Genomic DNA, 55,696 nt, shown 5'->3' with positions numbered 1-55,696 from the left:
GCGGATGAAAAACCAGCGGTTCAAGGTCAGCAGGCACAGGCCAAAACCGAGTATCAGCCCCACCACGTTCGACACCAACGCCAGTTGCAGGGTGACCTTGAGGCCTTCCCACAGGGCACCAAAGTTGCCGGTCAGAAAATGGAAATCAAATTGATAATTCATGGCCGTTATCCTCAGTCCAGGTGCAGGACTTTTTCGAGGAATTCGCGGGTGCGCGGCTCCTTCGGCTGAGTGAAGATCTGCGCGGGAGGCCCCTGTTCGACGACCCTTCCATTGGCGCAGAACACCACCCGCGAGGCGATGTTCCTGGCGAAGTGCATGTCGTGGGTGACGATGATCATGGCCATTTTTTCTTCTGCCAGTTGCATCATCACGTTCTGCACTTCGGTCACCATTTCCGGGTCGAGCGCCGAGGTCACTTCGTCGAATAGCATCAGCTTCGGTTCGAGCATCAAGGCGCGGGCAATGGCGACACGCTGCTTCTGTCCGCCGGAGAGCTGACTCGGATACGCATTGAGCTTGCTTTCCAGACCCAGGCGAGCCAGGAACAGCCGAGCCTTCTCGGTCGCCTGGACCTTGGAGAGCCCGTGAACCTTCATGGGCGCCAGAATCAGGTTGCTCAAGACCGTCAGATGCGGGAACAGCGTGTAATGCTGAAACACCATCCCGACCTGGGTTTGCAAGCGCACATCCAGTGGCTTGCCGTGGTTTCTCGCATTGCCATCGATGTAAGGCTTGCCCTGGAAGCTGATCGTCCCGCCCTGGATGCTTTCAAGCCCCATCATGACCCGCAGCAACGAACTCTTGCCGCTACCGCTGGGACCGATGATGACCAACCGATCGTCAGCGCGCATATCCAGGTTCAAATGGTCCATGACCACCAACCCTTCGCCATAAGATTTGTAAACATCGCGAAGCTGGATGAAGTCACCGCCGGCCGAATCAGGGACGAACGAAGCCTGTGGCTGGGCGGCCACCAGTAAAGGAGCTGTCATAAAGGGTCTCCAGGAGAGCGGCGGTTACGGGCCGCTCTCGGGAATCATCGAAATTACTTGGATGTTTTTTCGTCGGCGTTCGCGAGGACGGAAGCCTTGTCGACCAGGGCGGCAATCTCGCCTGTTTCGCGACGCTGGGTGAGGTAGATGTTCAGCACTTGCAGGTCGGACGGTGACGCGTCACGGCTTAGCCCGAACGCTACGCCCTGCTTCGCCAATGCCGGGGCCGGCAGTATTTCCTTGGTCCAGTCCGGGTTGGCGACGGCGAACAAATGGTTGGTGTCACTGGCGTCGACCAGGACGTCGGCCCGACGCGACATCACGGCCAGTCGCGTCTCGTCCATCCCGGGCAAACGCATGACCGTGCCATGCTTCACCACTGCACTGATCGCCTTGTCGGCGGCCGTGCCAGACATCACCGCGAACGACACGCCCGGCTTGTCATAGTCCGCGATTGCATTGCCCGCTGTGGCGAGTTTTGGATTGTCTTTATGGGTGAGCAACGAGATCTGGTAGTCAGTCGCCGGGACCGAGAAGCTGACGGCCATGGCGCGTTCCGGGGTCTGATTCAACGCCATCGCCAGATCCCATTTCCCGCCTTGCAGGCCGGCGACCAGGTTGTCCCAATTGGTGTCGACGAACTCCACCTTGACCTTGAGCACCTTCTCGCCGAAGTCCCTGCACAAATCCACGAAGTAACCGCTGTACTGACCCGAACGGGCATCACGCATCACATACGGCGCCGCGACGGCAGCGCCGCAACGCAACACGCCGGCTTTTTGAACGCCTTGCCAAAGTGACGGATCAGCGGCGTGCGCTGGAGCCTGGCTCAGTAGCGTACCGATAGCGGCTGCACAGACGAGCATGTTGCGGACGGAGCGAGAGAATAACCGAGCCATTTTGAACCTCACCGATATGTAGTTGTTCTTGGGCAGAAAGGTACAAGCGTGTAACGATGTGCGCCATCATGTATGCAGCGCTGTATGCAGATTAGTTTTGAACGAATTGAACTGTCAACAGGCTTGCGGAGATTTTTTCAGGAAAGTGACTGAGCGGTCGGATGGCCAACCCATACCCGTAGTCGCATGTTCAACACCAAGGAAACCTACCCGAACCAGAACCTGGACAATGACCTGTGCCAGGCCGTGCGGGCCGGCAACATCGTTTATGTTCGCGGCCAGGTCGGCACCCATTTTGACGGCAACCTGGTGGGCCTCGGTGATGCCCGTACGCAAACCGAACAAGCCATGCGTAACGTCAAACAGTTGCTGGAAGAAGCCGGCAGCGACCTCAGCCACATCGTGAAAACCACCACTTACCTGATCGACCCGCGTTACCGCGAACCGGTGTATCAGGAAGTGGGCAAGTGGCTTAAAGGGGTGTTTCCCATTTCGACCGGGTTGGTTGTGTCGGCACTGGGGCAGCCGCAGTGGTTGATGGAGATTGATGTGATTGCAGTGATTCCTGAGTAAGCAGGTACACCGCGCCGTAGCCATCGCAGGCAAGCCAGCTCCCACACGATCCGCGTCGTACACAACTCTGTGACCACCGATCCCTGTGGGAGCGGGCTTGCCCGCGATGAGGCCAGCACAGCCCCCCCTCAGCCAAGGCTAAATAAGGAGCGAAACCATGACCTTCTCCATCGCCGCCCGTTGCCCCTCGCGCCTGCCGAGGCGTTGGACAAGGTTTTGACCCGCAACGGCTACAGCCAATACCGACAGATCACCGCGATTGACCACCTCGGCCGCACCGCACACTTCAGCGGCTCGGAACCCCTGGGTAACCACAACGCCGTGACCGGCGAACAATGCGTGGCCGCTGGCAACATGCTCGCGGACCGTGCAGTGATCAAGGCCATGGTCAAGGCCTGCTGGCGGTCAGTGCCTGCACCAACTCCCGCAGCTCACCATCGCGAATCCGGATCTCCACACCCGGCCAGCGCTCTTTGAAACCGGCGATCAAACGCGGCAGATACAGCGGCGCCACTGTTTCGGACCGATTTCGGAACACACCAATGGGGCTGACTTGTCTTGAGTGGTGGGGTTGTTGGTGACTTCGCCGTTGTACTTCTGGTTAGCGAGTCGGGATAGTGCTTACAGGTGTCGGTTGACGAGTGGGAAATTGGCTACCGGTGTGTAAGGGATAGCGCGCACCGTCCAAACATAAAAACCCCGCACTGAGTTGCGGGTTTTTTCTGTTTGAATCAGTCAAGCGAGTTACCTCCAACTTCTGCTAGATTTGCCAGCCCAATGGCACGACAAGGAACGTTCGCACATGAAATTCGGCTACCTGATCATCTACGTCCCGGACGTCCCCACCTCACTGCAATTCTTTGAAAAAGCATTCGGAATCACCACCCGATTCCTCCACGAATCCAACACCTACGGTGAACTCGAAACAGGGGAAACTGCTCTGGCCTTCGCCGCCGATGAACTCGCGGCGATGAACTTCAGTACGGGTCACATCTCGGCCCACGCCTCCGTCAAACCATTGGGTATGGAAGTTGGCCTAGTGACCGACGACGTCGCCGCCGCCCACGCCAAAGCGCTGAACGCCGGCGCCACCGAAATAGCCGCCCCGCTCGTCAAACCCTGGGGGCAAACCATCTCGTACGTTCGCTGCCCGAATGGCACGCTGGTGGAGCTTTGCACTCCAGTTCAGGCTTGAGCGACAGGCAAAAAAAGGAGGCTAGAAACACCGGGGCAGACCACGATTTCAAAAACTGTTGAGCGGAAAAATTGTGGTCTATCCCGGTATTTCACGAGCATCAGTTTCGAACACCATTGTCATATGCACCACCCGTGAAATGTCCCATACAGGGCATTTCCCTCATTCGACCTGACCAGTCATTTGCATCGGATTTGACCAGCACGATTCGTGGGCATGACCGGCAGAGAACGACCCAACACAGACGTTGAGCGACGCCAACCTTTTGCGGCGTCGTTTTGAGCTTTTCAATGCTCCAGCAACAAGGCCTCAGTAAGCCATGCCGCCGTTCAGCTCTCAAGGAGCGCTTATCCGCAACGGAAATCCGTACGATTCGAAAAGATCCCAAACGTCCTCGCGATCGAAGAGCCGCCACCCCAGTGTCGTGAACTGCATCAGGTCATCCTCGCCGGGAAAGGAGTAGTAGGCCCCGGCAGATGGATCTTGAGACGTCCCCGTCATGGGCTCATCGCGCTCCAAGCGCCTGATTGCGTTCATGATGAGACGCGCGCCTGGTTGATAAAGTGAAAGGATGTGCCACAGCAAGGAGCGCTCCTTTTCGACTGCCACACGCGCAGTCTCAATGATGCGACCGACATCAATGCCGGGACTGTCGATCCAATGGAGAGTACAACCGATCTCCGGGTCCCCGTTCAGCAGCGCCCGGAAGGTCGCGAGAACACCTCGATATTGAGGCAAGAGGCCAGAGTGAAGATTGAGGACGCCGCGTGGCGGAATTGCCAACGCTTCATTCTTCAGGATTTGACCAAAGCGGATTGAGATGAACAGATCCGCTCCCGCATCCTGCAGCATTTGCAGGCCCGCAGGATCCCTCAAGCTGGGCAATACCCGCACAGGAACCCCAAAGCGTTGCTGCAGTTCTGCAAAACCGAATCGATGCCCGCTGCTAACCTGGTCGCTCGATCCGATTAACCCAGGGGTCAAGGCATTGAAGAAGTCCTGCTCGATCAATGCCAGTTGTCCGAGCATGCGTGGCACCTTCCTGCCCGATCCCACTCTCTCCGAGAGGAATATTCCCACTGTGCTCTCGTGAATCTCGGGCAACAGGAAATTGAGAGTGAGATTGCTCTCCACGTCCCGGTTCACCAAAAAAGCGATTCGCAACTTCAGACCTCCTCCGGCAGACCTGCCTTGAGATGCAGCAACGGCCAATTCAACACAAGCGGATCGATCCCATTTCCATTGTTTTGCCACGACGTATGGACGGAAGGCCCGATCTGCTCGATCAATTCCGGCATCAGACCTAGCATAGTTACTATTTCGTCATTGTTACGCCCCTAGCAGCTCCTGGCCGTTCTCTGCCGATCATGGTTACAAAGCGTGCTGGTGAAATCCGATGCAATCGGTGGTCAGAACGAATGCAAATGACTGGTCAGGTCGAATGCAAACGGGTGGTCAAGTGGAGTGCAATTGCGGTCCCAAGCCACCGCAAATTTAATGAACCCCGCCCCCACCCGCTCGCCTAACTGAATGACTATCAGGAGGTGACGAATGCAAATCGAAACAATCTGGATCGTGCTCGCAGCAGTACTTGTACTGATTGAGTTGTGGGCGATAAATCGGGTGCGAAAAGCCGAAGGTAAATCGAGCAACAAACTGGTGTGGATGGTGGTGATCGTGTTTGTGCCGCTATTCGGGCTGATCGCATGGGCCTTGGCGGGGCCGAAGCACATTGCACAGAACCCGCACTCACCGCAGGCCAGACAATAACGCCGGACGGCGTGCGGTAACGATCTGCGAAGTGCGCAATTTCAAAGAACAAAGCCCTGATGATTTTGGGCTTTGTCGCTTCTGGCTGGAACAGCCTCCGGCACTCGCGCCTGCAACGCGGTGCCAACACTCACTACGAACGCAACACCCCGATCGCCCGCCGATACTTCTCAACGCGCTCCAGATCCTCCCAGGACGGCTGGGCAATCCGCGACAAGTCGCTGTTCTCTTCCAGATCCGCCAGTTTCACTACCCGCCCGATCGGGTTCTGCGCCACGCGCTCGACAAACTCCTCGTAGGACTCGTCCGGCACCTTGGTCACCGATGCAATCGCCATCAGCACCGTTTCGCTGAAGCCTTCGTTACGCAGATCGTCGAAGCTGATGCCGCAATCCTCGACCACGTCATGCAGCACCGCGACGATGCGCTCTTCCAGCGTGTTCACCCGCAGCATGACTTTCAGCGGATGCAGGATGTAAGGCGCGCCGCCCTTGTCCACCTGCCCCTCATGCGCCGCCGCGGCGATGGCAATGGCGCGTTCCAGTGTCTGACTCATGGGATTCTCCTCAGGTTAAACGCCGTAACGGCCGCTGAAATGAATGTTGCGTTTGAACCAACCTGCAATCGCCTTCCACCGCCCCGCAGGCTTGGCGCCCTCGGCGTGGCGTTCGAGAATCATCAACACCTGCGTCGCCTGATCGACACCCGGATGCCCATCCACCAACTCAGCGACCCAGCCACAACCGGACTTCTGCAAATGCAGACGCCACTCACCCGGCCAAGCCTCAAGCTCCGACACCGCCAACCACGCCGCCCCACCCTGCTCGCAATGACCGCCACCGATGGACTGCTCGAACCAAAAAGGCGTATCCGGCCGGGAAAGATCGATGTGGAAGAGGTAAATGTCCTGGGTTTTGTGCTGTGGCGTGGGGGCGTTGTTGCGGCTGCCGATTTCGATCATGGGGTGCGTTCCATCCTTGAATTCCCGTTGGCTTTCAGTCTACGACGGTGGTGATGCTGAACGGAAGCAAGCGTCCTTTCCACCGAAAACCCGCGCCTGATAGCACGATGAGCGCGCGGCCAGGATTTTGAAGTCTGAGAATCTTGTAGGAAACAACTGTTTGTGGCGAGGGAGCGTGCTCCCCCCGGGATGCGAAGCAGCCCCAAACCCTGCTAGCTCGTTTCCTCAGATACATCGCAACGTCCGGTTTTGCGGCGGCTGCGCCACCGAGCGGGGGCAAGCCCCCTCGCCACAGTGACCGCGTGTGGTCCTACAGCCCGGTTGCGGCTATCAAAATCGCTGCCTAGAGTGGGTCTGTCGCTGACCGCAGTTAGCGATAGGGTTTCGCAGCCCCAAGAAGAGATGTCCTTCACCGTCGAATGAAAACTCTGGCAAAATTCGCCCGAGCTTCATTTCATGGCGGTTGTACGTGGGAGACTTTCGAGTCTGCCGGGTTTAGGTCATCTCTCGGTCTGCGAACCCGCGTACATCTGCCACCCAATTGTTTCGCAGCGAAAAGGTGGTACCTCTATTTACTTCCTTAGAGAACTACCAATGACCACGAACAAACCGCCTCGCCGCGTCACCCCCATGTCCCACTTCGCCACCGACCACCCCGTCCTCCTCATCGACGCCGACGTTCCACTGCGCGAACTCCACAACTGCCTCAGCGAACGCCTCAGCGCCGTCCTCAAATACCTCAACCTCATGGCCTGCACCAGCCTGCCGGACTACGCCGAGCATGACATCAACACCGTCACCAACATTGCCCGGATCATGGTTCAGGATGTGAGCGATGTGTTTCGGGTGATTGAGCAACGTGGATTTGATGCGCCTAAAGGTCAGTGATCAGATTTGAGCCGTAAGGAAACCCGCGTCGCTGCGGGTTTTCTAGTCTTGAGCGATTCGGGACTTCATCGCGCAGTGATGGGGATTTCCTGCAAGGCCCTGTCTCCAGGGCCTGCAAGACAACAACGATCAGTAAACCTGCACCCGCCACAACTCCCTCGACGAAGAAGCCGCCGACATCGGAAACCGACCATGCAACGTCCGATAGTTGTCGATCAGCACCAGATCACCCTCACTCCATTGATGGGCAATCATGCACTCCGGGTCATAAACCAGCGAGTTGACCTGTTCGAGCAGCGCCTGTTGAGCTTCCTCATCATGGTCCTGCACAGACTGGCTCAGGGTCTGCAGTGTCGAGTCGGTGCCTTCTTGGTAACGCAGGATGAGTTCGCCGCTGCGGGGGTGATGATCCACCAGGCTGTACATGCGCGGCGAGCCACCGAAGTAGGTCATTTTGGTGTAGTAGGTGATGTTCACGTTCTGCCATTGTCGGGCGACTTGCTGCCCGACTTTGCGCAGTACGTTTCGGCTGTCGACGATGGTGGTCTGGCCCTCGCCCGGTTGCGGCGCTGTCTTGCAATACAGCATGAATTTGCTGGCGCAGAATTTCGGATTGCGCTGAACCTGTGCGTCGCTGTCGGGCAGCATGTTCAAGTCCCAGTGCAAAGGCGTTTTCTCTAGCGAGTGCACCACGCCTTGGGGTTTGTCCGCGGGTTTGACCACGTGCACGGCGCCGAAGGCCCATTCGTACAGCGTGCCGAAACGTTCGCAGCTGCGAGCAAAACTGTCCTGGTCGTCGAAGCGGCAGCCCTTGAGGCAGACGAAACCGAAGGTTTCCACCAGTGCCTCCAGCAGGCCCGTGGACAGTCGTTCGAAACCCAGCCCCAACGGATCTCGCACCACCAGGCCAAAGAGCGGAAGTTTTTGCAGTTCGTATTCGAAGCCTTTGGCCTGCGGGTTTTCTGTTTGGTGGTAGAGCCACGGCCGCCCTTGCCAGGTGACCAGCACATGGTGGTCTAGGTCGACTTGGGCGCGTGCGCGAAGGCTCTGGCTGCCATCGATGTTGCACACCGGCACGGCATGCCAGGGGCTGTCGACACGGGCCAGCCCTTCGGCCAGGCCGAAGGTGAATTTGGGCCCGGCATTGCTGTATTGATGGACCGACAATCGAATGTCATCGCCGAAGAAACGATCCACTGCCGCATTCAATGCCTGCCCTCGATACATCATTTGGTAGGCTTTGAAGTTGATTTGCTGCAGGTACTCGTCCTCACTCTGCCCGTCTTCACGGCACAGACGCAGGTCGTTGTAGAGGTGACTGCAGAGATGGTCATGCGCCTGGCTGAGGGATTCATCGTGCCGGCTCTGCTCGATCAGATCCCCAAGATTTTTCCAGGGCAGACGGGCCTGCTTGATCAGGCTGGCGCGAACCGACTCGGCACTTTGGGCCTGAGGGAACAGGTCTTCCATGCTGACCCACTGAATCGTATGGGTGGTGCACAGTTCACGCAACGCCCGGTTGTAGGTCTCGCGAACCTCGTCGGCCACCCCGACGATGTCATTGAAGGTCGTTCCGTCACTGAGGATCGACACCACACAGCCCGGTGCGTGCAACGCGGCGATGGCTTGGCCAAGTTGGTCGAGGCGCTCGATGGCGATGACTTCGCCATAATCCGGCAACACGCCGAATGTCTGGTCAGTGGCGTTCGGCGACTTGCAGGGAAAGCCTGGCAGCACCAGACGCACCGGCAGGCTCTGATCGAAGTAATGCCCCAGGCGTAGCGCGAGATGCGCTCTGCCTTGTGTGTCGAAACAATCATCCGTGCCTTTGAGCAGATAGCCCGCGAGCAAATCGCTGACGGCAGCGATCCATGCGTCTCTATGTTCCATAGAACAACTTCCTTGAGAGTGTGTGTATCAATAGGATTTAACGGTGTCGCCATGCTCGGTGAATACAGGCGCTGTAGCGCAGACTTGCTGCAGAATGCGCAGCAATCCGGCTGGCTGTTCACAACAGAAGTTCGGGGCCTGGGCCTGCAATGTTGGGGTCAGGCCATATCCCCAAGTGACCGCCGCCGAGTACATGCCTGCAGCACGGGCGGTCTTCAGATCGATCTCGGTATCGCCGATGAACAAACAGCGTTGTGGATCAACCGACAACTGCCGGGCGGCTTCCCATGCCACATCCGGCTGAGGTTTGAGCGCCCTGCCCGCGCGATGCCCCAGAATCGTCCCGAAGGTATTCTGTGGAAGCAGTGCATCGGCTACTTGCCGGGCCATTTCCTCGGTCTTGTTGGTCACGATTGCCAGCGGCACGTGTAACTGGCGACAGCCTTCAAGCAAGGCAAGCACACCGCTGAATGGCCGGGAAAATTGAACAAGGTTGTTTTGATACAGCGCCACATAGCGCTGGTGCAACGCGACCGCATCGGCAATGCCAAACCGCGCGGCAACCTGCTCGATCATCGCCGTGACCCCGCCGCCGATGTAACCCCGCACTGTTTGCGCCGTCTGCGCCGGGCAACCGTGTTCGAGCAAAACCTGGTTCAGGCACCAGGTGATGTCCGGCAGGGTGTCGACCAAGGTTCCATCCAAATCGAAGAGTACGGCTTCGACCCGCAACCGAGACGCCATCATTGAGCACTGGCGTAGTGACAAGGACGCCCCTTGCGGAACACCAGGCGGTGGTAGCGCTCATCGACATTGCTGCGTTTTTCGAGGGTGACCACACCCCGTCGCTTGATAGCCACCGAATGCCAGGGCGTACGCCACAGGTCACTGGTTGGCACCAACCGGATACCGATTTTCGTCGACACCGCCAGTTGCGGGTGAATCGACAGGCGCAGGCAATGCGGGTAGCGCGCCTGTAACAGCGCGCTCCAGGCTTCACTGCGCTGGATCACCCGCTGCGAGGCAGGCTTGGCGATTTTCTTCACCGCATTAAGGCTCATGCCGGCGAATACTTTGAGCCCCGAGTAATCCTCGGACAGGAAGCGATGGATGCCGCAGTACATCAACATCATGTGCGGATCATCCTTGAAGCGCTGCTGCAACAAGACCAATGACTGGCCGTGCTCGATCATCATTTCCTCACGCATGGCGTCCAGACAATCAAGCGGAGGATAGGCATCCCTGAGATCGAAATGGGCGAACGTGCCGGGATAATGCTGTTCGGCGTAGTCCTGGATAGCGTCGGTGTAGGCCTTAACGTCTGCATCGGGAACATGCACCAAGTCAGAGAATACATAGCCATCGGAGCAGATATGAATCAGCGCTCCCGGTGTGTAGATCTCCTGGATCTCATTGCACAGGCGGTGTAACTCGTCGATTGCGTGATGTTCAGCAAGATCGGGTAGATGGCTGAGGGTTTTCTTGCGACTCGGCGATTTGCCGGGAAAGGCTGGCAAGACCATTTCGACCTGGCGACCGCTCTCGACCGCCTGCATTACTTTCGCCAGATGGGGTTCCAGCACCTGCAACGAAAGTTCGTGATCCTGCCCCGGGGCAAGGCTACGACGTCGAAACAGGCATTCGAGGATTTGCTGGGCAATGTGCATGTGCGCGATGTTCTGATGCTCGTGCACCAGCTGACCGCACACCTGTTGAGCAACGGTGTTTGAACCCTGCATAGACAATCCCTTGTGTGGTGAATAACGGCCATTTTTTGGCCGTCAGCAGATATGCCTTACCTGCGGGCGGCTAAATTCCTACAAGTCGTTAGGGCTGTCAATCGTGGCAATCAGGAATATTGCGGGCTGCACGAGCTCCTCCGGGTCTGCTGTCGGTGAAGCAATCAATTCTGTCTAGTGCTTTCACCATCGGCACACAAGCCAGCTGAAGCCCGGAGGGCGAATGGTAAATAGCAGGTTCGTCACCCACGAAACCGCAGCGCCGGTAAAAGTCAGCGGCGTTCAACGTGGCGTCCAGATTGACCTCCTTCAGCCCCAAATCCCGCGCCAGGCATTCAAGGTAGTCCAAGACTCTCAAGCCAATGCCTCGCTGCATAAAGCTCGGTAGGACAAAGATTGCGCCGATTTCGCTCCTCTCCAGATCAAGCATTCCTGTCGCCACCGGCTCACCCTGAATACAGCCCAGATAAAAGTGTTTATCCATCAGGTCGCTATACCCGTCCTTGGCTGCTCCTGCCGTCCAGGCCAGCATTTGCTCCGTGGTATAGGCGCCGATGCATTGGTGTCGTATCGCTTGAAGGCGAATGTCGAACGCCGTTTGGGCATTGCTGTGCGTGGCGCGTCTAATCTCGAACATTTCATTCTCCGTTAGCCATCGGTAGACGGAGAACTAAAAAGCCCCGTCCATTTCTGGCGGGGCCTTGGGTGATTACGTCAAATTCTGTGAACGCATGACCTCATGGCCCGCCGGAAGCGGTCATGTAGGAGCACATCATGTTCATGCGGCGTGTGTAGGTCATGGGCCGATAGTGTTTTGGATGATCCGGGTTGTCAATTGTGGAGCGCAATGATTAGGAACAGTACCCGGATTTACGACTGCTTCGCAGCCGAACGCAGCCTTCGGCAGCTGCTACAGATTTGATGTTCGCTATCGGTATCAGAAGTTAGCCGGGGTGTTGGCGCTAATGATCTCCGCCTCATCCGCCCCGATATTGCGAAACCGGTGCGGTAACGTCGTCGGAAAGTAATACCCATCCCCGGCATTCAGCACGCTAATCTGCCCATCAACGGTGAGCTCAACCGTGCCACGGGTTACGAGCCCACACTCCTCCCCTTCAGCATGCACGATGGGTTCTTCGCCAGAACTCGCCCCAGGCGCGTACTGCTCGCGCAAAAGCCGCATCTGCCGACTCGGTACCGAAGCGCCAATCAGCAACAACCGCAGACCATGACGGCCGAGATCCGGCTGTTCATTGGCGCGGAACACGTATTGGTGTTCGCGAGGCGGTTGGTCGAAGGTGAAGAAGTCCGCCAAGGACATGGGGATGCCTTCGAGCAGTTTTTTAAGGGAGCTGACGGAGGGACTGACGCGATTCTGTTCGATCAGGGAAATGGTGGCATTGGTGACGCCGCTACGCCGGGCCAGCTCGCGCTGGGACAGTTTGTAGCTTTCGCGTACTAATTTGAGTCGTGAGCCCGTGTCCATGACAGCCTTATGCGAAGAATACTTAAGGGGTAATGGGGGTGGGTGGCGGGCGACTGGTGGCCGCGGATTACGCCGTTTCCCGTCCCGGAACCGTGGAAGGCGGGTATTAAATCACGTTTGCTGGTGTTGCTCAGCAGGTTCGATAAACGGCTATGAAAAAAGCCCGGCGGGCCCTTGATGCCGGTCGGTCAGGTGCGGAAATTGTGGGAGCGAGCCTGCTCGCGATGGCGGTGTGTCGGGCGATATTGATGGTGGCTGATATGGCCTCATCGCGAGCAGGCTCGCTCCCACAGTTTGGTCCCGGTTGACCACCCATTTGGTGTGCGGCCTGGATCTCTGTGGGAGCGGGCTTGCTCGCGAAGAGGCCATCACATTCAACATTGATGGCGACTGAGCTACCGCTTTCGCGAGCAAGCCCGCTCCCACAGTTGATTGGTGTTGTTCGCAAAATTTGTGTATGTCACCAATTCCCTTGTGGGAGCGGTACCCTGCCATGACTGGCATTGGCCGGCGGCACATTTTGGGATGGCCGCCGGTAAGGTTCTACTTAGATGCCGAATCGGTCGCGCAGGGCGTAATACGCGGCGCCCATGGCGGTGAGTGGGGCCTGGAAGGTGCGGCCGCCGATCATGGGCATGTGCGGGAGTGAAGCGAAAGCATCGAAGCGTTCGGCGTCGCCGCGGATCATTTCCGAGATCAGTTTGCCGGCCAGGTGCGAGCAGGTGACGCCGTGGCCGCTGTAGCCTTGCATGTAGTAGGCGTTTTTTTCGATGCGGCCGAATTGCGGCATGCGGGACATGGTCAGCAGGAAGTTGCCGGTCCAGCGGTAGTCGATTTTCACGTCTTTGAGTTGCGGGAAAGTTTTGAGGATTTTTGGTTTGATCAGTTGTTCGATGTCGTCGGGCTCACGGGCGCCGTAGACCACGCCGCCGCCGTACAGCAGGCGGTTGTCGGCGGTGAGGCGGTAGTAGTCGAGCAGGTAGTTGCAGTCTTCGACGCAGTAGTTGTTGGTGATCAGGCTGCGAGCGACTCGTTCGGACAGCGGCTCGGTGACCACGATTTGCGAACCGCAGGGCATGCTTTTGCGCGTGACGCGGTTGTCGAGGTCTTGAGGCAGGTAGGCGTTGCCGGCGATCAGCAGGTACTTGGCCCGCACCACGCCTTTGGCGGTGCGCACGGTGATCGGTTCGCCGTAGGTGATTTCCACGGCGGCGGACTGTTCGTAGATTTTGCCGCCCAGGCTGATGATCGCGGCGGCTTCGCCGAGGGCCAGGTTCAGCGGGTGGATGTGGCCGCCCTGCATGTCGAGCAGGCCGCCGACGTAGTTGTCGCAACCCACTTCGCGCTTGATGTCAGCCGCGTCGAGCATTCTCAGGTTTTTGTTGCCGTAGCGCTCCCAGCTGCTCTTTTGCTCGGCCAGGCCGTTGAGTTGCTTTTTGTTCAGCGCTGCGAAGATGCCGCCGGGACGGTAGTCGCATTTGATGTCGTACTCTTTGATGCGCGAACGGATGATGTCGGCGCCTTCGAAGATCATGCTGCCGAGCACTTCGGCGGTTTTGTCGCCGTAGCGCTCTTCGATTACATCGACGTCGCGGCTGTAGGAGTTGACCAGTTGGCCGCCGTTGCGACCACTAGCGCCGAAGCCGACTTTGGCGGCTTCCAGTACGGTGACGCTGTAACCCGCTTCGCTGAGAAACAGCGCCGAGGACAAGCCGGTGTAGCCGGCGCCGATCACGCAGACGTCGCATTCCACCAGCTCTTCAAGAATTGGGAAGTCAGCTGTGTGATTGCGGGTTGCGGCGTAGTAGCTGTTTACATGTGCTTGTTTCATAGGTTTCTCCGATGGCCGCAAACTCTCGCCTGCGACCGCCGCTGTAAAAGTGTTAGAGCTTGATCCAGGTCGCTTTGAGTTCGGTGTATTTGTCGAACGCGTGCAGCGATTTGTCCCGACCGTTACCCGACTGCTTGAACCCGCCGAACGGCGCGGTCATGTCGCCGCCATCGTACTGGTTGACCCAGACGCTACCGGCGCGCAAACCGCGAGCGAAGGTGTGGGCCTTGCTGAGGTTGCTGGTCCAGACACCGGCGGCCAGACCGAAGATGCTGTCGTTGGCGATCTGCAGTGCTTCTTCAGCGGTGTCGAAGGTGATCAACGACAGCACCGGGCCGAAAATCTCTTCCCGGGCGATGGTCATGGCGTTGGTCACGCCGTCGAAAATTGCCGGTTCCACGTACAGGCCACCGGTGCCTTCGAGGGTACGGTTGCCGCCAGCGATCAGTTGTGCGCCCTGGTCTTTGCCGACCTGGATGTAGCGCAGCACGTTGTCCAATTGGCGCCTATCGACGACCGCGCCGACGGTGGTTTCAGGATCGAGGGCATGCCCCGGTTTCCACGCTTGCAGTGCTTCCACCAGCAGCGGAATGAACTGCTCGCGAATCGAGCGCTCCACCAACAAGCGCGAACCGGCGGTGCAGACTTCGCCTTGGTTGAAGGCAATCGCACCAGCCGCTGCTTGTGCTGCTGCGCGCAAATCCGGCGCATCGGCGAACACCACGTTCGGGCTCTTGCCGCCCGCCTCCAGCCAGACCCGTTTCATGTTGCTTTGCCCGGCGTAGATCAGCAGTTGCTTGGCAATTGCGGTCGAGCCGGTGAAGGCCAGCACGTCGACGTCCATGTGCAACGCCAGTGCCTTGCCGACGGTGTGACCGAAGCCCGGCAGGACGTTGAACACGCCTTTGGGGATGCCGGCGTCGAGGGCCAATTGCGCGATGCGGATGGCCGTCAGTGGTGACTTTTCCGAAGGCTTGAGGATGAACGAATTGCCTGCCGCCAGGGCCGGGGCGAATTTCCAGCTGGCCATGATCAGCGGGAAATTCCACGGCACGATGGCGGCGACCACGCCTGTCGGCTCGCGGGTGATGAGGCCGAGTTGGTCGTGGGGTGTGGCGGCGACTTCATCGTAGATTTTGTCGATGGCTTCGGCGCTCCAGCGAATCGCGTTGGCGGTCGCTGGGATGTCGATGCTCATGGAATCGCTGATCGGTTTGCCCATGTCGAGGGTTTCGAGCAGCGCCAGTTCTTCCTGGTTTTGCAGAATCAGATCGGCGAAACGAATCAGGACGCGCTTGCGCTCGGCGGGGGGCAGTTTGGCCCAGATGCCGGATTCGAATGTGCGGCGTGCAACCTGCACGGCGGCATTGGCGTCGGCTTCGTCGGTGCTGGCGATGTTCGCCAGGAAGCGGCCGTCGACCGGGCTGATGCATTCGAACGTATCGCCGCTGAGTGCCGGGCGGTATTGGCCGTCGATGAATGCGCGGCCTTCTAGTGTGAGGGACTGGAAGCGTTGTTCCCAGTCGCTGCGAGTGTTTGTCATTGTTGTGACTCTACGCAGAGGAATAGTTGATCGTTGGATTGATGCCAACCAGTTAAGTATCAGAACACCGCAATCCCCTGTGGGAGCGGGCTTGCTCGCGAAGAGGGCCATCACATTCAACATTGATGGCGACTGACCCACCGCTTTCGCGAGCAAGCCCGCTCCCACAGGGGTTGGCGGTGTACACATGATTTGTGTACGCCCACCTTTCATCCTTGATTGACGGTTTTTAGCCAATCAAACCGTGTGCAAGTACCAGTTGTACTCAAGATCGGAGATGGAGTTTTCGAACTCGGCCAGTTCGCTTTCCTTGCACGCCACGAACACGTCGATGTACAGCGGGTCGATGTAGCGCGCCATGACTTCGCTGTCGTCCAGCTCGCGCAGTGCATCGCGCAGGTTGTTCGGCAGGCTTTGCTCGTTCTGCTCGTAGCTGTTGCCTTCGACCGGGGCGCCCGGTTCGATTTCGTTGGTCAGGCCGTGGTGAATACCGGCCAGCAGCGACGCCATCAGCAAGTACGGGTTGGCATCGGCGCCGGCGACTCGGTGTTCGATGCGCACGGCATCCGCCGAACCGGTGGGCACACGCACCGCCACGGTACGGTTGTCGATGCCCCAGCTTGGCGAGTTCGGTACATAGAACTGCGCGCCGAAACGGCGGTACGAGTTGACGTTCGGGCAGAGGAACGCCATCTGCGCCGGCAGGGTCTCGAGCACACCGCCGATCGCGTGACGCAGTGCGGCGTTCTGCTCGGGATCCTCGCTGGCAAAGATGTTGTTGCCTTCTTTGTCGAGAATCGAAATGTGCACGTGCAAACCATTGCCCGCCTGGCCCGGATACGGCTTGGCCATGAAGGTGGTGTCCATCTCGTGGTCGTAGGCGATGTTCTTCACCAGACGCTTGAGCAACACCGCGTAGTCGCAGGCCTTTATAGGGTCGGAGACGTGGTGCAGGTTCACTTCGAATTGCGCCGGGGCGCTTTCCTTGACGATGGCGTCAGCGGGAATGCCCTGCTCTTTCGCGCCTTCGAGGATGTCTTGCAGGCAGTCGACGTATTCGTCCAGATCGTCGATCAGGTACACCTGAGTCGAGTGTGGACGTTTGCCGGACACCGGCGAACGTGGCGACTGCGGACGACCGTTCACGTTGTCCTGATCGATCAGATAGAACTCCAGTTCGAAGGCTGCGCAAATGGTCAGGCCCATGTCATCGAACTTGCTCACCACCTGACGCAACACTTCGCGCGGATCAGCAAAGAACGGCTGGCCTTCGAGTTCGTGCATGGTCATTAACAGCTGCGCGGTCGGGCGCTTCTGCCAGGGTTCGATGCTGAGGGTATTGGGGATGGGGAAGCAGATGCGATCCGAGTCGCCGATGTCCAGACCCAGGCCGGTGCTTTCCACCGTAGAACCGTTGATGTCCAGGGCAAACAGTGACGCCGGGAGGTTAATGCCTTTTTCGTAAACCTTATGAAGACTGGTGCGTTCGATGCGCTTGCCGCGCACCACACCGTTCATATCCGCAATCAGAAGGTCGACGTACAAAACCTCAGGATATTTCTTAAGGAATGCGTTTGCTTCGTTGAGTTGAACGGCACGCAGAGGGACCGACATGATGCACCTATTAGCTGTTAATTATTATGTTCACTACCCTTTCACGAACCCAGTCAATCCGAAAGGCAAAGTGAAGTCAATAGCGAACACTTGGCCTTTCAACCTTTATTTTCTGGCCTTTTTTGGGGCCGCTAGTGCCAGATCAGTCTTGCACGCCACGTAATTCCTGAAGATAAGATGCCCGGCGTTTAGAATTTTTTACATGAGAGTTGTTAATTAAAATCAACAAGGCTAAGCTCCGGAAAAGCTCGTTCAAGTGTGAAACTTCGAGGTGATAAAAATGGCATTCAAGCCATTGATCGGCGTTACTGCGTGCATCAAACAGATTGGCCTGCACCCCTACCACGTCAGCGGCGACAAGTATTTGCGTGCTGTCAGCGTTGCGGCTTTGGGGTTACCCGTGGTCATTCCTTCCTTAGGCGATCTGACCGAAATCGATGACCTGCTCGCGCAGCTCGACGGTCTGTTGCTGACCGGCTCGCCATCGAATGTGGAACCCTTCCACTATCAAGGCCCCGCCAGTGCCCCCGGTACGGATCACGATCCGCAACGGGACGCTACTACCCTGCCCTTATTGCGCGCAGCCATTGCCGCCGGTGTTCCGGTGCTCGGCATCTGCCGGGGCTTTCAGGAAATGAACGTGGCGTTCGGCGGCAGCCTGCATCAGAAGGTGCATGAACTGCCCGGCTACCTCGATCACCGCGAAGCGGATCACCCGGACCTGGCTGTGCAATACGCGCCTGCTCATGCGGTCAACGTGCAGCGGGGTGGCGTGTTCGAAGCGCTGGATTTGCCGCAGGTGTTCCAGGTGAATTCGATTCACAGCCAGGGCATCGACCGGCTCGCTCCTGGCCTGCGCGCTGAAGCTGTCGCGCCGGATGGTTTGATCGAGGCGATCTCCGTCGAGCACAGCAAGGCCTTCGCCGTCGGCGTGCAATGGCACCCGGAATGGCAGGTGCTTTCGAATCCCCCCTATTTGAGTATTTTCCAGGCGTTTGGCGACGCGTGCCGGCAACGGGCGGCGCTACGTAATACGCACTGACTTCAAAAAGCATTCAACGATTTAACTGCCCCCGTGAGTCTGGCGGGCGTGCCTTTGCGCGCCGGTCGCTCACGTAATAGATGAACCGCAATAACAACAAGTACGACCAGGCAGCCAGGATGGCGGTGCCGAATAAGCCCGATCGGTATGGGCCAGTGATTCAAATGCAAATCCCCTTGTGGGAGCGGGCTTGCTCGCGAAGAGGGAGTGTCAGTCGACATCAATGTTGCCTGATACACAGCCTTCGCGAGCAAGCCCGCTCCCACAAGGGGGCCGCGTTCTGGCTGACTGGCACCGTACGGCTTGGGCTTGCAATCAACTACTAAGTCAGGCCGCGTTGGCCCGACGACTGAAACCTGTTGGGAGTTTCATATGGCAAACGCCTCCAGCATCTACAGGAAGGCTCTTGAAGGTCACCAGGCACCGAAAAAGGTGTTGGTGAAAGTCGACCGCGTCACCAAGAAATTCGACGAAACCACCGCCGTGGATGATGTGTCCCTGGAGATCCATCAAGGGGAAATCTTCGCCCTGCTCGGCGGTTCCGGCTCGGGTAAATCGACGCTGCTGCGCATGCTCGCCGGCTTCGAACGCCCGACCGAAGGGCGGATTCTGCTCGACGGTGTCGACATCACCGACATGCCGCCGTACGAACGGCCGATCAACATGATGTTCCAGTCTTACGCACTGTTCCCGCACATGACGGTGGCGCAGAACATCGCCTTCGGCCTCAAGCAGGACCGTTTGCCCGCCAGCGAAATCGACGCCCGTGTCGAAGAAATGCTGCGGCTGGTGCACATGACTCAATACGCCAAACGCAAACCCCATCAGTTGTCTGGCGGCCAGCGTCAGCGTGTGGCATTGGCGCGTTCCCTGGCCAAGCGGCCGAAGCTGTTGCTGCTCGACGAACCGATGGGCGCGCTGGATAAAAAGCTGCGCTCGCAGATGCAACTGGAGTTGGTGGAAATCATCGAGCGGGTCGGCGTGACCTGCGTGATGGTGACCCACGATCAGGAAGAAGCCATGACCATGGCCGAACGCATCGCCATCATGCATCTGGGCTGGATCGCCCAGATCGGCAGCCCGGTCGACATCTATGAAGCCCCGGTCAACCGCATGGTCTGTGAGTTCATTGGCAACGTGAACGCCTTCGACGGCACCGTGGTCGAGGATCTGGAAGGTCACGCGATCATCCACAGCCCGGACCTGCAACAGAAGATCTACGTCGGCCACGGCGTGAGTACCTCGGTGCAGGACAAGTCGATCACCTACGCCATCCGCCCGGAAAAAATGCTGGTCAGCACCCTCAAGCCCGAGACCCGCTACAACTGGTCCGAAGGCAAGGTGCATGACATCGCCTACCTCGGCGGCCACTCGGTGTTTTACGTGGAGTTGCCCGGCGGCAAGATCGTCCAGTCGTTCATGGCCAACGCCGAACGCCGTGGCGCGCGCCCGACCTGGGACGATCAGGTCTACGTGTGGTGGGAAGACGACAGCGGCGTGGTACTGCGCTCATGAGAACCTTCAATCAGCAGTTCCTGCGCCTGGTGCCCAGCGGCCGCAAACTGGTCATAGGCATTCCGTTCCTGTGGTTGTGCCTGTTTTTCCTGTTGCCGTTCTTCCTGGTGATGAAGATCAGCTTCTCGGAAGCAGCCCTGGCCATTCCTCCCTACTCCGAGATTTACACCTTTGCCGAACAGAAATTTCAGCTGCTGCTGAACATCGGCAACTACTCGCTGCTGACCGAAGATGAGTTGTACATCTCGGCCTACTTTGGCTCATTGAAGGTCGCGTTTTTAAGCACGCTGATGTGCCTGGTGATCGGCTTCCCGATGGCCTACGCAATCACCAAGGCCAACAAGGAAACGCAGAACGTTCTGCTGCTGTTGATCATGATGCCGACCTGGACTGCGATCCTGATCCGCGTCTATGCGTGGATGGGCATTCTCAGCAACAACGGTTTGCTCAATGCGTTCCTGATGTGGACCGGGCTGACGTCGCAGCCGATCGAGATCCTCAATACCAACACGGCGGTCTACATTGGGGTTGTTTACGCTTACTTGCCGTTCATGGTGCTGCCGCTGTACGCCAACCTGGTGAAGCACGATCACAGCCTGCTGGAAGCGGCGTCGGACCTGGGCTCGAGCAACTTCAACAACTTCTGGAAAATCACTGTGCCGCTGGCCAAGAACGGGATCATCGCAGGTTGCATGCTGGTGTTCATTCCGGTGGTCGGTGAGTTCGTGATTCCGGAACTGTTGGGCGGTCCGGAAACCCTGATGATCGGCCGCGTGTTGTGGCAAGAGTTCTTCAACAACCGCGACTGGCCGGTGGCGTCCGCCCTGGCGGTGGTGATGCTGGCGATCCTGATTGTGCCGATTCTGCTGTTCAACCGCAGCCAGGCCAAAGAGATGGAGGGACGGGGATGAAACGCTTCGGATTTTCAAAGTTCATGCTTATTTTCGGCCTGTCGTTTATCTACCTGCCGATGCTGATTCTGGTGATCTACTCGTTCAACGCCTCGAAACTGGTGACGGTGTGGGGCGGCTGGTCGGTGAAGTGGTACGTCGGCCTGCTCGACAACTCGCAACTGATGGGCTCGGTGGTGCGCTCCCTGGAAATCGCCTGCTACACGGCGATTGCCGCCGTGGCGTTGGGCACCCTCGCCGCTTTCGTGCTCACCCGTGTGACGCGTTTCAAGGGTCGCACGCTGTTCGGTGGTCTGGTGACGGCGCCGTTGGTGATGCCGGAAGTGATTACCGGTCTGTCGCTGTTGCTGCTGTTCGTGGCCATGGCGCAGTTGATCGGCTGGCCGCAGGAACGTGGCCTTGTCACGATCTGGATCGCGCACACCACGTTCTGTGCAGCGTATGTGGCGGTGGTTGTATCGGCGCGTTTACGTGAGCTGGACCTGTCGATTGAAGAAGCAGCCATGGACTTGGGTGCGCGTCCGTTCAAGGTGTTCTTTCTGATCACCATCCCGATGATCGCGCCGTCGCTGGCAGCGGGCGGCATGATGTCGTTTGCCTTGTCGCTGGATGATTTGGTGCTGGCGAGTTTCGTCTCCGGCCCGGGCTCGACGACGTTGCCGATGGAAGTGTTCTCGGCGGTGCGTCTGGGCGTGAAGCCTGAGATCAATGCCGTGGCCAGTCTGATTCTGCTGGCGGTGTCGATCGTCACGTTCATGGTCTGGTATTTCAGCCGCAAGGCCGAAGCCACGCGCAAACGGGCGATCCAGGAAGCGATGGACCAGACCGCCAGCGAGTCGTGGCAGCAACCGAAAAACCAGCGAGTTGAGGCGACGGCTTAGTGCTGCGGTGCAGTTTACTGAACACCATCCTGTGGTGAGGGGGTTTACCCCCGTTGGGTCGCGAAGCGGCCCCCAAACCTGCAACCGAGGTGTATCAAGCACACCGAATTCGCTGGTTTTACGACTGCTTCGCAGCCGAACGGGGGCAAGCCCCCTCGCCACAAAAAGCTCCCTCGCCACAGGTTTTGTGTTTACTGCACTTTTGCTTTGCGTATTTGAATAAAAAAGAAAATGGAGTTGTACCGATGAAAATGTTTGGCAGGACTCTGCTGACACTGTCCTTATTGGGCGCAATGGCTACCGGTGCCCAGGCCAATGACAAGGTATTGCGCGTCTACAACTGGTCGGATTACATCGCCCCGGACACCGTCAAGAAGTTCGAAGACGAGACCGGCATTCGCGTGACCTACGATGTGTTCGACAGTAACGAAACCCTTGAGGCACGCTTGCTGGCCGGTAAATCCGGCTACGACATTGTGGTGCCGTCCAACAGTTTCCTGGCCAAGCAGATCAAGGCCGGCGTGTATCAGCCGCTGGATAAATCGAAGCTGCCGAACTGGAAAAACCTCAACCCGGTGCTGCTGAAAAACGCCTCCGCCAGCGACCCTGACAATGGCCACGCTTTCCCGTACATGTGGGGTTCGATCGGCATCGGCTACAACCCGGCCAAGGTCAAGGAAGTGCTGGGCACTGATGCGCCGGTGAACTCCTGGGACTTGCTGTTCAAACCGGAAAACGCTGCGAAGCTCAAAGCCTGCGGCATCAGCTTTCTTGATTCACCGACAGAAATGCTCCCGGCCGCCCTGCACTATCTGGGCTACCCGGTGAATTCTCAGGACAAGGCGCAGATCGCCGAAGCCGAAGCGCTGTTCATGAAAATTCGGCCGTCGGTGGCTTACTTCCATTCGTCGAAGTACATCTCCGACCTGGCCAATGGCAACATCTGCGTCGCCGTCGGTTACTCCGGCGACGTGCTGCAAGCCAAGGCCCGTGCCAAAGAAGCCGGCGACAAGGTGAAGATCGAATACAGCATTCCGAAAGAAGGCGCCGGCAGCTTTTACGACATGGTCGCCATCCCGCGGGACGCGGCCAACGTCGACAACGCCTACCTGTTCATGAACTTCCTGATGCGCCCGGACATCATCGCCGAAGTCACCAACAGCGTCGGTTACAGCAACGCCAATGCGGCGGCCACGCCGTTGGTGGATGAAGCGATTCGAAGCGACCCGGGTTCCTACCCGCCGCAAGCGGTGATGGCGACGCTGTATGCCATTCCAGATATGCCGATCGGTATTCAGCGGGTGATGACCCGGGGCTGGACGCGGGTGAAGCTCGGTAAGTGATTCAAAATCGGACACCACGGACCAAAATGTGGGAGCGGGCTTGCTCGCGAAGGGGCCATCACATTCAACATCATTGGTGACTGACCCACCGCTTTCGCGAGCAAGCCCGCTCCCACAGGAGTCCGTGCTGGAACGATCAGTGGCAAGGTTTTAATCATTTTCCGTTCACGCAGCGCCTTACCACCGCTGCGCTCCTCTGAAGAAGAACGGCTTCACCTGGCTTCCTCGGTTAAGGTGAATTTCGGGCGCCCTCGGGCGCCTTTTTTTGTGTAGAAATCAGTGGCCATTCGGCCAGCGCCCGGTACCGGCCTTTATGGGATTCGAACAAGGTGAAGCGGTCAGCACGCAGGAAAAATTCTGGTGGCGTAGCGGATTCGGGGACTGGTGACCGGTAGTCGCGCATCAGGGTTAAATGCGGGCGAAATTCCCGACGGGTGTCTTCAAAGCCAAATGGCAACATGGCCTGCTCCAGCGCATACACCAACCGCAGCAACTGCGGTTCTGCCTGCTCGGACGCCAGCAACAAAACCCCGGAGCGACGCCAGACTTCCAGTCGATCAAGCACAACCGTCAAGGGCATGCCGGGCATCTGGACATTGGCGGCGGCCTCGCAGACGCCCGCTATCTGCGCCATCCCCACCGTGCCGAGAAACAGCAGCGTCAAATGAAAGTTTTCCGCCGGCACCGGGCGCCCGACATTGAGCTCCAGCGCGTTGCGCCATTGGGCGATGGCCCGGCGTTGTTCGGGGGCGCAGTTCAGGGCGAAGAACAGCCGTTTGAACGGCTCACGGGATTCATCGCTCATGTTTGCCACCTCAAGGCTTCGGGGACCCTTTGATTTTACAAAGGGATACCACACCAGCAAGTGCATTTCTGGCACGTGCCGGCATGCGCGTTATAGTTGAAGCAACCGAATCAATGGGAGGGCGCCATGCGTCAGATCATCAGCAAAGAGCCATGGTGGGCCGTGCCACCAAAACCCGGCCAGGATGAGTCCGAGCTGGAATGGGGCTGGCTGGTTCACTACAACGAAGGCGAGCCGCGTTTCGAGTTCATCAAGGAGCGCCCCTCGGACAGCGAGATTCGTAACCGCAAGAGTTGCAGGACCGCCCCGACGCCAGAGTGATCCTGCGGTTCCCGTCAGGCTTTCACGATCATATCGAAACCGCCAAAAATCATGCGCTGACCGTCAAACGGCATTGGATTGACGTCGGGTTGCATCCGCGGATCGCTCATGAGTTTCGCCATCCCGGCGTCACGGGTGGCCTTGTCCGGCCAGACAATCCAGGAAAACACCACGGTTTCGTCTTCCTTGAGTTTTACTGCCATGGGAAACGAGGTCAATTTGCCATCGGGCACGTCGTCTCCCCAGCATTCGGCGAGGCTGAGTGCGCCGCTTTCCTTGAAGATTGCGGCAGCGGATTGCGCGTGTTGCTTGAATTTTTCACGGTTGGCGGTGGGTACTGCCGCGACGAAGCCATCAACGTAAGCCATGATCGTTCTCCTCGGGTTATGGGTTGATCTGCTGGGTAGTCGAATCAGCGTGGCTAAAATCGACAGTGCCTGTATCCAGACCGACCGACGGCTCGACGGTCTCCTCCAGGCTGCCCTCAATTTGTCTGGCCATGTACAGCGTTCCAGCCATGACGCCGGTTGCGGGGTTATCCACCAGCTTCACCCATGCCTTGTCGAACGAATTGCCCAGACTGCTGCGAATCAGTGCCTCGCTGTCAGGCCGATCGTTGGCCTGAATAATCGCGCGCACCCCCGCCACCCCCACGGAAATCAACGCCCCGGCCGCCTTCCCCGCCACTGCCGCCACGGCACTGGCCGCGCCTCGGGGGGCCATTTCGGCTTGTATTCGTCGGCTGGCACGCTTGGCCACTGGCGCCATGCCGGCATCCGTCGAAGCAATGCCCTTCTCGCCGCCCGCGGTGTGGATCTTCTCGATCAGCGCCTGGTAGGCCGGCAATTTGCTCAGTTCGGCATGCACCACCTGATATAGCGAAGCGTCACGGGCGCTTGGCGGGCCCAGCGAAATAGCCGGGATTTTCTGAACGCGACCGTTGAGCTGCGCCATTGGCACGCCATGACGTTTGGAAATAACTTCGAGTTGCTGCCCCATCAGTTGCACATAAAACTCTGTCGCCTGGCCGAGGACCGCGTCGGGATCGATCTCCACCGCCACCGGTTCCAGTACTCGCCGGTGATATTGCTCCAGCAGATAGGCCGCTAGGCGTTTGGTCGTCGCATCCTGCTCGTCTCCGGCATTGATGGTGTACCAGCTGACTTTCATCGACAGCCATTCCTGGGTCCAGTAGCTGCTGAACCACGGAATGAAGACTTCTTCGGTTTGCTGATAAACCCGGGTGCGCCAATGCTCCATGGACCCGCGGGCGTAGACCCTGGCCTGTTCGGTGGCCTGCTGTGAAGCGGCGACAATCTCTCGGTCTACTTGCTGCCAGGTGCTCTGGGATACCACTACTGGCACCACGATTACCGGGGCACGCGTGGGCGTGGCGCATCCCGCCAATATCACCAACACAGCGACGATCAGCGAACGCAGGTTCAAGATCGCGGCGTCCTACAGACTTCGTCGAACGGAGTGTTCGACGCTAAAGAGCGTGCTGATTTGAGTATAGGTCGGGGGCGGGGTCCGTCCGTCAGGTGAATGGATGGTGCCCTCAAAGACGCCTTCGCGAGCAAGCCCGCTCCCACATCTATGGTTACCCCCTTTTCTGCAATACTGTTTTTGATGCGTGTTTGGCTTGCTTTCATCTATCCGGCGTCTGAGTGGGGTTGTGGCCCCGCGCCTCGATGAGAATCGATGCCCGACGATCCTAATTATTCGAACGGCCTTTCAGCCGTGTGGGAGCTCAGGGTTGTCGTCAGGCCGGTTAGCCGTTCACGTCATCAGTTATCCAGCATCGCAAAACCAGGTGGGTGGTGCTCGGGTGACAGCAGGGTCAGGCGTTCATCGCGGCTGGCCCTGCATCGAATTCAGTGTGGTGGGCCGCAATCGCCCAGGCGATCCTCGCCAGCTTGTTGGCCAGCGCGCAGACCACATGGTTGGAGTGATGGTGGACCAATAGCTGCCGGACCCAGTCCGCCAGCCAGCCTTTCTGGCGGTCCAGCTGCATCAAGTAAACACGGGCACACTGGACAAGCAGGCGCCTCTGGTTGCGATCGCCGCGCTTGCTGATGCCCAGCAGTACGGTCTTGCCGCCCGTGGAATGTTGTTTGGGCACCAGCCCGATCGAGGCCGAATAGCCCCGGCCGCATTTGAACTGTTTGCCATCGCCCAACTCGGCAGCCAGGACGCTGGAGGTGATCGGGCCGACACACGGCATGGTCATCAAACGGGCCGCCAGATCATCTTCAGCGGCCTGGCATTCCACGTCCTTGTCCATTGCCTTGACCTGCTCATCCAGATAGTTGAAGTGTGCATGCAGCAGCGTCAGAATTTTTTTGGTGCGCTCAGAAAATGAACCCGCCTCCAGCAGCGCCGGCAGCTCTTTGATGGATTTGAAGCCTGGGGCCAGGCTGACGCCCACCTCCAGAAGAACGGCGTGAATCCGATTGACGGTCGCGGTGCGGTCCTTGATGAACGAATCGCGTGTCGAATTGAGCATGGCCAGCTCTTGCTGAGCCTGGGTTTTGGGGTGCACAAAGCGCATCGTTGGACGCGTCGCCGCCTCGCAGATCGCCTCGGCATCAGCGAAGTCGTTCTTGTTGCTTTTCACGTAAGGACGCACAAGGTGAGGAGCAATGAGCTTGGGCGTATGCCCCAGCTTGGCGACCTCCTGCGCCATGAAGTGGGCTCCGCCACAGGCCTCCATCACGACGGTGCAGGGTTCAAGGTTCGCCAAGTGTTGAATGAGCGCCACGCGAGTAAACTTTTTGCGGTAAAGCTCATGGCCTCGATCATCTTGCGCATGCAGGTGAAAGGCGTGTTTTCCCAAATCGATGGCGGCAATAGCTACTTTCATGGCAACGGTCTCCGGTGAGCCCCCTGCGAAAGCTTAGTGGGCGATCGCAGGGGGCGGCGGGGGTAGCCATTTCATTATTGGATCTCATGCGTACACAAATCTTGTGTCCGACAGTGATTCAATGTGGGAGCGGGCTTGCTCGCGAATAGGCCCTCAAGACCAGCAGATCGCCATCATCATTCACGTCAATATTCACCATCGCCGCGAATGCCTTCCGCAAAAAAACCGTCAGGTGCAGGATTAATCCCATCCCCATTTTCAACCCCGCACCGGAGGGGCAAACCATGTTGATCCATCTCCTGACCTGCCTGGCCCTGACGGCCGTCACCCTGACCCTGTTTTCCCGCTTGGTGCTGGATATCGGTCAAACCGAGGAGCCGAAATCATGATCCATTTCATCAGCCTCGCCGTCAGTTTTCCGGTGTTCGGCAGCAACTACTATTCGCAACAGGTCGTGTCTCGCAAAGCAGTCGCACTGGTGTTCGACGAGCACTTCGAGGCCTTGCTGATGCCGGCAGCGGCCAACCACTTCAGTAACGAAGTGGTCGGGCTCAATGATCAGTTCCGCTTTTTGAACGATGTGCTGGTTGAGCATTTGCTGGAGACTGAAATGGCTCAGCATTCATCGGGACAAGCGTTCACGTTCTGACACGCTCGCGCCCCTCTTGCTAACTGGTACTCAAAATCCGCACCGGGCCCTGGCGATTGAGAACCTCGATCATGACGTTTTCCCCCGAACGCCGGAGCATCAAGTCCACACATTCAGCACCCACTGCCAAACGCCGCAAGGCGATGGTGTCCAGAAATGCCGGGAGCACCGGTTCGTCGAACAGGATGTTGAGTTTCCTCGGCCTGAAGCTCAGCCCCAGGCACGACTGAATCATCGACAACGGCGCAGCAGCGGCCCAGGCCTGGGGCATGCAGGCGACTGGATAGAACGTCGGCCCTTGGGTGCGTTGCCGGGCAAAGCCGCAAAACAGTTCGGGCAAGCGCCGCAGATCGATGTAGGTCGACGCGGCGAACAGGCCTTCGAAAATCCGCGCCGCGTCCCGACGGTAACCGTAGCGGGCGAAACCAGCGGCGATCAGCGCATTGTCGTGGGGCCAGACGGAGCCGTTGTGATAACTCATCGGGTTATAGCGAGCCTGGGAAGACGCCACGGTGCGCACGCCCCAGCCGGAAAAGGATGAGCGGTCCATCAGCGCGCTGACGACCGATGCCGCGCGCTCCGGATAAGCGATGCCGGCGAACAGGGCATGACCGGCATTGGAGGTACGGATTCGACAGGGTTTCTTGTTGCCGTCCAAGGCCAATACATAAGTGCCCAGTTCTTCGTCGAAGAAACGGGAATCGAATTCTTCACGCAAGCGTTGAGCCTTGTATTTCAGGCGCTGAGCCCGCTCCGGATCACCCAGCCGACGAGCGATTTTGGCGGCCCCCGTCCAGGCGCCATACACATAGGCCTGAACTTCGACAATCGCAATCGGGCCCACGGCCAATTGCCCATCGGCATGGAAAACCGAATCGTGGCTGTCTTTCCAGCCCTGGTTAATCAGCCCCTCAGCGGACTGCCGGCCATACTCGACAAAACCATCGCCATCGCGGTCGCCGTACTCCTCGATCCAGGTCAGCGCCGCCTCAATATTCGGCCAGAGCTGACGCACTGTGCCCAAATCATTGGTGCGCTCCAGGTACGCGGCGGCCAACATGACGAACAGCGGTGTGGAATCGATACTGCCGTAGTAGCGTCGGAACGGCACCTCGCCCAATTCGGCCATTTCTCCCAGTCTTATTTCGTGCAGGATTTTACCGGGCTCGGAATCGGCGTGGGCGTCAACGATGGTTGCCTGGTTGGCGGCCAGATGCCCGAGCACGCCTTTGGCGATACCGGGATCGAACCACAGCATCTCCCATGCAGTGATCAGCGCATCTCGTCCGAAAACGGTGCTGAACCATGGAATGCCAGCGTAGGGATATAGCCCCTCGCGGGTTTTGGTCATGAGCATGTAGAGGTCGGAAACGCTGCGGCTGACCGCCTCGTTGAACACATCGTGGGAGCTCACCACAGAGGCCGCCCGCGAAGAGAACGTGCGTAACTCGCGTCGGGAATCGCGCAATGAAATGAAGAACCCGTGGCGCACCGTAAACGGTGGGTTCTGCACACCGCAGTTGATGTCCATGAACAACGACTGGCTTTCCCCAGGCGCCAGCTGAACCTCGAACAACGCCGAATCGCAGGTCAGGCTGGCCGGCACCGGGGCAAAACGCAGGCGGGTCATGCGCCGTTTGTGGTCCAGACCTGTGTAGGAAAGCACCACCTCTTCATCGGTGATCTCTGCCCGGTGCCCTTCGCCGCGTTGCGGACGCCGGGCGCCGCGAACTTCGAACAGGTCTTTGAAGTCGGCCGCGAACTGAATTCTCAATTGCAGATGCTGGGGCGAATCGTCGAAATTGCGCAGGGTCAGCCGTTCATAACAGGAGCCATTCCACAAGAATCGTGAGCGGCGCAGATGGATCAAATCGTGGTGCAGGATTTTTTCACCATGAGCGTCGAACAGATCCGGGTTGGTCAGGTCGCACGTGAGCATCGCGTTATCGTCACGCAGCGTCGAACTGAGCAACAGCGGCCGCGCGCCGTTAAGCGTCAGGTAGAGCCCGGAAAGGTGTCGGGTGTCGGTATGGAAAATCCCTTGCGGGCTGTCGTCCGCAAACAGCACGTCGCCATTGGGATCGAACACCGCGAAGGTGTCGTTGTTTTTCAGGTTGCGCAAGCGCAGCTCTTGCAGCGACGCGGTGGCTGGAATATCGAAGGGCGTGGAGGGATGGCCATAGGTGTTGCCCGCCGTCAGATGGCGATATAACTCCAGATAGTGATTGGTCATGCGCTCGACCGTGAACCGTTCGTCGAACCTGGCCCGCACCCTGCGCCGATCCAGCTCTGCCAACCGCTGCACCGCCGCTACCGCCCCTGCGACGCCATCGACGATGTAACCGGACACGCCCTCGTCGATCACTTCCGGCACCGAGCCCTGACCAAACGCAATCACCGGCGTGCCGCAAGCCATGGCTTCGATCATGACCAGACCGAACGGCTCGGGCCAGTCGATGGGAAAGATCAAGGCGCGAGCATTGCCCAGCAAGTCGGCCTTTTGCGATTCATCGATCTCGCCGAGAAATTCGACATTCGGATGGGCGGCGATCATCGGTGCGATGACTTCTTCCCAATACACCTGATCAGCCCTGTCGACCTTAGCCGCGATCTTCAATGACAGCCCCGCCTTCAAGGCAATTTCGATGGCGCGGTCCGGGCGTTTTTCGGGAGAGATACGCCCCAGAAACACCAGATAGTCGCCGCTCGGTTCAGGGTTGAAGGCCAGCAGATCACTTGGAATGCCGTGATAGACATTGCCCACCCAATTGACGTCACCCTTCACCGGGGTGCGTTGCGCCTTGGACACCGAGACCAGCGGCACCTCGGGAAAGTGAGGGTAAAAGGATTGGTAGTCCGCAATGTCCAGACGCCCGTGAAGCGTGGTCACGCTGCGCCCGGCCAAGTGTCGAATCAAAGGAAAATGGAAAATATCGACATGAAAATGCATCACGTCGAATTGATCCGCCTGTCGCAGGACTTGATCGAGCATCAGAATGTGATGAGGCGCCCCGTCCTTGATGCGTGGATCGAACCGCAGGGCCTGGGGCGCACCTGGTTCCAGGCGTGCCGAGGTTTGCGAATCGCCGCTGGCGAAGAGCGTGACATCGTGTCCCTGTCGTACCAACTCTTCGGTCAGGTAAGACACAATCCGCTCAGTGCCACCGTACAAACGGGGCGGACAACGTTCGGTAAGCGGCGCAATCTGAGCGATCCTCATGGAGAGGCCCTCCGTCATGGGGTCGAAGGATAATGGCCTCCTGCATCTCGGCGTCTGAGGTCCGGCGGCCTTATCCTCGATTGACGGTGCGCCTGCTGCAACAGTTCCATCCGGTTATACGCCCCGGAGCTCACCGGTCACCGCCCTCCAGACTTCTGAGCAACTGGCCCAAACCATCGGCAAAACAAGTCGGCTCGGTGAACCGAAAACGTTCAAGCAAACGCTGGTTATCGGCCCGGGAATGGCGGATGTCACCGGAGCGCGGTGCAGCGTAGTTCAACGCCAGAGGCCGACCCAGCAGCGTGCTCAACGTGGCCGCGAGCTCGTTGATGCTGGTGGAGCGGTTGAAACCGACATTGACCGGTTCGCCGCTCGGCTCCGATTCTTTCACCGCCTGTACCAGTACCTTTACAAGGTCCTCCACATAAACGAAATCCCGGGTCTGTTCACCGTCCCCGTACACCGTGACGGGCAGGTGTTTCTGGGCTCTTTCACTGAAGATACTGATGACCCCAGAGTAAGGCGATGACGGGTCCTGGCGCGGTCCGTAAATGTTGAAGAAGCGCAGGATCACTGGTTCCAGACCATGTTGGCGGCGGTAAAAATCAAAGAAATGCTCACTGGCCAGTTTGTCCGCGGCATAGGGCGTCAACGGAGCCTTGGGCGTGTCTTCGGTGATGGCCGTGCCCTCGCCGTTATTGCCATAGATGGCGGCGCTGGAGGCGAACACCACCCTTCTCAGGCCGGCCTGGCGCATGGCTTCGCAGATATTCAGCGTCCCGATGAAGTTGCTTTGGTGAGTGGCGACCGGGTCTTCGACCGACGCCTGAACCGAGGCGACCGCGGCCAGATGCACCACCGCGCTGCAATCTTTCAGGGCGCGCTCCACTGTCGGCGCATCCGCGACATCCCCGACTATCAGGCTCAAATGCGCACGGTCCACTGGCAGATTCGCCAGTTTGCCGGTTGAAAGATCATCCAGCACCCGAACGCCATAGCCGTTTTCAAGCAAGGCTTCGACCAGGTGCGAACCAATGAAGCCCGCGCCACCCGTCACAAGAATTCGATCAGCAGACATGGCAAATTCACTCTGGAGTAGTGGTTGTAGGTCGATCCATCGCGACGAACTCCTCGACTCTTTCCATGAGTTCCCGACCGGCGCTGAACATCTCTTGCCAGTCCGTGGGGAAGCGAACATTCAAGGGCAGTTGATCGATTCGCCAACGCGACGGCAGCGGGTCATCGAACCGGGCTGCGACCTGCAAACCCATTTCACTGGCGGCAAACGGGCCGCGCAGCACCGTCGGCGTGCGCCCGGCGCTGTCTACCGCCTGAACCACATGCGCCGCCAGCCACTGGCCATCCGGCATGCGCACGCGCAACGGCTGACCGATCGCGGCGTAACTGATATTGAGCGGTTCCAGATAAATCCATAGCAGCGGGTCCTCCAGCCGCTCCAGGCGCATCAACAGCGTGCCGGCGCCGACGTTCTCGCCCGGAGTCACCAGCACTTCCGCGATCCGGCCGCTCTGTCCGGCCTTGATCGACAATGCGGCGAGACGCGTCTTCAACCACTGCTGCTCGGCGTTCTGCTGAATGATCTCGCGCTCAACGCTTTGGGTGGGCTGACGCGCCAGTTGCTCGCGGCGTTCAAACGCCAACAAGTCCGCTCGAAACCCGTCGAGCTCCGACTGCGCTGCCAGCACCTCGCCGCGAGCCGCCGCGCCTCGGTCAGCCAGGTACTCCAATTCCTTGATCTTTTGTTCCGCCCTGCCGATTCGGGTCTTGAGCAATTGACGCTCGCGGCCGCCCAATTGGGCAGTGCCTGTGCCTGTGCCCGTTGCCTTGGTTGGCATGGCAGCCAGTTGCGCCAGCCGGGCCCGCCATTCCGGGTTGTCCAGAGTGACCAGCATTTGATCGGCCTGGACTTGCTCACCCGCCTTTGCAAACAGCTGATCGACCCGGCCGGCATCGCGCGCGCGCACCTCGTAAATCGGCAGACGCAATTGCGCCGGTGCGTCGATCATCAGCATGCTGTATGCCAGCTTGCCACCGAGCCAGATCAAGGGGCTGGCGACCAGCAACAGAATCAAATACCAGCGCGCGCGAAAGGCCATGCGCTTGCTCGGTGCGTACAGCACGCTCAAGCCCTGTTCCTGGGTGGGGTTCAATTCTTTGCGACTATCGAAACGAATTTTCATGACGGCTCACCGTTTGGGGAAGTCTCGCCAGGCCTGCCAGTCGATACCGGCAACCCCCCGCGGTTGCAATTGTTCGCGCCAGGCGCTGGCCTGGTGTTTCAACTGGTCAGTCGATGCACCCGCCCAGCTTTCCGTGGCTGGCAATTCGGGTTCTGTGCTTTGTGCCAAACGAAATTGCAGAGCCGGCCAGCGCTGGGCGATCTGCTCCGTCATGCGTGCGCTGTTTTTCGGGTTGCGGGTGTAGATCATCAGGCTGACCTGACGCACACCAGCGTCGGGAAGCGCACACGGCACACAGGTTTGCCCGGGTTTCGGTTCAGCGAACCAGCGATGATGGCTGGATATTTCCACCGGCCATGGGCTCTCGCTGGACGCCATGCGCAAGGTATCGAGCCAGTTTTTCAGGCGCTGATCGGGGACGGGCATGCCCAGTTGTTCGACCTCGAGGTCCAGATGCAGGCTGCTGAATGCAAGCCCCTTCAACTTCTTCAATAAATCGCTGAGCTGGTGACGGTCCGTCGGCTCGATCCAGCTCGAATCGCCGAGCAACAGACTCACTTGCAGATCTTCTCGGGCCGCGTCCTGAAGCAATTGCTCCAGCCGTCGGCGAGTCGTGACCAAGTCATTGACCTGTGCAGCCTTGAGGCCGAGGTAGATCTTGTCCATCCCGGCCTTGCGCAGCGCCTGAAGCTCCGCCTCGCGCCGATCGGGATCGAGCAACGCTTCGCTGTCCCAGACATAACTGGCCTGGGACCATTTGCCCGAACTCGTCCCCGCCTCTGCCCCTGCTTTCGGCGCTGCCGCTGATGTGGACGCCAGCAAGAAACGCGGTTGCCGCAGGTCGGCCTCGCCGGTGCGAAACATGGGGTCCGATTGCTGCTTGTCGATCAAATCCTGAAGGGGCAGCGGTTGTGCAACGAGCGCCGCAGGGGGCAGCGACAGTGTCAAGGCTAGAAGTACGAATCGCATATCAAAACCTCGTGGCTCGTTTAAGAACCCACCACGGCGCCATAGAGGTTTCTTCATGGCCTCGACGAAACATCTCGTTGAGCATGGCCACTGCGCTCCAGCACCGAATGAGTAGCATGAACAGAGGGAAGACAGGCACCAACAACCCCAGGGTCACGTCCTGTCGAGGTCGGTCGGACACCATCGACAACATGGCGCCAAACAGCAGCATGGTGATTAACAGGTACAGCAGGTAGATCAGCGCAAACAGAAACAATAGCGTCTTGCCCGGCAGAATGAACAGCGCCAGCAAGGTGTAGATGAAGATGATGAACGGCAGCACCAACTGGAAAAAGAAGCCACTGAGCAGGATCATCAGGAAGGTTGGCCAGCCCAGTAAATCCGGGTTGATGTTGTGGTTGTGCTTTCTGACGTACAGAAAAAACAGGTCGCCGTCCCAGCGCAAACGCTGCATCAGAAACTGCCTGAGCGTCGCGGGTGCATCGGTATGCCCGATGGCTTCCGGCTCGAAGGGAATTCTCAAGTCATGTCGCTTGAAGTAACTTTTGATGCGCAGCGTCAGGTCCAGATCTTCCGCGGTATGGGTGTTCCAGCCACCGATTTTCACCAGGAAACTGCGGCGGAAAGCGCCGAAGGCACCCGAGACGTTATTCACCAGGTTCCATTCGGCCAGGCCGATTTTCGACATGTGAATCGACAACACGTATTCAAGCGCCTGCATCGCCGTGACCCAGGAGCCCCAGACATTGCGCACCCGCAGGCTGCCAGCGACTGCAGGCACCGAGGGGTCTTCGAAATTGCGCACGATGGCACTGACCATGTTGTTGTCGAAGGACGTATCACCGTCGAGCGCCATGACGATGTCGCCGCTGGCATGGGACAAACCGGCGTTCAATGATGACACCCGTCCGCCCCTCTGCCATTTGGCGATCGGGCGCAAATGGCGCCGGGGGTACAACAGCGGGTCCACGTAAAAACTGCGAACGGCGCTGAGCGTCGGTTGATTGATCGTGGCGCCGTCCACCACCGGAATCATCTCGATGTGGCCGGGGTAGGTCTGCTCGCACAGGCTTAACAGCGTGGTCTGGACATCCATCCCTTCGCTGTAGCAGGTGATGATGCAAGAGACCTTGGGCCGATAGAGGCTGGTCTTCGGCACGCTGCTGCGCCGACGGGTAAACCAGCGCAATACGCCGAGCAGCACCATGATCGTCAGCGGCAACTCAAACACCAGAAACAACGGAAAGAGCATGTAGAACAACCGGCTCAAACCGTCCGTCCCCATGATTGCGCTAAGCATGCTGTAGAGTTGCTCCATCAACGGGCTCATGGCTTAAATCAACTCACTGGCAAGACGGGCCAGCAACAGCTCACCGTCTTCTTTCTCGAGCAAATCTCCGGGGGCCGTGAAACTGACGACGCGCAGGGAAATGTCACTGACCTCCGGCGCGGAAAACAATTCGGCGACCCGGCTCAAGCGCTGGGTGACGAACTCCAGCCCTTTGCCATCCGTGTGCGGCAGCATGATCCAGAAGAACTCTTCGGTGCTTCGCGAGCAGCGATCGGTTTCCCTGACGGATTCTTTCAGCCGATCCGTCAGGCTATCGATAAAGGCATGCCCGCGGTGCTCGCCAAGACGCGCCAGCGTACCGGCCAGATTGACGAAGCGCAGGCCGATCAACGAGAACGCCGGCTGCTGGTAACGACGCACCACTTGGAGCTGCCAGGTCAAAAGCTCGTAGAAATCCTTGCCGCCCAACAAATTGAGGCGACCGAAATGGTTGATCGATCGATCGTTGAAATCCTGGCGACAACGGAAGCGCCCCGCTTCCGTCAGATGAAAGTCTCGAACTTCACGTATGCGCAACTTGTCGGGCGCGTGTGACAAGCCGCAATCCAGGCAGCGCGCCTGCACATCGGCGTCGACAAAAAACGCCTGGCATGAGCGGCAGCGGTAGTTTTCCAAAGGGCGATCGTAGTCACTGCCAATGTGCCGCAAACGGTTCAGGCAGTTGGGGCAGAGCAACAGGCCATCCTTGAGAAACGACTCCTGATGACCCACGTGACCACAGGTGAAACAGTGCAATGAAGGTTGCCGTGAAATGTCCATCGCCTGGCATTCGGCGCACACATCAATGTAATTGAGGCGCCCCGAACCACAGTCCGAACACAGACGTACCCGATCGACCAGCACGCCCTCTTCCAGCCAGTCGTGCTGCACCATCAGACTGAGCCAGACAAACGGGTTGACCTGCTCGGCATCTGCCAGTGCTTCGAGCAGCGGATAGCGATAATGTTGGGGGACTTCGGGGTCGCGCAGAGCAAACACATGGGCGTCGGCGCGTAACCACAGCCACGACAGCACCCGACCTTCAAACCGTTCGGGCGCAGACCCCTGCCGGAACAGGTTGAAGCGCCCTCGCCAAATATCCCACAGTGTTTTTATTTCGCTTGTTTCGGCCGGGCATGGGCCATCGCCCAGCGCTTCACACCAGCCATCCTGATCCCGACAGCAGTAAACGAGCTGATAGCGATAGGCCGTAGTTGAGCGCAATTTGCGCAGAACTCGCCCGGCATAAGCCGCGGGCATATCAAGCAACAGAACATCAAATACAGGCGCAGCCAATAAGCTGCTTAGATCCGAAAAGTGTTCGAGTTCAGGAATGTTAGAACTGGCAACTCTATTACCAAGAACCGCAATACGAGGATTTGGAGTCGACATAATGCACTCCCCCCTAAGAAGCGAGCCAAGTGTGATCCAACACAAGACTACCAACACTAGCACCCCGCCAGAAAAATGCCCGACTAATTATAAAGTTATTTTTTGACACTACCACTGCCAAAATATTGCCACCAAACAGGATAACTCGCCATTATCCATGGCATAAAACACTAAGCAAATAACCAAAATAATATCATTTAATTTCAATACATTACGACTATAAAAAGCCAAACAAAAAGGCCATTTGTATGAATATACAGCGAAATTCAACCGTGCCTTAATGCGTCTTGTTATCAGATAAAAACACCTGCCAAATTGCAGGCGCATTGCAATAATATTGATACTATCCAGAATCAAATAAGTTCAACGTAACTCGTCGGAAAACAACTACTGCGCGGATACCCCAAGTGTTACATCAACTTTACATTAGCGGCTTATCGACATCATTCAATTAGAACACTCTATAAATTTTATGAATTTTTTTCGAGGGCATTTAATTGAGTGTTTTGATGAAACAACCGTCGCCGGAACCAGACAACCAATAACGTGAAGAACGCACCTGCCACTGCCAGTGCCATGTCGGCCTGAGAGTCCCATGGGTCATTTTGTGCAGCGACAAATGCCTTCGCCGTGTCTTTTCCCAGGAACTGCCCACCTATCCATTCCACGATTTCATAGACAGCTGAGGTCGACAGAATGATATTCAGCGCGATAAACCCGACCCAGCCCCCCCGTAGCGGCGTGATTCGCACAAGCACTTCCCGAATCGGATACACCATCAAGAGTCCATACGTCAGATGGACCAGTCGATCGTAATGATTGCGTTCCAACCCAAGGGTTTTGTTCAGACTGACCCCGGTCAAGGCTGAGCACCAGCGGTCGTAGGGCACCAGCGCATAGGTGTAGTGCGAGCCCAGTTCATGGATACAGAGAAATACGAATACCAGAGTGATGGAAACGGCAGACAGACGGAACCGTCGGGAGACGCCCACCAGGACCATCACCAGCAGCAGGGCCAGCAGATTTTCCAGGACCCAATCCACTCGACTATGGGGTGAAATCCCCAGCGCTGCGACGATGAGAAGAAATGCAATCAACAGCGCCAGGTCGTATCGCGGATGTTCAATAGGTTGCATGGCTTGAGCCCCTCAAAAGGTCTCGCTCGGCCACTGTAGATTAGTTCCATTCGCGCACCGCGGTACGACCCGAGACTTGCGCCGCAAAGGCTTATTCAGGACGGCGCACTGCCCTCACCTTCCCGCTGTTGCCGCCGCCACAGAAAAACCGGTCGTGACCATCGAACTCAAGTCCCGACACGCCGACGCCAGCCGGCATCTGGACGCTCTCCAGCACCTCGCCCGTTGCCGGATCGACTCGCCGCAACTCGCTCTCGTCCCCCTCCCACGTTCCGTGCCACAGATCGCCCTCGACCCAGGTCACACCGGTGACGAAGCGGTTGGATTCGAGCGTGCGCAGCACTGCCCCGGTCTGGGGATCGACCTGATGAATCTTGCGCTCGCGATACTCACCCACCCAAAGCGTCCCTTCGGCCCAGGCGAGCCCCGAGTCCCCACCGCCGCCGGGCGCGGGGATGGTGGAGAGCACACGGCCGGTCTGTGGGTCGATTTTCTGGATGCGATCCTCGGCGATCTGAAACAGGTGCTGACCGTCGAAGGCTGTCCCGGCATGGGCGGCGACATCGATCGAGCGCAGCGTCTTGCCGCTCGCAGGATCGAGGGCGTTGAGTTTGTCGCCGGAGGCAAACCAGACCTGCTGGCCGTCATGGGTGACGCCATGCACGCTGTCGACGCCTGGAAAAGGCCCGTATTCGCGGATGATTTCGGCTGCTGAATGTTTCATGTTTTGCTCCTCTTTCACTGGGCTGGTGAAGTCGATGCTAGTCACTCGGCAGCAACCCTGTGAGTAACAATACCGTCGCGAATCCCGGAACCGGCGGGGTCATCCAGCGCCGGGCGCGGCCATGACCGAATGACTGCACCTTGCCGACAGCCGCCAGCGTGTCGAGGGCTCGTTGCACGGTGCGCTGACTGGCGCCAAGCGCCAACGCCAGGGCCGAACTCGACCACGATTCGCCGTCGGCGAGGAAGGCGAGCAGCGTCGCATGCTGCTCTTCGACAGGTCGCGCCAGCACCACGACGTCACGCGCATCGTGCGGCACCAGCGCAAACCCTCGCGGGGTCGCGACGACATCGGCGATCAGGTGCAACGCCGCGCGCAACCGCCCGAGTTCGACGCGTAACCGCGCGCGATGGGAGTCATCCGCGAACTTCATCCGAAAGGCTCGCGCAATCAGCGTCTCCCTCGGCACGTCAGCGGGCCACGCTTCGCCCAACGCCCGGGCGAGCGCGAATAGCACCGGCCGCCGGGCGAGTGAAACCGCCGAGCCTGCGTCGCGCACGACATACCGGCAGGCGTCGACGACCAGTGTGGGGGATGTCAATAACGTTTCAATTTCATCGAGCAGCAGCGGCCGTTCCTGGCCACCGACAATCAGTCGCGCCGCCGGTGTATCGAGGATGCGGGCGGCGCTTTCGACCTCTGCCGTCAACGCGGGAATAGCGGCGTGTTGTGCGGCAAGCTCGGCTCGTTCAAGTGCAGCGCGCGCCGCTTTTGTTTGCAGGCGGCGCATCGCGATGCCCGCCACGACCAGTTCGTAGGCTGCCCTCGATGCGGGCGGTAACGGCGTCGGATCAAGCTCGGCGAGCCGGTGTTCGGCCTCGTCGAGGTGCCCGATCAGCAGCAAGCGGCGGATCTCGAGGTACCGCGCATGGGCGGCGTTGACCCAGTCGCCATGCGCCTGAAGCGTTGCCCGCGCGGCGTCGAGTGCCTTGGTTGGCCAGTTCAGATCCCGCGAGGCGAGCGCGATTTCGGCCTCGGCGACGACACATCGCGCCCGGGCCAACGCCTCTTTCGGCCCGAAAGCACGTGCGGCGCTGCGCACCAGCGCCTTCGCGCGCACAAGGTCGCCCAACTGCGCCATCGCGATGCCGCGAAGCGCGAGCGCAGGCGCATCGTCGCGCAAGGCGATGCGGTTCAGCGCGCCGAGGGGATCACCCGCCGCAAGCGCACGGGCCGCCGCCGTGATCAGCGAGTCCATCTGAAGCGCGCCACCTGTCACCCCCACCGTCCGATGCCCGCTGATCAGTCTATCTCACGACCGCATAGCCGCACGCCTATCCACTAGGGGTGCCGCTCACTTGATCCGGTAGTGAAAGGTATTGCGCACGGCCGGCACTGCCACCGCGTGGCCGTCGACGATTCTCGGCTGGTAACGAAAGGTGTTGGCGGCGGCCAGCGACGGACGCATGAACAACGGATGGCAGCCGTCCAGCACCTTGGGGTTTTCGATTTTGCCTTGGGGATTGACGGTGTATTCCACGGTGCAATCGCCTTCGATGTTTTTATCCAGCGCCCGTTGCGGATAGTCCGGCGCGTCCTTGCTGAGGGGCAGGTATTGGCGGCTGTCGGCAGCTACTTGGGTGGCCTGCTGACGCGCGCGTTCGGCGGCCAGGCGCGATTGTTCGGCGCGTTGTGCCTGCTCTTGGGCCTGCTCTTGGGCCTGGCGTTGCTGCTCGAGGTCATGAGTGCGTTTTTCTGTCTCCTGACGCTGGCGTTGTTGCTCGGCCTGAAGTTCGCGTTTTTTGTCTTCGACGCGTTTGCGCGCAAGAACGGCCTGTTCAAGTTTTTGCGCCTGGATCTGCGGATCGATCGCAGGTTTGACGGGCTGGATGAGCGCCTCGGCCACTGGCTCCGGTAGCGGCGTCGGCGCCGCTACCGGTTCAGTCGCCTTCGGCGCCGGTGGCAGCATCACCAGTTGCGTTCTCAACACCGCCGGCTGTTCGAGCGGTGGTTTCTCCAGGGACCAGCCGTGCACCAACAACGCCAGCACAATGGCATGCAGCGCTACCGCCAGGCTCGCCGCCAGACTGTTTTTCCAGAACCCGTTGCGGGCAGCATCCCGCAATGTCATGGATGGACTGGGCATGATCATCGCCGTCATTGCGGGGCCTCGGTCACCAGCCCGAGGTTGCTCACACCGCCCTGCTGCAACGCCGCCATGGCTGCGACCACACTGCCGTAACCGGCGTCCTTGTCGGCGCGAATGTAAACCTGAGTGTCACGGCGTTCGGCAACAATCTGCGCGACCTTGGCGCGCATCTCGTCGAGCGCCACCGCACTGTCAGTCTGGTGCTGCGTATCCAGTTCACCGCCGAGGTTCCAGTAATAACCACCCTCGGCCTTCACCGACAGGGTAAGGATTTGCTGGCGAGTATCGGTGGCCAACGCTTCACTGGCGACTTTGGGCAGTTCGATCTTCACGCCCTGGGTCAGCATCGGCGCGGTGACCATGAAAATCACCAGCAGCACCAGCATCACGTCGATGTACGGCACCACGTTCATTTCGGCCTTGGGCCCGTGCTTGCGTTGCGGTCTGACGAGCATCTGTATTCTCCTCTCAGGCTGCGACGGCCAGGTTCATCGGCGTGCCATGCAAGGTGCGATGCAAGCGCACCTGCAATTCATTGCCGAAGGCGTAGTAGCGAGTCAGCAGGGTCTGGCTGCGCGCCGAAAAGCGGTTGTAGGCGATCACTGCCGGGATGGCGGCAAACAGGCCGATGGCCGTGGCGATCAGCGCTTCGGCGATGCCCGGGGCCACGGTGGACAGCGTCGCCTGCTGCACCTGGGACAGGCCGAGGAAGGAATTCATGATCCCCCACACCGTGCCGAACAGGCCGATATAGGGGCTGACGGAACCGACCGTGGCGAGGAACTGCAAGCCCTTCTCCAGGCGGACTTCTTGCTCGCTGATGGCCACGTACAACGCCCGTTCAACACCTTCGAGCACCACGTCGGCCGCATTGCCCGAGTGCTGTTTGAGGTGGCTGAATTCCTGAAACCCGGCGTGGAAAATCGGCTCGACACCGGCTTCGCTGTCAGCGCTCTGTGCAGTTTCGCGGTACAGCGGCAACAGGTCCGCAGTGCTGCGAAAGCGCTGCATGAAGTTGTTCAGCTGCCGCTCGCGACGTTGCAGCACGCCGCTGCGCTGGATGATCAGGTACCAGCTGAGCACCGACGCCAACAACAGGATGAGCATGACGGCTTTGACCAGCAGGCTGGCATCACTGATCAGGCCCCAGATGGTCATGTGTTCCAGTGTCGCTTGCATGGTGAAACTCCTTGTCTGGCGCTCTCGGGCTGTCGATGCGCGACGGCCGTTGAGCTATTCGATGAAATAGTGATGACAGGTTGATGACTGGCCGGGTCAGGGCAATTTCAACGCTTTGGTGACCTCGGCCCAGGGCACGAATTTGAAGTTCTGGGTTTGCTCGGGCATGCGTTTGCGGCCGTCCTGCACCACCAGCATGCCGTGGCTCCAGGGACCGCCGAGGTTGGCCGAGGTGACTTCCAGGCCATCGGTTTCCGAAGCACCGTCGATCCCCGCCGCCGCGTTCAGCCCGACGCGGAATGCGCCGCGAGACGCGAACGGCGGTTCAGCATCGAGCACCACATAGCTGTCGTTGCCCTGGCTGGAGATCACTAAATAGTCCTGCGCCGCGCTTTGATAGAGCGCCAGCCCTTCCACATCCGCCTGCAACTGCGCACCGACTTTGATCACGCTGCTGAGCGTCGCCGGTTGATCGGCGCGGGCGTCCACCGCCCAGACGCCGACGTCCTCTTCACCGAGAAACAGGCGCTGGTGCTGGTCGTCGGCAACACAGCCTTCGGGCTGGCTGTTGACCTTGAACTGGCGCACCAGCTCGCCCTGTACATTGCCGTTCGGCGCGCTCAAGCGGTATTGCAGGAAGGTGCCGTCCTTGCCGTTAGCGATCGCGTAGATTTCGCCGCTGGCCGGTTGAAACAGGCAGAGGCCGTAGATGTCCTTGAGCGGCGTGGGAATCTCACCGGCTTCGCGCAACTCACCGCTGGTGCGGTCGATGCTGAACAGGCTGAGGCTGTTGTAATCGCGATTGCTCGCCACCGCGAGGTCGACGGTCTGCTGACCGAGCTTGAAATTCGGCCGTATATCGACGTTGTTCAGCCGCCCCACCGGCAACTCCTGTAGCAGCTTGCCTTGCAGGTCGTACGCCATCAGCCCCTGCTTTTTATTGGTGCCCAGCACCCGACTCAGGGCTGCTTGCTGCGGATGAATCCAGATCGCCGGATCATCCGCGGCATCGCCCTGGCGCCCTACCGGGTCGCTTTGGCTGATTGCTTTTACGTTCGCCAACACCGGCGCCAAGGGCACCGGCGTAGCTTGCCAGGCGAGTTCGCCCTGATACAGAAGGCCGTCGTCATCGTCGCGCAGCAGTACTTGCAAGCCTTTAGCCGTCGGGCGCAGGGCGAGGTTTTCCGGCTCGTTCAAGCCTGGCAACGCCAAGGTGGCCTGAGCCGTCCAGCGTTCGCCCTGCTGCTGATAGAGATGCAGTTGTGCAGCTTTCGGATCGAGTGCGACGATGCCACCCGGCACCAGGGCCATCGCACCTGCGGCTTGTTTGATCTCGCCGAACGGTTCGCGCATGGCCACCGGTGTGCGCGTTACATCAGCTTCGGCATGCGCCGGGTAGGCCCACCAACCGACGTTCTCCTCATTGACCACCAATTGATTGGCGCCATCGTCGACCTGGCAGAACTGTGCCGATGGCGGTAGCGGCAGACCGCGCACCCGTTGCGGTTGTGGGTTCAAAGTGACGCCGTTGCCCACCAGCCATTGCTCACCCTTGCCCTCCTCGCCCACCAGAAACAGGAACAGATTGCTGGCTTCGTCGCGGTACAGGCACAGGCCGTTCACCGGGTAATCCCGCGTCGGCAGATACACCGGTTGCCCCCAACTGCGCTTGGCCGGATCGAGGCTGACCAGCAACGCTTGTTGTCGAGCGTTGTCGAGGCTGGCCACCAAGACATGTTGGCCGGCGGCGCGGCTGTCGAGGCTACTGAACGAACCTTTCAGGCGTGCCAGCTCTTTGCCTTGCGTGTCGAGCAGCAGCAAGCCGTCACGCTCGCTGGCGGCCAGGCGTTCGGTGCCGAAGTCGGCGGGCAAAAACGCCACCGCGTCGACTGCCAGATTCGGTGCCCAGGGTGAGAGGCTCAGGTTCGGCGCGGCCGCCATGGCCTGGCCGATGGTCAAGCTGATCAGGGTGGTCAGCAGACCGTGTTTGGGTAACCACGAAATACTCATGAACAGGCAAAGTCCTTGTCGTGCATCCATCACGGCGGCAACACCGGGCTGCCGCCCCGGGGCTTAGAAGTGGGTAAAGGTCAGGCCGAGCTTGTAGGTCGGGCCGTATTCTTCGTATTGGCCGTTGTAGGAACGGTTGCCGGTGTAGACGAAGTACGGCTCGTCGGTGAGGTTCTGCGCCTCGAAGCTGACTTGCAGATTTTTGGTCAGCGAATACCGCGCGCTGAAATCGACGAAGGTCTGGGCGTCGACGTGCAGGTCGTGGGTCTTGTCGTTGATCGAGGCCAACTCAAAGAGGTAATCGGATTTGTAGTTGGCCGACAGACGCAGGCTCAGCTTGTCGTCTTCCCAGCCAAGCATCAGGTTGCCGACGGTGTCCGATTGGTTGGGCAAATCGATGCTGCGCTTGCGGTTGATACCACTGGCGGCGTCAAAGCCTTCGATCTCGGCATCGGAGCGGCTGAAGGTGGTGTTGGCGCCGAGCAGCAGACCGTTCCAGGGCGCCGGCAGCCAGTCGAATTTCTGCGAGTAGGCCAGTTCCAGGCCATATAGCTTGGCGCTGTCGCCGTTGGCGAACGTATGAGCCTCGGAGAAATCGGCCCAGGCACCGGTGCCGGCCAGGTCAGTGTTGTAAACGAAGTTCTTGATGTCTTTGTAGAACACGAACGCCGAGACCGTGCCGGCATGGCCCATGTAGTGCTCGATGCCCAGGTCGAGGTTGCTGGATTCCAGCGGCTTGAGGTCCGGGTTGCCGAAGGTCGCCTCGTCATCGTCGATGACAAAACCCGGCGCCAGTTGGCCGAAAGTCGGGCGCACCACGGACTTGGTCCAGGCCGCGCGCACCTGGGTGTTCTTGTCCAGTTGATAGCGCGCATGCAGGCCCGGCAACCAGTGGTGATAACGGCGTTTGGTTTCGGTGGACTGGAACTCACCGTCGGTGGCGCCCGTGCCTTTGGCTTCGAACTCGGTGCCTTCGTAGCGCATGCCGGCAATGAAACGCCAGTCATCGATATCGATGGTGTTCATCAGGTAGCCGGCGTTGATGTCTTCGCTGATCTTGAAGTCGTTGACCCGCGATTCGGTCTCGTCATAGAAGTCCGCCTGATTCAGGCCACCGATCAACTGCTTGATGGCGCTGCCGCTGATGCCCGGGCCGAATTGGCCGAGGCGGTAATCCACGGTGCCTTTCTTGAATCGGCTGAGGTTGAGCTGTTCATCGCTGAAACCCAGATCGTCGAAATCTTCATAGACCCAGGCGTCGAGGTTGTTGTCTTTGTTGCGGCGGCTGACCTTGCCGCCGAATTTGACCTGGGACGCATAGCCGCTGAAGTCGTAATCGCGGGCCAGGTCCAGGCGCAGGTTTTTCTCGGTGTCGGTGGTTTTCTGTTTTTCCCAGTCGACCTTGTCGAGGCTGAAGTTGTCCGGGTTGTAGAAGCTCTGACCGATGATGGGCCGCGGCTTGTCGTTGTCGTAGAAACCGCTGTCAGTGAAATCGTCGGTACCATTGAACGCGGCGTTGGCGATGTGGCCCGGGCTGTCTTCGCTGGAGCGGCTGTAGCCGGCCTGGCCGCTGAGGGTCCAGAGGCCGAACATACGCTCGCCGCCCAATACGTAGGACTGGATTTCCTGGGTCTCTTCCCGCTGTTTGAGTTTGCGTGAGCCTTCGGCGTCGCCCAACTCCCCCGCCGCCAGTGGGTCAGCGAATTCGAGGCTGGTGGAATTGCGCGTCTCGCTGTCCTTGTAGCGGCTGTACAGGGTGCGCAGGTAATAGCTGCTAAGGTCGTCGGGTTTGTAATCGAAGTTCAGGCCGCCACCGGAGCGTTCACGGCTGATGTCGTAATCGCGTTGCTCGAACTCCTGTAATTTGGCGCCTTGCTCGAAGTCCCAGGCGCCGCCGGTTTCGACGTTGTCCGAGCCGAAGTCGCGCTTCTGCCAGCTCAGCGCCGCAGCAACGCCGAAGTTGTCGATGCCGTCGCCAAGGCTGAAACGATCACTGATGGCGCCGGAAAATTTCGGGCTGGTCTGGTGGGTATTCTTGTCGTAACTGGCTTCGCTGCTGCCGGTGTAGAACAGCCCTTTGTGATCGAAGGCCGAGAGGCTTTTCACATCCACGGTACCGCCCAGGGAGTTGGCGTCCATGTCCGGGGTCAGGGTTTTGATTACCGACAAGGACTGCACCAATTCCGAGGGCAGCACATCGAGGGCCACGGCCCGGCGTTCGCTTTCCGGCGATGGCACCAGTGTGCCGTTGATGGTCACGCTGTTCAGATCCGGACCGAGGCCGCGCACGCTGACAAATCGCCCTTCGCCCTGGTCGCGCTCGACGCTGACGCCCGGCAAGCGCTGCACCGCTTCGGCAACGTTTTCGTCCGGCAACTGCGCCACGCCGTCGGCATGCACCACGCTCTTGATGCTGTCGGAACTGCGCTGCTCCTTGAGCGCCTGATCAATGCTCGCCGCCTGGCCCACTACTTCGACGTGTTCGGTATTCGCCACGGTTTCGGCGGCGCTCAGGCGTTCACTGGCGATCGCCATGGCCAGGGCGGTGAGCGTGAAACCGACCACTCCTGCGGTGCTGCTGCGCTTGTACATGAATGTCCTCCCCCAAGAGTCCGTTAACGCCAGGCAAGAGGCCCGGCAACTGGGAGGGCACGCTAGGGCCGGGGAATGACGGTTCTGTGACAGGGGTTGGCGGGAGGTGCGGTAAACCGGGGGGTTTGTGGGGTTTCGGGGAGGGAAGTGAGCTGAAATGACTTGTTTTGGCTGACAATGCTTCTGTGGTGAGGAGGCTTGCCCAACTGTCAGTCAGCTAAGCGCAATCCATGTGGGAGCGGGCTTGCTCGCGAAGACGGCGGCACAATCAACATTGATGTCGACTGACACACCGCTTTCGCGAGCAAGCCCGCTCCCACAGGTTCTGCGCCAGCCAGAAAACTTTGCTGCACCATGAGCTGATTCGACCTCACCCCTCCCTCACACCCCAGTCACCCGACTGTCACAAACATCTGCTGTGCTGGCGCGCATTGCTTCTTCGCCAAAGGATCACGGCCATGTTCTCAGTGCTCAAACCCCACCGTTGGAAACTCGCCCTGCTGCTGTTGGCCGCCAACCTGGGGTTGCTTCTGCATCTGGCCTGCGGCGAGGTGAAACCGGTCAGCGAATGGGTCTGGCTGGACATCGTCGGTGAAGGTGGATCGGCGCTGCTGGCGTTGGTCTGGCTGGGGTTGGTGCTCAAGAGTCGGCCGGCCGGCCGCGTCACCAATTACCTGGCGCTGGGTTTGAGCGGGATCTTTTTTTCCTGGTGGATCGACAGTCTCGACGAGTTCATCCGCCTGCCCGACAGCATCACCTGGGATCACTGGCTTGAGTCCGGGCCGATGCCGGTCGGCATGATCCTGCTGACCATCGGCATCTATCACTGGCACCGCGAACAACTGGCAATCAGCGCGCAGATGGAGAAACGCGAGCGGCTGTTCCGCGAACATCGGTTGTTCGACAAACTCACGCCCTTGGGCGGCGCCGATTACCTCAAGCGGCAACTGGCCGGCAGCCTTGAGGAAAGCCACGGCCAACAACAGCCGCTGTCGTTGTTGGCGCTGGACCTGGACAACTTCTCGGCCATCAATCAGGCTTTCGGGCATGCCGAAGGCGACGCCGTGCTGCAAGCGCTCAGTCATTTGCTGTTGCTCAATCTGCGGCGCCAGGACTTGCTCTGCCGACTGGCCGGCGATCGTTTCGTGGTGCTGCTGCCCAACACCGGCGAGAGCCAGGCACGGCTGCTGGCGCTGGAACTGCAACAGGCGGTTCAGGGCCTGGCGCACAAAACCCGACAGCACGGCGAACGCTTGCAACTGTCGGCGAGCACGGCGGTGGTGATGGCGCTGAACGAGTCGCCGGACGCCCTGCTCAAGCGCCTTAACCTGGCGCTGGCCCGGGCCAAGCAGCCTCTGGCCAGAACGGCCTGAGGCCCGGCCATGACCCTGAAAACCACGTGGTACGAAACCGACAGCCGTTTCATTCCCGGGCATTATCAGCCGGCAACCCTGATCGATCTGGCGCTGTCCCGGGACATCGACAGTCATCGTCTGCTGCGCGGCACGGGGCTGTTTCATGAAGACATTCTGGCTGGCCAGACCCGCCTCAGCCCCCTGCAGTTTTTCGCGCTGATCGGCAACAGCCGACGTCTGCTGGATGCCGACGACAGCAGTTTTCTGTTCGGTCAGCGCCTGCTGCCCGGACACTACGGCGCCGCCAGCCACGCCCTGCGCCATGCACAAAATCTGCACCAGGCACTCGACACCCTGGTGCAGCAACAGGCGCTGCTCAGCCCGTTAATGACGCCGCGATTGGTGCTGGATGAAAAACACGCCTATCTCTATTGGCTGGACAGTTGCGGGGCCGGCGAGCAATGGCGTTTTCTGCTGGAAGCGAGCATGACCTCGCTGGTAGCCATGAGTCGCGCGCTGAGCGGCCAGCGTCTGCCGTGGGAATGCAGCTTCAGCCATGCCGAGCCCCGTTATGTCGAGCAGTATTGGGTGCATTTGGGCGAGCACACTCAATTCAACCGGCCTCTGGACCTGATGCGCATCCCCCGGGAATTTCTCGCCCAGCGATGGCCCGATGCGTCGGCCATTGCTGGCCAGGTCGCCCGTCAGGAAGCTCAGGGGCAACTGCAACAGTTGGGCTGCACGTCGAGTTTTCTCGACTGTATGTACCGCTATTTACAGCGCCACGTGCGCCACACCCCAAGCCTGGAACAAGCCGCCCAGGCCTTCGCCATGAGCCCCGCCACCCTCAAGCGCAAACTGCAAAAACACGACACCGGTTTCCAGCAACAGGTGGACCTGGTGCGCAAGCACGTGGCCCTGTACCTGTACCAGATCAAGGGGTTCAGCAATGAAGCAGTGGCCGAGTACCTGAGTTTCAACGATGCGGCAAACTTCCGCCGCTCGTTCAAACGCTGGACTGGCAGTACGCCCAACCTGATCCGTCAGTTGTTCAATACCGGCTGAAGAGTCATGCGACCCGTAGGAGCTGTCGAGCCTGCGAATTATGAAAGAAGCGCTCTCAGCGGTGCTGGAATGGCAACAATGTCTTTGGTTTCAGGCGAGACACAAACATGAGTGATATTCGCGACAAACGATAATGTCTCGTTGCTGACAAATCCTTCAACCAAAAACGTGAAGGAGTGAACCCCTAACTTGGCGACGCTAACCTTGATGTTCAACTCATCATCCCAAGTCAGGGGAGTCAGTAACTCCAATGACATGGCGCGTACAGGTGGCAACACATCAAAACCCATCAGCGTTCTAAGCCCGGGCGCTCCCAACCACTTATCAAGCGCTCCATAAATAGCTTCCACTGCAAAATATGAAAATCGCGGGGTGTACACCACTCCCGCCGGATCACAATCTCCAAACAGAATGGTTCTGCTGACAAAAACCGCATGAGGCATTGATCTATTTTCCCTGTAGTTATCAGATGCCGGAAGTTATCCGAGTCCTTGGTTTTTTATTTGATTATTGCAGTTCGGAAACGAGGTCCATGTCATCGGATTACGGATTGCGCGAAGCATGGAGCAGCTGACAGTCTCTCCATCCCGCGCCACATGGAGCGCCCTTCCGTGTTTTCGAGCTGATGCACGAACGGCACGACGATGACGCTGTAAACTGGCCCTTCAGAACGCATTGCCTCAATTGAATACCTCGGGACTGAGCCCGCTGACGATGTCAGGCCAGCCGTCCCATACGCAACCGCCCTTCACCACCTCAAGAGATCCCCCATGGCAAACCACGACATCACCTTTCTCCCCGACCCAGACCCGGAATCCATCTCCTCCGACGTCGCCGGTTTCGGCGGCCTGTTGGTCTCCACCCAGATCCCCACCCGTGCCGACGGCAGTCTGGAGCTGGGTGGCATCGCCGAGCAGAGCGAGTGCACCCTGCAAGCGCTCAAGGTGGCGTTGGAGCTTGCCGGCAGTTCCATGGATCGGGTGCTGCATCTGACCATATACCTCACTGACATGGCCGACCGCGCCGCTTTCAACGAAGTCTACAAGCGCTTCTTCGCCAAGCCCTGGCCGGTTCGCGCCGCCGTTGGCGTGGCCTCTCTGGCCGTCGAAGGTATGCGTGTGGAAGTCACCGCGATGGCGGCCAAGGGCTGAATTCGCGGACTTGTCCGGTGGCACTGCTCCAGCGAGCGGCCGTCACCGGGTCGTTCCCGACGGCAGATTTGCACCGTCGGGAGATCTTCGTCGGGACTCAAAAAGCGGCTATTTGACCAGCCGTTTTTCCTTGGAAGGCCTGTAGCCGAAGTACGAGCTATAGCACTTGCTGAAATGACTGGGCGACACAAAGCCGCAGGCAACCAGCACGTCTACCTGTGACAACTCTGTGTGCTGAAGGAGTCGACGCGCTTCGGTAATGCGCAGCTCCATGTAATATCGCTGCGGCGTTGTCCCGAGCTGCTCCTTGAACAAGCGTTCGAGTTGTCGCCGGGAACGGCCGGCGTAGACGGCCAGTTGCTCCAACTCCAGCGGTTCTTCGAGGTTGGCATCCATCAGCTTGACCACCTCTCGCAACGGCGCGCTCACACAGATATTTTCAGCCGGTTTGATGCGTCGATAACGAGACTCCTCGAAAGCAAGAATGTCCTCGATACCCTCGACCAGGGCTTTATCGTGCAGTTCTTTGATCCAGTCCAACGCCATATGAAATGCGCCAGAGGGACTGGACGCGGTGAGCCGGTCCCGATCGATGACATAGGGCTCACTGGTGACATGCGTCGCCTTGGAGATTTCTGCAAGTGCGGGACGATGTTCGGGGTGAATGGCGCAACGGTATCCATCGAGCAAGCCTGCGCTGCCCAGGAACCATGCACCGTTCCACAACCCGGCCAGAATGACACCTTGGTCTGCCGCCGCTCGCAACAGGCTGATGAGCTCATCAGTCGCCTTCAGTTCTGTCCTGTAGCCGCCGCAAATAACCAGCAGGTCCAGGTCGTGAATGGCTGAAGAGTCGATACGCGCATCCGGACGAATGACCAGGCCCAGATCGCTGACGACCTCCCCCTCATTCAAACCGAACGTTCGGGAAGAGAACAACCCGGGGCGCAAAAGATTTGCGGTGACAATCGTGTCCAGCGCTTGCGTGAACGCAGGCAGCGAGAAATGCTCGAGCAGCAAAAAGCCCGCCCGAGTCATTCGAGCAGGCTCGCCAGTGTTTTCATTCAGATAGCGGAGGTTTTTTCCTTTCATGCCTCCGCTGAATTGACGTCGTTCGATCAATGTTCGACCCACTCGGTTACGTTAGCCAATCTGTCATTTGATGCGCAGCGTCATGCTACCTGCAGAAGCTCAAACTAGCACCATTATGCGACCGATCAGGCCAGTTGAAAGCCGTGACGAAGTGGGTCTTTATCATCGACGAAAATCGTGTTGTAGCGCGCGGTTGGCCCGGGACGACACGCGAGGAAGCGTTTGCGACATGCCATTGAGGCAAGGGAGAGACGTCACTGAAAACGGAACCATTGAATCGTGTCATAAAGGCTGAAAAACCCGAACTCCTTCCATACCGCTGAATCCAATGTGTAGGCCAATGGAGGTGAGCGACATGAACAATGATGACCGTGTTAATGACGACAAAGCAGAAGCGACCCCGCCTACCGATACATCTGGCAAACCCGACGATGTGGTCGAAAGAGAACTTGAGGACAGCGACAGTGACGCCGAAAGTCTGGAGGAAGCGCGAAACCAGGAGCGGGAGGCTGAAGAGCTCAGGCGAAAAATAGCGGAGATAGAACGTAAAGTGGCGGACGGTAACTAGCAACGCGCTGGAGGGCCGCGGCGCGATTTTCGCAACTGGCATCGAATTCTGAACGGCCCCGAACTCACTGCTCTTTGAATCAACTCGAGCAGCAAGCCGGTGTCGTGTACGCCAACGCGGGTCATCAAACCAACCCAAAGGCCCGTCAGCCCTTGTCGGCAGGATTTCGGGTCTGGATTTTTTCCAGCGTCTTGGTTGTTTCACTGATGCACGCCTTGTCATCGCCAGCTTTCTGCGCATCTTCTGCACGTTTCAGCGAGGCTTTGATGTTGTCCTTGGCGTTCTCTGATGTCGTCGGCTCACTGTCCAGCACTTGTTTGATTTGTTGTATGTTTGACGTACAAAGATCTTTGTCTGCAGCAAACACCGGTGAGGCTAACATTGCGGCCGTGACGAACAATCCAGCAATCGCAGAATGCTTCATGGGTATCTCCTTGCGCATGGGCTCGGTGCTGCCGGTCAATGGGGGCGCTTGCCGAGGTGGGTATGAACCCTTCATAGGGCCTCGGTAAATGACTATAGCCGCACATGGCAATTCGGTAATTTTTTCGAACCACTGACCTGATTCCAGGCGCTGGCTTGAATGTGGTGGATGAATCTGGCCCACTTGAACAGCCGAAAAAACGGGTGCTGATTGTTTTGCGATGGCTTGATTCAATTGGCTGAGCAGAAGGGAGCCTTTTCGATCTGCGCTCTTCAACCAAAAGCAGTCAATTTCGCTCCATTTCGTCTACCCTCACAAAGCACCAGGCTGGATCCACTTGTGCCAGGCGCCTCGACATTCTTTCGTTAATACACCGGAGATCTTCCATGCTCAAGCGTACCCTGGCATTGGCCATCGGCTTGACCCTGTCATTTTGCACCCTGTTGGCGCAGGCCGCCGATACGCTGAAAGTCAGCGCAATTCCCGATGAAGCCCCGACCGAACTGCTCCGCAAGTTCAAGCCGCTTGGCGCCTATCTGGAACAACAGTTGGGCATGAAAGTCGAGTTTGTGCCGGTGAGTGACTATCCAGCCGTGGTCGAAGCGCTGGCCACCGACCGCATCGACCTGGCCTGGCTGGGCGGCTTCACGTTCGTGCAGGCACGCCTGAAAACCGGCAATGCCATTCCGCTGGTACAGCGCGAACAGGACGCCCAATTCACTAGCAAATTCATCACCGCCGACCCTGCCGTCAAGTCCCTCGCCGATCTCAAGGGCAAGACCTTTGCATTCGGCTCGGTGTCCTCCACGTCGGGCAGTCTTATGCCGCGCTACTTTATGCTCAAGGACGGCATCAAGCCTGAAACCTACTTCAGTCGCGTAGGCTACTCCGGCGCCCATGACGCCACTGTCGCCTGGGTCCAGGCCGGCAAGGTCGACGCCGGCGTACTGAACGCCAGTGTGTGGGAAAAACTGGTCGCAGCCGGCAAAGTCGACACCACCAAGGTCAAAGTGTTTGCGACTACCCCGGCCTACTTCGACTACAACTGGACGGTGCGCGGGACCCTCGACCCAGCGCTGGCGGCCAAGATAAAGGCAGCCTTCCTGGCGCTCGATCCGGCGAAGCCTGCGGACAAGGAGATTCTGGATCTGCAGGCCGCCAGCCGATTCATCGAAACCAAGCCTGAGAACTACAAGGGCATCGAGGAAGCCGCCCTCGCCGCCGAACTGCTCAAATGACATTGCGTCTGACCCAGGTCAGCCTTACCCACGCCAACGGCGTTCAAGCGCTGCGTGGCGTGGACCTGCACATTGGCGCCAGCGAACAGGTCGCCATCATTGGCCCGTCCGGCGCGGGTAAGTCGAGTCTACTCAACCTGCTGGCCACCGCCCTGCGACCGGGCAACGGCGAGCTGCAGGTGCTCGGCGAGCGAGCCTGGCAGCTTTCTGCCCGTCAGCGTCAACGTCTGCGCGCTCGCATCGGCCTGATCCATCAGTCGCCTCCCCTGCCACCGCGCCAGCGCGTGATTACTGCGGTTCTGGCCGGAAAGCTGGGTCAGTGGGGTTTGGGCAGGAGCCTGTTGAACCTGGTGCATCCACTGGATATTCCGGGCGCACGCGCGGCATTGGCCAGACTGGACCTGAGTGACAAGTTGTTCGCGCAATGCCAGCAACTGTCCGGTGGACAGTTGCAGCGCGTGGGCATTGCCCGCGTGTTGTACCAAGCGCCCGAGGTGTTGCTGGCCGATGAGCCGGTATCGGCCATGGACCCCGTGTTGGCCCAACACACGCTTTCGGTGCTCTGTAGCCATGCCCGGCAGCACAACGTCACCCTGGTCGCCAGCCTGCATGCGGTGGAGCTGGCCCTGGCGCACTTTTCGCGCATCATCGGCTTGCGTGACGGACAGATCCTGTTCGACCTTCCGGCCAGCGAAGTCGACCGTGAGTTGCTCGACAAGCTCTACGCCAACGAACAATTGCTGTCCCCACCGATTGCTCCGGCGCCCTTGAGTGTGCAGATTCCCCGATGCTGACCCGTGATACCCGAGATCCGGCCACCCGGCCCCGCCTGCTGCTCACCTTGCTGGCCCTTGCCTTGCTGTGGCCGGGCATCCACTTCAGCGAGTTGGACCTCAGCGTGCTGGTGGCGAGTGACAGTCAGAGCGAGATAGGCCGGTTTGTATCCGCCTTCTGGCCACCGGCCCATGGCGAGGCGTTCATTGAACTGCTGTTGCAAGCCACCCTGCAGACCCTGGCCATCGCCACGGCCGGCATGGCCCTGGCGTTGCTGTTGGCAGTACCCGCCAGCCTGCTGGCCAGCCGTGCTCTGTCGCTGTCTGCTGCTTCCCGTGCCGGCCACCCGAGCTATTGGGGCCAACTGCTGCGCTGGCCGGTACGCGGTTTACTGATCTTCCTGCGCAGCGTGCCGGAAATCGTCTGGGCTCTATTGTTCGTGCGCGCCGTCGGCCTCGGCCCGACGGCCGGGGTGCTGGCCATTGCCATTACCTACAGCGGCATGTTGGGTAAGGTTTACGCGGAAATTTTCGAGTCGGTCGACCAGCGCCCTGCCCACGCGCTACTGCAATCGGGCAGCGGTCGGCTCGCAGCCTTTTTCTACGGGATTCTGCCCAATGTCGCGGCGGAGCTGCTGTCGTACACGGTGTACCGCTGGGAATGCGCCATCCGCGCCTCGGTGGTGATGGGCTTTGTTGGTGCCGGCGGTCTGGGCCAGCAAATGGATCTGTCGTTGCGCATGTTCGCCGGTGGTGAAGTGGCCAGTTTGTTACTGACGTTTCTCGTGCTGGTACTGCTCGCCGATCAACTCAGCCGCCTGTTGCGCTGGAGGCTGGCATGAATCGCCTGATCAACCTGGCACTGCTGCTCTGCATCGGCGCAGCGGTGATCGCCTCGTTCATCTACCTGGGCATCGACCTCGGCGAGCTCGGCGGCACCGGCAACCTGAAGCAGATGGGCGCTTATGCGCAGCGTTTTCTCAGCCCGGACCTGAGTTCGGGCCATCTGCAAGCCATCGGCCACGGCGCCTTGGAAACCATTGCCATGTCGGCCCTGGGCACCCTGCTCGCGGCGGTATTCGGTCTGTTATTGGCATTGCCTGCGGCCGGGCGCTTCGGCTGGCCATTGCAGAGTGCGTCGCGCCTGGCGCTCAACGCCTTGCGCGCGGTTCCGGAACTGGTGTGGGCTGCGCTAATGGTCCTTGCTGCCGGTCTCGGCCCCAATGCCGGCACCCTGGCATTAGCCCTGCACACCACCGGCGTACTTGGTCGGTTGTTCGCCGAAGCGCTGGAAAACACCCCACCAGAGCCGGCCGAAGCCATCCGCCTGCAAGGCGGCAACGCCGTATCGGCTTTCTGTTACGGCACCCTGCCCAACCTGTTGCCACAGCTACTGGCCTACATCCTGTATCGC

At 59.1% G+C, this 55,696-nt stretch carries 53 protein-coding genes and 4 pseudogenes (2 of these 57 running past the window's edge); 21 read left to right on the top strand and 36 right to left on the bottom strand.

Features of this window, described 5'->3' with window-relative positions; translation table 11 throughout:
- The 3 genes in view from AB7M29_RS15820 to AB7M29_RS15810 are tightly spaced (at most 53 nt apart) and all read right to left on the bottom strand, a layout consistent with a single transcriptional unit that may run on beyond the window.
- Window positions 1-162, bottom strand: partial view of an amino acid ABC transporter permease gene (locus AB7M29_RS15820; protein ID WP_217854544.1) — the 5' portion only. The gene continues 510 nt to the left of window position 1, outside the view; only the first 162 of its 672 coding nucleotides appear in the window; its start codon is at window positions 160-162; its stop codon lies beyond the left edge, outside the window.
- 11 nt (window positions 163-173) lie between these two features.
- Window positions 174-995 (bottom strand): amino acid ABC transporter ATP-binding protein, encoded by an 822-nt coding sequence (locus AB7M29_RS15815; RefSeq protein ID WP_454247244.1) that lies wholly within the window; start codon window positions 993-995, stop codon window positions 174-176.
- A gap of 53 nt (window positions 996-1,048) precedes the next feature.
- Window positions 1,049-1,894 (bottom strand): substrate-binding periplasmic protein, encoded by an 846-nt coding sequence (locus AB7M29_RS15810; protein ID WP_217854543.1) that lies wholly within the window; start codon window positions 1,892-1,894, stop codon window positions 1,049-1,051.
- A 186-nt stretch (window positions 1,895-2,080) separates the two neighbouring features.
- Here AB7M29_RS15810 and AB7M29_RS15805 point away from each other — a divergent pair, with 186 nt between their 5' ends.
- Window positions 2,081-2,467, top strand: a complete 387-nt coding sequence (locus AB7M29_RS15805; protein WP_217854542.1) for a RidA family protein — start codon at window positions 2,081-2,083, stop codon at window positions 2,465-2,467.
- A gap of 186 nt (window positions 2,468-2,653) precedes the next feature.
- Window positions 2,654-2,863, top strand: a pseudogene (locus tag AB7M29_RS15800) (DUF1028 domain-containing protein); the annotation flags it as partial.
- On the opposite strand, the pseudogene AB7M29_RS15795 reads toward AB7M29_RS15800, so the two are convergent.
- Window positions 2,862-2,987 (bottom strand): annotated as a pseudogene (locus AB7M29_RS15795) (LysR substrate-binding domain-containing protein); the annotation flags it as partial. The pseudogenes AB7M29_RS15800 and AB7M29_RS15795 overlap by 2 nt on opposite strands.
- On the opposite strand from AB7M29_RS15795, the pseudogene AB7M29_RS15790 reads away from it, so the two are divergent.
- Window positions 2,988-3,134, top strand: a pseudogene (locus AB7M29_RS15790) (cytosine permease); the annotation flags it as partial.
- A 135-nt stretch (window positions 3,135-3,269) separates the two neighbouring features.
- Window positions 3,270-3,662 carry a VOC family protein gene (locus tag AB7M29_RS15785; RefSeq protein WP_454247243.1) on the top strand — a complete coding sequence of 131 codons (393 nt, stop codon included), beginning with the start codon at window positions 3,270-3,272 and terminating at the stop codon, window positions 3,660-3,662.
- Between the two features lie 336 nt (window positions 3,663-3,998).
- On the opposite strand, the gene AB7M29_RS15780 is transcribed toward AB7M29_RS15785, so the two are convergent.
- Window positions 3,999-4,691 carry a formyl transferase gene (locus tag AB7M29_RS15780; protein ID WP_225922897.1) on the bottom strand — a complete coding sequence of 231 codons (693 nt, stop codon included), beginning with the start codon at window positions 4,689-4,691 and terminating at the stop codon, window positions 3,999-4,001.
- Window positions 4,692-5,213: 522 nt separating this feature from the next.
- Here AB7M29_RS15780 and AB7M29_RS15775 point away from each other — a divergent pair.
- The gene (locus tag AB7M29_RS15775) at window positions 5,214-5,432 is read left to right on the top strand and encodes a PLD nuclease N-terminal domain-containing protein (RefSeq protein ID WP_454247242.1); all 219 of its coding nucleotides are present in this window, start codon (window positions 5,214-5,216) and stop codon (window positions 5,430-5,432) included.
- A gap of 133 nt (window positions 5,433-5,565) precedes the next feature.
- Here the strand turns inward: AB7M29_RS15775 and AB7M29_RS15770 are convergent, their stop codons facing one another.
- Complete coding sequence (locus tag AB7M29_RS15770) at window positions 5,566-5,988, bottom strand: HD domain-containing protein (RefSeq protein ID WP_052963016.1); 423 nt, start codon at window positions 5,986-5,988, stop codon at window positions 5,566-5,568.
- Window positions 5,989-6,003: 15 nt separating this feature from the next.
- Window positions 6,004-6,393, bottom strand: coding sequence for a hypothetical protein (locus tag AB7M29_RS15765; protein WP_454247241.1), 390 nt, complete (start codon window positions 6,391-6,393; stop codon window positions 6,004-6,006).
- Window positions 6,394-6,987: 594 nt separating this feature from the next.
- Here AB7M29_RS15765 and AB7M29_RS15760 point away from each other — a divergent pair.
- Window positions 6,988-7,281, top strand: a complete 294-nt coding sequence (locus tag AB7M29_RS15760) for a fructose-bisphosphate aldolase (protein WP_217854538.1) — start codon at window positions 6,988-6,990, stop codon at window positions 7,279-7,281.
- Window positions 7,282-7,410: 129 nt separating this feature from the next.
- On the opposite strand, the gene AB7M29_RS15755 is transcribed toward AB7M29_RS15760, so the two are convergent.
- From AB7M29_RS15755 to AB7M29_RS15720, 8 genes and pseudogenes are all read right to left on the bottom strand, one after another.
- Window positions 7,411-9,171 (bottom strand): isocyanide synthase family protein, encoded by a 1,761-nt coding sequence (locus tag AB7M29_RS15755; protein WP_454247240.1) that lies wholly within the window; start codon window positions 9,169-9,171, stop codon window positions 7,411-7,413.
- A 27-nt stretch (window positions 9,172-9,198) separates the two neighbouring features.
- Complete coding sequence (locus AB7M29_RS15750) at window positions 9,199-9,915, bottom strand: HAD family hydrolase (RefSeq protein WP_454247239.1); 717 nt, start codon at window positions 9,913-9,915, stop codon at window positions 9,199-9,201.
- On the bottom strand, window positions 9,915-10,910 hold the full coding sequence (locus tag AB7M29_RS15745; protein WP_454247238.1) for an L-tyrosine/L-tryptophan isonitrile synthase family protein: 996 nt from the start codon (window positions 10,908-10,910) through the stop codon (window positions 9,915-9,917). The genes AB7M29_RS15750 and AB7M29_RS15745 overlap by 1 nt, the downstream gene beginning before the upstream one ends.
- 175 nt (window positions 10,911-11,085) lie before the next feature.
- Window positions 11,086-11,547, bottom strand: a pseudogene (locus tag AB7M29_RS15740) (GNAT family N-acetyltransferase); the annotation flags it as partial.
- Between the two features lie 300 nt (window positions 11,548-11,847).
- Complete coding sequence (locus tag AB7M29_RS15735) at window positions 11,848-12,396, bottom strand: cupin domain-containing protein (protein ID WP_008011722.1); 549 nt, start codon at window positions 12,394-12,396, stop codon at window positions 11,848-11,850.
- A 547-nt stretch (window positions 12,397-12,943) separates the two neighbouring features.
- A complete protein-coding gene (locus AB7M29_RS15730) occupies window positions 12,944-14,227 on the bottom strand; it encodes an NAD(P)/FAD-dependent oxidoreductase (protein ID WP_454247237.1) in 1,284 nt (427 codons plus the stop codon).
- A gap of 52 nt (window positions 14,228-14,279) precedes the next feature.
- Complete coding sequence (locus AB7M29_RS15725) at window positions 14,280-15,770, bottom strand: aldehyde dehydrogenase (RefSeq protein WP_217854532.1); 1,491 nt, start codon at window positions 15,768-15,770, stop codon at window positions 14,280-14,282.
- 237 nt (window positions 15,771-16,007) lie between these two features.
- On the bottom strand, window positions 16,008-17,384 hold the full coding sequence (locus AB7M29_RS15720) for a glutamine synthetase family protein (RefSeq protein WP_454247236.1): 1,377 nt from the start codon (window positions 17,382-17,384) through the stop codon (window positions 16,008-16,010).
- A gap of 280 nt (window positions 17,385-17,664) precedes the next feature.
- On the opposite strand from AB7M29_RS15720, the gene AB7M29_RS15715 reads away from it, so the two are divergent.
- From AB7M29_RS15715 to AB7M29_RS15695, 5 genes are all read left to right on the top strand, one after another.
- Complete coding sequence (locus AB7M29_RS15715; RefSeq protein WP_454247235.1) at window positions 17,665-18,426, top strand: gamma-glutamyl-gamma-aminobutyrate hydrolase family protein; 762 nt, start codon at window positions 17,665-17,667, stop codon at window positions 18,424-18,426.
- 372 nt (window positions 18,427-18,798) lie between these two features.
- Entirely contained in the window at window positions 18,799-19,941 is a 1,143-nt protein-coding gene (potA, locus tag AB7M29_RS15710; protein ID WP_454247234.1) for a polyamine ABC transporter ATP-binding protein, read from the top strand.
- A gap of 29 nt (window positions 19,942-19,970) precedes the next feature.
- A complete protein-coding gene (locus tag AB7M29_RS15705) occupies window positions 19,971-20,852 on the top strand; it encodes an ABC transporter permease subunit (protein ID WP_217854940.1) in 882 nt (293 codons plus the stop codon).
- Window positions 20,849-21,733 carry an ABC transporter permease subunit gene (locus AB7M29_RS15700; protein WP_030128946.1) on the top strand — a complete coding sequence of 295 codons (885 nt, stop codon included), beginning with the start codon at window positions 20,849-20,851 and terminating at the stop codon, window positions 21,731-21,733. Before AB7M29_RS15705 ends, AB7M29_RS15700 begins: the two co-directional genes overlap by 4 nt.
- 245 nt (window positions 21,734-21,978) lie before the next feature.
- Complete coding sequence (locus AB7M29_RS15695) at window positions 21,979-23,076, top strand: polyamine ABC transporter substrate-binding protein (RefSeq protein ID WP_052963027.1); 1,098 nt, start codon at window positions 21,979-21,981, stop codon at window positions 23,074-23,076.
- Between the two features lie 229 nt (window positions 23,077-23,305).
- Here the strand turns inward: AB7M29_RS15695 and thpR are convergent, their stop codons facing one another.
- Window positions 23,306-23,881: an RNA 2',3'-cyclic phosphodiesterase gene (gene thpR, locus AB7M29_RS15690; RefSeq protein ID WP_454247233.1), complete on the bottom strand. Its 576-nt coding sequence runs from the start codon at window positions 23,879-23,881 to the stop codon at window positions 23,306-23,308.
- A 126-nt stretch (window positions 23,882-24,007) separates the two neighbouring features.
- Here thpR and AB7M29_RS15685 point away from each other — a divergent pair, with 126 nt between their 5' ends.
- Window positions 24,008-24,202: a hypothetical protein gene (locus AB7M29_RS15685; protein ID WP_030128949.1), complete on the top strand. Its 195-nt coding sequence runs from the start codon at window positions 24,008-24,010 to the stop codon at window positions 24,200-24,202.
- 14 nt (window positions 24,203-24,216) lie between these two features.
- On the opposite strand, the gene AB7M29_RS15680 is transcribed toward AB7M29_RS15685, so the two are convergent.
- From AB7M29_RS15680 to AB7M29_RS15670, 3 genes are all read right to left on the bottom strand, one after another.
- Window positions 24,217-24,570 (bottom strand): DUF1428 domain-containing protein, encoded by a 354-nt coding sequence (locus AB7M29_RS15680; protein WP_217854527.1) that lies wholly within the window; start codon window positions 24,568-24,570, stop codon window positions 24,217-24,219.
- A 16-nt stretch (window positions 24,571-24,586) separates the two neighbouring features.
- Window positions 24,587-25,648 (bottom strand): hypothetical protein, encoded by a 1,062-nt coding sequence (locus AB7M29_RS15675; RefSeq protein WP_217854526.1) that lies wholly within the window; start codon window positions 25,646-25,648, stop codon window positions 24,587-24,589.
- Window positions 25,649-26,042: 394 nt separating this feature from the next.
- Window positions 26,043-27,065 carry an IS110 family transposase gene (locus tag AB7M29_RS15670; RefSeq protein WP_454246555.1) on the bottom strand — a complete coding sequence of 341 codons (1,023 nt, stop codon included), beginning with the start codon at window positions 27,063-27,065 and terminating at the stop codon, window positions 26,043-26,045.
- Window positions 27,066-27,450: 385 nt separating this feature from the next.
- On the opposite strand from AB7M29_RS15670, the gene AB7M29_RS15665 reads away from it, so the two are divergent.
- Complete coding sequence (locus AB7M29_RS15665) at window positions 27,451-27,714, top strand: hypothetical protein (protein WP_217854525.1); 264 nt, start codon at window positions 27,451-27,453, stop codon at window positions 27,712-27,714.
- A gap of 19 nt (window positions 27,715-27,733) precedes the next feature.
- Here AB7M29_RS15665 and AB7M29_RS15660 read toward each other — a convergent pair whose 3' ends face one another.
- From AB7M29_RS15660 to AB7M29_RS15595, 14 genes are all read right to left on the bottom strand, one after another.
- The gene (locus tag AB7M29_RS15660) at window positions 27,734-30,934 is read right to left on the bottom strand and encodes a glycogen debranching N-terminal domain-containing protein (RefSeq protein ID WP_217854524.1); all 3,201 of its coding nucleotides are present in this window, start codon (window positions 30,932-30,934) and stop codon (window positions 27,734-27,736) included.
- 130 nt (window positions 30,935-31,064) lie between these two features.
- Entirely contained in the window at window positions 31,065-32,012 is a 948-nt protein-coding gene (locus tag AB7M29_RS15655) for an NAD-dependent epimerase/dehydratase family protein (RefSeq protein WP_052963034.1), read from the bottom strand.
- A 7-nt stretch (window positions 32,013-32,019) separates the two neighbouring features.
- Window positions 32,020-33,135: an HlyD family secretion protein gene (locus AB7M29_RS15650; protein ID WP_217854523.1), complete on the bottom strand. Its 1,116-nt coding sequence runs from the start codon at window positions 33,133-33,135 to the stop codon at window positions 32,020-32,022.
- Window positions 33,136-33,141: 6 nt separating this feature from the next.
- A complete protein-coding gene (locus AB7M29_RS15645; protein ID WP_454247232.1) occupies window positions 33,142-34,104 on the bottom strand; it encodes a hypothetical protein in 963 nt (320 codons plus the stop codon).
- Window position 34,105: 1 nt separating this feature from the next.
- Window positions 34,106-35,434: a glycosyltransferase family 2 protein gene (locus AB7M29_RS15640; protein ID WP_217854521.1), complete on the bottom strand. Its 1,329-nt coding sequence runs from the start codon at window positions 35,432-35,434 to the stop codon at window positions 34,106-34,108.
- 3 nt (window positions 35,435-35,437) lie between these two features.
- The gene (locus AB7M29_RS15635; protein ID WP_454248714.1) at window positions 35,438-36,694 is read right to left on the bottom strand and encodes a TackOD1 domain-containing metal-binding protein; all 1,257 of its coding nucleotides are present in this window, start codon (window positions 36,692-36,694) and stop codon (window positions 35,438-35,440) included.
- Between the two features lie 602 nt (window positions 36,695-37,296).
- Window positions 37,297-37,962: a DUF2238 domain-containing protein gene (locus AB7M29_RS15630; RefSeq protein WP_217854519.1), complete on the bottom strand. Its 666-nt coding sequence runs from the start codon at window positions 37,960-37,962 to the stop codon at window positions 37,297-37,299.
- Between the two features lie 91 nt (window positions 37,963-38,053).
- Window positions 38,054-38,686: a Vgb family protein gene (locus AB7M29_RS15625; RefSeq protein WP_217854518.1), complete on the bottom strand. Its 633-nt coding sequence runs from the start codon at window positions 38,684-38,686 to the stop codon at window positions 38,054-38,056.
- A gap of 37 nt (window positions 38,687-38,723) precedes the next feature.
- Complete coding sequence (locus AB7M29_RS15620; protein WP_217854517.1) at window positions 38,724-39,944, bottom strand: helix-turn-helix domain-containing protein; 1,221 nt, start codon at window positions 39,942-39,944, stop codon at window positions 38,724-38,726.
- 96 nt (window positions 39,945-40,040) lie between these two features.
- Window positions 40,041-40,847 carry a TonB family protein gene (locus AB7M29_RS15615; protein WP_454247231.1) on the bottom strand — a complete coding sequence of 269 codons (807 nt, stop codon included), beginning with the start codon at window positions 40,845-40,847 and terminating at the stop codon, window positions 40,041-40,043.
- Window positions 40,844-41,290: a protein TolR gene (tolR, locus tag AB7M29_RS15610; protein WP_052963043.1), complete on the bottom strand. Its 447-nt coding sequence runs from the start codon at window positions 41,288-41,290 to the stop codon at window positions 40,844-40,846. Before tolR ends, AB7M29_RS15615 begins: the two co-directional genes overlap by 4 nt.
- Before the next feature lie 13 nt (window positions 41,291-41,303).
- The gene (gene tolQ / locus AB7M29_RS15605) at window positions 41,304-42,014 is read right to left on the bottom strand and encodes a protein TolQ (RefSeq protein ID WP_217854515.1); all 711 of its coding nucleotides are present in this window, start codon (window positions 42,012-42,014) and stop codon (window positions 41,304-41,306) included.
- A 96-nt stretch (window positions 42,015-42,110) separates the two neighbouring features.
- Window positions 42,111-44,024: a phytase gene (locus AB7M29_RS15600; RefSeq protein ID WP_454247230.1), complete on the bottom strand. Its 1,914-nt coding sequence runs from the start codon at window positions 44,022-44,024 to the stop codon at window positions 42,111-42,113.
- A gap of 63 nt (window positions 44,025-44,087) precedes the next feature.
- Entirely contained in the window at window positions 44,088-46,616 is a 2,529-nt protein-coding gene (locus AB7M29_RS15595; RefSeq protein WP_454247229.1) for a TonB-dependent receptor, read from the bottom strand.
- A gap of 458 nt (window positions 46,617-47,074) precedes the next feature.
- On the opposite strand from AB7M29_RS15595, the gene AB7M29_RS15590 reads away from it, so the two are divergent.
- Both AB7M29_RS15590 and AB7M29_RS15585 read left to right on the top strand, forming a co-directional pair.
- Entirely contained in the window at window positions 47,075-47,989 is a 915-nt protein-coding gene (locus tag AB7M29_RS15590; RefSeq protein ID WP_052963047.1) for a GGDEF domain-containing protein, read from the top strand.
- Window positions 47,990-47,998: 9 nt separating this feature from the next.
- The gene (locus tag AB7M29_RS15585; RefSeq protein ID WP_454247228.1) at window positions 47,999-49,036 is read left to right on the top strand and encodes an AraC family transcriptional regulator ligand-binding domain-containing protein; all 1,038 of its coding nucleotides are present in this window, start codon (window positions 47,999-48,001) and stop codon (window positions 49,034-49,036) included.
- A 38-nt stretch (window positions 49,037-49,074) separates the two neighbouring features.
- Here the strand turns inward: AB7M29_RS15585 and AB7M29_RS15580 are convergent, their stop codons facing one another.
- Window positions 49,075-49,479: an acyl-CoA thioesterase gene (locus AB7M29_RS15580; RefSeq protein ID WP_217854511.1), complete on the bottom strand. Its 405-nt coding sequence runs from the start codon at window positions 49,477-49,479 to the stop codon at window positions 49,075-49,077.
- A 327-nt stretch (window positions 49,480-49,806) separates the two neighbouring features.
- Here AB7M29_RS15580 and AB7M29_RS15575 point away from each other — a divergent pair, with 327 nt between their 5' ends.
- Window positions 49,807-50,187 (top strand): RidA family protein, encoded by a 381-nt coding sequence (locus AB7M29_RS15575; RefSeq protein ID WP_038983873.1) that lies wholly within the window; start codon window positions 49,807-49,809, stop codon window positions 50,185-50,187.
- A 108-nt stretch (window positions 50,188-50,295) separates the two neighbouring features.
- Here the strand turns inward: AB7M29_RS15575 and AB7M29_RS15570 are convergent, their stop codons facing one another.
- Window positions 50,296-51,309, bottom strand: coding sequence for a GlxA family transcriptional regulator (locus AB7M29_RS15570; protein WP_201060143.1), 1,014 nt, complete (start codon window positions 51,307-51,309; stop codon window positions 50,296-50,298).
- 325 nt (window positions 51,310-51,634) lie between these two features.
- Here AB7M29_RS15570 and AB7M29_RS15565 point away from each other — a divergent pair, with 325 nt between their 5' ends.
- Entirely contained in the window at window positions 51,635-51,847 is a 213-nt protein-coding gene (locus tag AB7M29_RS15565) for a hypothetical protein (protein ID WP_052963077.1), read from the top strand.
- A 145-nt stretch (window positions 51,848-51,992) separates the two neighbouring features.
- Here the strand turns inward: AB7M29_RS15565 and AB7M29_RS15560 are convergent, their stop codons facing one another.
- Window positions 51,993-52,271 carry a hypothetical protein gene (locus AB7M29_RS15560; RefSeq protein WP_217854509.1) on the bottom strand — a complete coding sequence of 93 codons (279 nt, stop codon included), beginning with the start codon at window positions 52,269-52,271 and terminating at the stop codon, window positions 51,993-51,995.
- 386 nt (window positions 52,272-52,657) lie between these two features.
- Between AB7M29_RS15560 and AB7M29_RS15555 the strand changes: the two genes are divergently transcribed.
- The 4 genes in view from AB7M29_RS15555 to phnE are tightly spaced (each overlapping or abutting the next) and all read left to right on the top strand, a layout consistent with a single transcriptional unit that may run on beyond the window.
- Entirely contained in the window at window positions 52,658-53,509 is an 852-nt protein-coding gene (locus AB7M29_RS15555; protein ID WP_052963062.1) for a putative selenate ABC transporter substrate-binding protein, read from the top strand.
- The gene (locus AB7M29_RS15550; protein ID WP_454247227.1) at window positions 53,506-54,303 is read left to right on the top strand and encodes a phosphonate ABC transporter ATP-binding protein; all 798 of its coding nucleotides are present in this window, start codon (window positions 53,506-53,508) and stop codon (window positions 54,301-54,303) included. The genes AB7M29_RS15555 and AB7M29_RS15550 overlap by 4 nt, the downstream gene beginning before the upstream one ends.
- The gene (locus AB7M29_RS15545; protein ID WP_217854507.1) at window positions 54,297-55,124 is read left to right on the top strand and encodes a PhnE/PtxC family ABC transporter permease; all 828 of its coding nucleotides are present in this window, start codon (window positions 54,297-54,299) and stop codon (window positions 55,122-55,124) included. The genes AB7M29_RS15550 and AB7M29_RS15545 overlap by 7 nt, the downstream gene beginning before the upstream one ends.
- Window positions 55,121-55,696, top strand: the 5' portion of a protein-coding gene (gene phnE / locus AB7M29_RS15540; protein WP_217854506.1) for a phosphonate ABC transporter, permease protein PhnE. Its footprint extends 192 nt past the window's final position; 576 of the gene's 768 nt are visible here — the first part of the coding sequence; it begins with the start codon at window positions 55,121-55,123; its stop codon lies beyond the right edge, outside the window. Before AB7M29_RS15545 ends, phnE begins: the two co-directional genes overlap by 4 nt.

The sequence above is a fragment of the Pseudomonas sp. F-14 TE3623 genome (genome assembly GCF_053629015.1).
Note: the sequence above shows the minus strand (reverse complement) of the source record. Positions and strands in the feature narration are given on the sequence as shown.

What these genes read in the sequence shown, in the direction of transcription:
- AB7M29_RS15815 (WP_454247244.1), bottom strand. Translation starts at nt 995, where the DNA reads ATGACAGCTCCTTTACTGGTGGCCGCCCAGCCACAGGCTTCGTTCGTC.
- AB7M29_RS15810 (WP_217854543.1), bottom strand. Translation starts at nt 1,894, where the DNA reads ATGGCTCGGTTATTCTCTCGCTCCGTCCGCAACATGCTCGTCTGTGCA.
- AB7M29_RS15805 (WP_217854542.1), top strand. Translation starts at nt 2,081, where the DNA reads ATGTTCAACACCAAGGAAACCTACCCGAACCAGAACCTGGACAATGAC.
- AB7M29_RS15785 (WP_454247243.1), top strand. Translation starts at nt 3,270, where the DNA reads ATGAAATTCGGCTACCTGATCATCTACGTCCCGGACGTCCCCACCTCA.
- AB7M29_RS15780 (WP_225922897.1), bottom strand. Translation starts at nt 4,691, where the DNA reads ATGCTCGGACAACTGGCATTGATCGAGCAGGACTTCTTCAATGCCTTG.
- AB7M29_RS15775 (WP_454247242.1), top strand. Translation starts at nt 5,214, where the DNA reads ATGCAAATCGAAACAATCTGGATCGTGCTCGCAGCAGTACTTGTACTG.
- AB7M29_RS15770 (WP_052963016.1), bottom strand. Translation starts at nt 5,988, where the DNA reads ATGAGTCAGACACTGGAACGCGCCATTGCCATCGCCGCGGCGGCGCAT.
- AB7M29_RS15765 (WP_454247241.1), bottom strand. Translation starts at nt 6,393, where the DNA reads ATGATCGAAATCGGCAGCCGCAACAACGCCCCCACGCCACAGCACAAA.
- AB7M29_RS15760 (WP_217854538.1), top strand. Translation starts at nt 6,988, where the DNA reads ATGACCACGAACAAACCGCCTCGCCGCGTCACCCCCATGTCCCACTTC.
- AB7M29_RS15755 (WP_454247240.1), bottom strand. Translation starts at nt 9,171, where the DNA reads ATGGAACATAGAGACGCATGGATCGCTGCCGTCAGCGATTTGCTCGCG.
- AB7M29_RS15750 (WP_454247239.1), bottom strand. Translation starts at nt 9,915, where the DNA reads ATGGCGTCTCGGTTGCGGGTCGAAGCCGTACTCTTCGATTTGGATGGA.
- AB7M29_RS15745 (WP_454247238.1), bottom strand. Translation starts at nt 10,910, where the DNA reads ATGCAGGGTTCAAACACCGTTGCTCAACAGGTGTGCGGTCAGCTGGTG.
- AB7M29_RS15735 (WP_008011722.1), bottom strand. Translation starts at nt 12,396, where the DNA reads ATGGACACGGGCTCACGACTCAAATTAGTACGCGAAAGCTACAAACTG.
- AB7M29_RS15730 (WP_454247237.1), bottom strand. Translation starts at nt 14,227, where the DNA reads ATGAAACAAGCACATGTAAACAGCTACTACGCCGCAACCCGCAATCAC.
- AB7M29_RS15725 (WP_217854532.1), bottom strand. Translation starts at nt 15,770, where the DNA reads ATGACAAACACTCGCAGCGACTGGGAACAACGCTTCCAGTCCCTCACA.
- AB7M29_RS15720 (WP_454247236.1), bottom strand. Translation starts at nt 17,384, where the DNA reads ATGTCGGTCCCTCTGCGTGCCGTTCAACTCAACGAAGCAAACGCATTC.
- AB7M29_RS15715 (WP_454247235.1), top strand. Translation starts at nt 17,665, where the DNA reads ATGGCATTCAAGCCATTGATCGGCGTTACTGCGTGCATCAAACAGATT.
- potA (WP_454247234.1), top strand. Translation starts at nt 18,799, where the DNA reads ATGGCAAACGCCTCCAGCATCTACAGGAAGGCTCTTGAAGGTCACCAG.
- AB7M29_RS15700 (WP_030128946.1), top strand. Translation starts at nt 20,849, where the DNA reads ATGAAACGCTTCGGATTTTCAAAGTTCATGCTTATTTTCGGCCTGTCG.
- AB7M29_RS15695 (WP_052963027.1), top strand. Translation starts at nt 21,979, where the DNA reads ATGAAAATGTTTGGCAGGACTCTGCTGACACTGTCCTTATTGGGCGCA.
- thpR (WP_454247233.1), bottom strand. Translation starts at nt 23,881, where the DNA reads ATGAGCGATGAATCCCGTGAGCCGTTCAAACGGCTGTTCTTCGCCCTG.
- AB7M29_RS15685 (WP_030128949.1), top strand. Translation starts at nt 24,008, where the DNA reads ATGCGTCAGATCATCAGCAAAGAGCCATGGTGGGCCGTGCCACCAAAA.
- AB7M29_RS15680 (WP_217854527.1), bottom strand. Translation starts at nt 24,570, where the DNA reads ATGGCTTACGTTGATGGCTTCGTCGCGGCAGTACCCACCGCCAACCGT.
- AB7M29_RS15670 (WP_454246555.1), bottom strand. Translation starts at nt 27,065, where the DNA reads ATGAAAGTAGCTATTGCCGCCATCGATTTGGGAAAACACGCCTTTCAC.
- AB7M29_RS15665 (WP_217854525.1), top strand. Translation starts at nt 27,451, where the DNA reads ATGATCCATTTCATCAGCCTCGCCGTCAGTTTTCCGGTGTTCGGCAGC.
- AB7M29_RS15660 (WP_217854524.1), bottom strand. Translation starts at nt 30,934, where the DNA reads ATGAGGATCGCTCAGATTGCGCCGCTTACCGAACGTTGTCCGCCCCGT.
- AB7M29_RS15655 (WP_052963034.1), bottom strand. Translation starts at nt 32,012, where the DNA reads ATGTCTGCTGATCGAATTCTTGTGACGGGTGGCGCGGGCTTCATTGGT.
- AB7M29_RS15650 (WP_217854523.1), bottom strand. Translation starts at nt 33,135, where the DNA reads ATGAAAATTCGTTTCGATAGTCGCAAAGAATTGAACCCCACCCAGGAA.
- AB7M29_RS15645 (WP_454247232.1), bottom strand. Translation starts at nt 34,104, where the DNA reads ATGCGATTCGTACTTCTAGCCTTGACACTGTCGCTGCCCCCTGCGGCG.
- AB7M29_RS15640 (WP_217854521.1), bottom strand. Translation starts at nt 35,434, where the DNA reads ATGAGCCCGTTGATGGAGCAACTCTACAGCATGCTTAGCGCAATCATG.
- AB7M29_RS15635 (WP_454248714.1), bottom strand. Translation starts at nt 36,694, where the DNA reads ATGCCCGCGGCTTATGCCGGGCGAGTTCTGCGCAAATTGCGCTCAACT.
- AB7M29_RS15630 (WP_217854519.1), bottom strand. Translation starts at nt 37,962, where the DNA reads ATGCAACCTATTGAACATCCGCGATACGACCTGGCGCTGTTGATTGCA.
- AB7M29_RS15625 (WP_217854518.1), bottom strand. Translation starts at nt 38,686, where the DNA reads ATGAAACATTCAGCAGCCGAAATCATCCGCGAATACGGGCCTTTTCCA.
- AB7M29_RS15620 (WP_217854517.1), bottom strand. Translation starts at nt 39,944, where the DNA reads ATGGACTCGCTGATCACGGCGGCGGCCCGTGCGCTTGCGGCGGGTGAT.
- AB7M29_RS15615 (WP_454247231.1), bottom strand. Translation starts at nt 40,847, where the DNA reads ATGACGGCGATGATCATGCCCAGTCCATCCATGACATTGCGGGATGCT.
- tolR (WP_052963043.1), bottom strand. Translation starts at nt 41,290, where the DNA reads ATGCTCGTCAGACCGCAACGCAAGCACGGGCCCAAGGCCGAAATGAAC.
- tolQ (WP_217854515.1), bottom strand. Translation starts at nt 42,014, where the DNA reads ATGCAAGCGACACTGGAACACATGACCATCTGGGGCCTGATCAGTGAT.
- AB7M29_RS15600 (WP_454247230.1), bottom strand. Translation starts at nt 44,024, where the DNA reads ATGAGTATTTCGTGGTTACCCAAACACGGTCTGCTGACCACCCTGATC.
- AB7M29_RS15595 (WP_454247229.1), bottom strand. Translation starts at nt 46,616, where the DNA reads ATGTACAAGCGCAGCAGCACCGCAGGAGTGGTCGGTTTCACGCTCACC.
- AB7M29_RS15590 (WP_052963047.1), top strand. Translation starts at nt 47,075, where the DNA reads ATGTTCTCAGTGCTCAAACCCCACCGTTGGAAACTCGCCCTGCTGCTG.
- AB7M29_RS15585 (WP_454247228.1), top strand. Translation starts at nt 47,999, where the DNA reads ATGACCCTGAAAACCACGTGGTACGAAACCGACAGCCGTTTCATTCCC.
- AB7M29_RS15580 (WP_217854511.1), bottom strand. Translation starts at nt 49,479, where the DNA reads ATGCCTCATGCGGTTTTTGTCAGCAGAACCATTCTGTTTGGAGATTGT.
- AB7M29_RS15575 (WP_038983873.1), top strand. Translation starts at nt 49,807, where the DNA reads ATGGCAAACCACGACATCACCTTTCTCCCCGACCCAGACCCGGAATCC.
- AB7M29_RS15565 (WP_052963077.1), top strand. Translation starts at nt 51,635, where the DNA reads ATGAACAATGATGACCGTGTTAATGACGACAAAGCAGAAGCGACCCCG.
- AB7M29_RS15560 (WP_217854509.1), bottom strand. Translation starts at nt 52,271, where the DNA reads ATGAAGCATTCTGCGATTGCTGGATTGTTCGTCACGGCCGCAATGTTA.
- AB7M29_RS15555 (WP_052963062.1), top strand. Translation starts at nt 52,658, where the DNA reads ATGCTCAAGCGTACCCTGGCATTGGCCATCGGCTTGACCCTGTCATTT.
- AB7M29_RS15550 (WP_454247227.1), top strand. Translation starts at nt 53,506, where the DNA reads ATGACATTGCGTCTGACCCAGGTCAGCCTTACCCACGCCAACGGCGTT.
- AB7M29_RS15545 (WP_217854507.1), top strand. Translation starts at nt 54,297, where the DNA reads ATGCTGACCCGTGATACCCGAGATCCGGCCACCCGGCCCCGCCTGCTG.